This window comes from Spongiactinospora rosea, from assembly GCF_003315795.1.
Taxonomy (GTDB): domain Bacteria; phylum Actinomycetota; class Actinomycetes; order Streptosporangiales; family Streptosporangiaceae; genus Spongiactinospora; species Spongiactinospora rosea.
This window is the reverse complement of record NZ_QMEY01000020.1, coordinates 55194-112864: the sequence shown is the minus strand read 5'-3', so window position 1 is coordinate 112864 and position 57671 is coordinate 55194. Positions and strand designations below refer to the sequence as shown.

Below are 57671 nucleotides of genomic sequence, written 5' to 3'. Positions count from 1 at the left end.
CACCCGGTCGTGCTTGGGGGAGACCTCCAGCTCGATGGCCCGGCCGGTGTCGAGCGCGTCCAGGCGTACCGGCTGCTCCGCGCCGTCGGCGGTGAGCAGCACCAGCACCTCGCGGTCGCCGTCGTCGCTGGCCGCCGCGATCAGCCGCTCGCCGTCGTTGAGCCAGTTCAGCAGCCGGTAGCGGACCCCGTCGGGGGCGCCGTGCTGGCGGACCGGCCCCTCCCAGTTGGCGAAGGAGAACGCCTTGCCGCGGGTGGTGATGGCGAGGCCGCTGCCGTCGGGGCTGAGCGTGGCGCTGTCCAGGTAGCTCTCGGCGGACACGAACCTGCGGTTGCGCTGGGTACGTGAGCTGCCCAGCCGTACCTCCACCTGGCGGGACTCGCCCTCGGCGGGGTCGAGCAGGTACAGCTCCCCCCCCGCGTGGTAGACCAGCCTGGTGCCGTCGCCGGACAGGTTGCGCGCGTAATAGTCGGCGTGGTCGGTGTGGCGGCGCAGGTCGTCGCCGGCGGGGGTGCAGGAGTAGACGTTGCCGACGCCCTCGTGGTCGGACAGGAAGTAGATCCGATCGCCCGCCCAGCAGGGCGCGGCGAGGTTGCCGGCCAGCGCGACCAGCCTGGAGAACTCGCCTTCGCCCGCCCGGTCGATCCACAGGTCGCCGACCGTGCCGCCGCGGTAGCGCTTCCAGCGGGCCGGGTCGGCGGTGTTGCGGCCGAGCACGGTCGCGCCGCCGGGGCCGTACGTGATCGTGTTCGCCGGTCCGTACGGCAGCCGCCGCGGCGGCCCCTCCGCCCCGGGGACCACGGCGTGCAGCCACTTCAGCCGCCCGAACGGCTGGCCCGCGTCGCTGGCGTAGACGATCGCGTCGTCCTGCCAGCCGGTGACCGTCGAACGGGATCCGTGGAACGTGATGCGGGTGGCGTCACCGCCTTCGGCCGGCATCACGTAGACCTCCTCCGGGCCCTCCTCACGACCGACGAAGGCCAGTCGTTCGCCGTCGGGGGAGAACCTCGGATATCCGGCCTCGGCGACTCCGGCGGTCAGCCGGAAGGCCCGCCCACCCTCGGCCGGCACCATCCACAGATCGTCCTCCGCGGCGAAGACCACCGCGTCACGAAAAATCGTCGGAAACCGTACGTACGCTGGCATACATCCCTCTCCGGTCGCGTGATCGCCCAACTTATCCTCGCATTCCTGCGAACAGTCGAATGTGGCGTTCTCGCAGAGGAGATGGACGGGAATCCGGGGTCTCGCCCCCGCGCCGGGCGGCTTTGCGGGCGTATATCCCGATCGTTCGTTTTGGGCCGCTCGACGGGCGGGGCCTTCACATCGGGGAGCCGTGGTCGTCCAGGGCGGCCGGGAGCGGCCGGGTGTGCAGTACGTCCAGCCGGGACACCGCGCGGGTGAGGGCGACGTAGAGGCGGTTGCCGCCGCGGGTCTCGGCCTCGGCGACGGCGGCGGGCTCGGCGAGGATCACGTGGTCGTATTCGAAGCCCTTGACCAGGGTCGCGGGTACGGCGGTGACCTGCGCGCCTGCGGTGCCGTCCGCACCGTCCAGGGTGGCGACCTCGATGCCCTCGGCCCGCAGCCGCTCCACCAGTGGTACGACGTCGGCGGCGATCACGCCGATGGAGCCCTCATGGCGTCGCGCGTCGCGCACCGCCGCCACGACCGCTTCCGCGAGGTCCGGCACCCGGCGGACGCGCAGCATGCCGTCCGAACGCAGCGAGCGGGTCTGCGGCACGTCGGCGTCCAGCGTGGCGAGCAGCCGGTTGGCCAGCGCCACCACGGCGGCGGGCACGCGGAACCCGGTGGTCAGGGCGATCACGGCGGCCTCCGGCTTGCCCAGGTGGGTCAACGCGTCGGGCCAGCGCCGCGCCGCCCACGGCGTGGTGGCCTGCGCGAGGTCGCCGAGCACGGTGATCGAGCCGTGCTCGCTGCGCCTGGCGATGGCCCGGCACTGCATCTGGGACAGGTCCTGGGCCTCGTCCACGATCACGTGCCCGTAGCCCTGCTCGCGTTCCAGCAGCCCGGCCACCTCGTCGAGCAGGACGATGTCGGCCTCCGACCAGCGGGCGCTCTTGTGGCCGCGCGGCGGGCGGGTCCACAAGATGGCCTTCTGCTCGCCGGGGGTCAGCGTGCCGTCCGCCGCCCGGGCCAGCGCGTCGGCGTCGGTGAGCACTTCGGCGACCACCTCCTCGGCGCGTACGGCGGGCCAGACCTCGTCGGCGAACCCGATGATCGAGCGGCGCATCCGCTTGACCCAGGCGGCGTTCGGCGTCTGCCCCCGCGACTCGGCCCGCTGCTGGAGCAGCGACACCAGCCGGGAGATCACCCGCTCGCGTCCCACCAGGTACGGCACCGCCTCGCGGCGGGTGTCGTCCACCACGCGCCGCAGGTCGTACTCGTCGATCCGCCACCGGTAGGAGCCGTCGGGCACGGCCAGGGTGCCGGACGGCTTGCCGACCCTGGCGTACAGCGCCCGGCGCAGCACCTTCGCCATCCGGGCGTCGTGCTTGACGACCGCCGCGTCCTCGCCGTCGTGGGCGCGGATCTCGCCCCGGTGCCGCAGCAGCCGTCCGACGGTGGTCTGTTCGACGTCCACCTCGCCGAGCGCGGGCAGCACCTGGGAGATGTAGCCGAGGAACGCCTGGTTCGGGCCCAGGACCAGCACACCGCCGTTGCGCAGCCGCTGCCGGTGCGCGTACAGCAGGTAGGCCGCGCGGTGCAGGCCGACGGCGGTCTTGCCGGTGCCGGGCGCGCCCTGGACGCAGATCGAGCCGGAGATCGGGGCGCGGACCAGCTCGTCCTGTTCGGGCTGGATGGTGGCGACGATGTCGCGCATCGGGCCCACGCGCGGGCGCTCGATCTCGGCGGTGACGATGCGGCTGGCCGCGGCGTCGCGCTCCTCGCCGCGGTCGAGGCGTTCGTCCTCGTAGCCGGTCAGTTCGGCCGAGTCGGTGGACCAGCCGAAGCGGCGGCGCACCGCGACGCCGCCGGGCTCGCGGGCGCTGGCGCGGTAGAAGGCCCTGGCGACGGGCGCGCGCCAGTCGATCACCACGGGCGGCTCGCCGGTCTCGCCGCTGAGGTGGCGCCTGCCGATGTAGTACTTGCGTGCGGCGTGGTCGCCCGCGTCCGCGCCGTAGTCCAGGCGGCCGAAGAACGGCGGGCCGTCCGGCTCCTCGCTCAGCTCCTTGGCCAGGCTCTTGAGATGATGCCCCAGTCGTTCGGCGCTGTAGCGGTCACCGGCCACGGTCTCGCCGACGATGACGTTGTGCCGGGCGCCGTCGAGCATCCGGCGTACGGCCTCCCGGCAACGTTCGACGTAGGCGCGCTCGGCGTCGAGCTCGTTCATGCAACCTCCTCTTAACTCGGTTAAGAGTTTAACCGAGTTGCCCTTTGTTGAGGTTGCCGCATGACTAGGGTGGCCGCATGACCGGACTGCGGGAACTGAAGAAGCGGCGGATCCACGACGCCATCTCGGCGGCGGCGATCGCCCTGTTCCTGGAGCGCGGCTTCGACGAGGTGTCGGTCGCGGAGGTGGCCGCGGCGGCGGAGGTCTCCAAGCCGACGCTGTTCAAGTACTTCGCGACGAAGGAAGACCTGGTCCTGCACCGGATCGCCGACCACAAGGGGGAGGCGGCCCGGATCGTCCGTGGCCGCGCGCCGGGGGAGGAGCCGCTGGCCGCGCTGCGCCGCGCCTTCCTGGACGGCCTGGCTCGGCGTGATCCGGTGACCGGGTTCAACGACACGCCGGAGGTGCTGGCCTACCACGGCATGGTGTTCCAGACGCCGGGCCTGGCCGCCCGGCTGATGCGGCAGTCGGCCGAGGACGAGGACGCCCTGGCCGTCGAACTCGACGACGGACGCGCCCCGGCCGGGCTTCCCGCCAGGCTCGCCGCCGCCCAGATCCTCGCCGTCCAGCGGGTCCTGGCGGGCGACAACTGGCGTCGCCTGATCGCCGGAGAATCGGCCGACGACGCCTACCCGGCCGCGGTCGAGGCGGCCGAACTCGCCTACGCCCAACTGCGCTCCGGCATTCCCATCGGATGAACCCAGGGGACGGCGGGATCGGCGGGTGGGCGACGGGCCGGAGGTGACGATGGAGGGGGCCGTGCGGGGGAGGGTGGCCCCTGCGGCGGCCGACCGCCGCAGGGTGTGGCGGGGTTTACTCGGGAGCGCCGTCGATCACGGGGTCCGCCACGCGGTCTGTCGTGCGGTTGGGCAGGCGGTCCGTCACGCGGTCGATGGCGCGGTCGGCAGCGGCGGCGACGGCGGTGTCGGCCGCCGGGCGTTTGGACTGCTTCTTGGCCTGCTTGGCGTTGCGATTCGCCTTGAGCGCGGCCTTCTTGGCCTTCGCGGACGACTTGATCGACTTCTTCTGGGTGCTGTCCCCCATGATCCCCCCTCTTGTCCTGCGATATCCCCATATGGGGTATCACCGCGAGTACTACCCCTTCGTGAGCGATTCACTACATAGTGCTACATAAGGGTGAGCTGCTCGCCCGTCTCGACCGCGGGGGGCTGAGGCCGGCTACGGATCCTGCGCGCCGCGGCCGGGCCGGACCGGCCGACGCCGTGGCGCTCGGCCAGCTCGCGTACCTGATCGGTGATGCGCTGCTGGTAGGACTTGGGGGCGTAGGCGCCTCTGCCGTACAACTCCAGGTAGCGGGGCACCAGGCGGGGGTGCTCGCGGGCCAGCCAGGACATGAACCACTCGCGCGCCCCCGGGCGCAGGTGCAGCACGATCGGCGTGATGCCGGTCGCCCCCGCGGCGGCGATCCGGCGTACCGCGCAGTCCAGCGCCTTGGGGGAGTCGGTCAGGTAGGGCAGGATCGGCGCCATCAGCACCGAGCACGGCAGGCCGTGCCCGGTCAGCGTCGCGCAGACCTCCAGCCGCTTGCCGGGACTCGGCGTACCGGGCTCGACCGAACGCCACAGCGCCGCCGCCTCGGCGTCGTCATCGCCGATGAACCCGGCCGACACGGCCGTGCCCACGTCGGTGACCTCGGCGGCCTCGGTCAGCAGATCGAGGTCGCGCAGGATCAGCGACCCCTTGGTGAGGATCGAGAAGGGATTGGCGGCGTCGCGCAGCGCGGCCAGGATGCCGCGCATCAGCCGGTAGCGGCCCTCGGCGCGCTGGTAACAGTCGACGTTGGTGCCCATCGCGATGTGCGCGCCCCGCCAGCGCGGCGCGGCCAGCTCCCTGCGGACCAGCTCGGGCGCGTTGACCTTCACCACGATCTTGGAGTCGAAATCACGGCCCGCGTCGAGGTCCAGGTAGGTGTGGGTGTTGCGGGCGAAGCAGTAATTGCACGCGTGGGTGCAGCCGCGGTAGGGGTTGATCGTCCACTGGAAGGGGACGCGGGAGGCGCCGGGAACGCGGTTGATGATGGAGCGCGCGTGGATCTCATAGAAGGTGACGCCACGGAACCCGGGGGTGTCGAAGGTCCGCGTGACGGCTTTGCGAGCGAAGAGCGGCGTGGCCGTGTCGGGCTCGCCGACATCGGTCAGTCGCAGGTTGTCCCAGCGCATACTCCCTGATTAGAACAGGCGTTCGAGCAAGATCGCAAATGCGAAGACACGTTAATTACCTGCTCTTGAAATGGCTAATGATCTTCATGATGGGCAAGAAATCGGCACATGCCTTGCGATGCGGGAGGTGCGGCATGGCCTGGTCGCAGGACGAGGAACGGATGCTGGCCCAGATCGAGCGTCACCTCGTCGACGATGATCCCCGGCTGGCCGCCCGTCTTGAGTCGTTCAACGAGCGCGTGCGCCGCAGAGAGGGCGGCGGCCGCAGGCGCGGCGAGCAGGGCCGATCCCGCAGGCCACGACGCTCGACGGTCATCATCGCGGTGAGCTGGGTCCTGATCGCGACCCTCGTCGCCACCCTGCTGATCATGGTGCTGCGCAACGAGGCCGCGAGCGCACTCGGCTTCGGCCCGAAGGCCGGCCGCACAACGGCCACCCTCCCGGCCCTCCCCGCCGCACTCCCCAAAAAGATGCTCTCCGCCCGCTGAGCCACGCTCCAAACCTTGCAACGTGGCGCGCCATGGGTCTCTCCATCCCCGGAGGACGGTGGTGGGCCTGCTGCCGAGGGACGCCACACTGAGTTTCCCCGCAGAAGTCCGCTGGGCGGTCTGCGATGGGTCGCGCGCTGGAATGGGCGGTCTGGTTCGCCATCCAGGGTGTTGCGGGGGGTGTACGCCTCATTCGGGATGGGGACACCACCATGCCACTGCCCGGCCGGTTGTCGGGCGCGTGCTTGCCATCCAGGGTGCCACGGGGATGCTCGTCAACAGGCTGCCCGGCCCATCGACGATTGGCCGTGTGTCGCCAGGGTCCCGGGATTTACGCCTATAAGGCCCCGGGGTAGCCCGCTTGCCGCGTATTCGAGATGGGCGCTCACAATGCCGCTGGACAGCTCGTCGTCGGCCGCGCGTTGGAGTAGGTCCTTGACGGGGTACTGGCGGGGCCTTGCTGTCCAGGGATCTCCGCCGAACAGACTGTTGAGCCCGTTGGCTATCGGCGGCGCGTTGGGGCAGGTGTCTCAAGGGTTCCTGGCCTGGCCCGTGGTCCAGGGCGTTGCGGAGATGTACGTCTGAAAGGGGCTCTGGGGTGGTCCGCTGTTGCCGGGCATTCGAAGATGGGCGCCTCAACATGCCGCCGGGTAGCTCGTTGTCGGCCGCGAATTGAAGGGGCTCGCTTATGGGCCGCGCGTTGAGCAGGTGCTTAACGCCCTGGCCTGGCCTTTTAGGGGGATTACACCCGAATAGGCCGCTGGGTGGCCTGCTATGGGCTGGGTGCTTGGGATGGGCGCCTCATAGTGGGCCGTCGGAACGGGCCGCTGATGGTGTCGCCCCGGGTGGTGTGAAGGGGAGCGGTCGTAGCGGGGCATCGTGCAGGCCACTCGGACTGCGGGGCGCGGCTCCTTGTGCTGGTGGCGGGGTCAGGGGAGGGCGCGGAGGAAGCGGGCGGCTACCGGGGCTGCGACTTTGCCGCCTCCGCCGCCGCCCTCGACGACCACCGAAACGGCCACGTCGCCGCGGAAGCCGATGAACCAGGCGTTGGTGTCCGGTGCGTTGCCGACCTCGGCGGTGCCGGTCTTGCCGTACGTCCCCGAGGGCAGCCCGGCGTCCTTGGCCGTGCCCTTGGTGACCACCGCGCGCATCATCTGCCGCAGCGGCCCGGCGACACCCTGGGGCAATGGCCTCGGGGCGGTCTTGTGTTCCGTGTCGGCGACCAGGGTGGGCGGGCGCCAGGTGCCGTCGGCCACGGCGGCGGCGACCGAGGCCATCACCAGTGGGCTGGCGATGATCTTGCCTTGACCGAACGACTCGGCGGCCAGGTCGGCCTGGTCCGCCGGTGGCGGGATGTTCGCCCGCGAGGCCGGGACCCCGATGTCCAGCGGCTGGTTGAACCCCACCGACGCGGCCACCTCCAGCAGCTTGTCCGCCCCCAGGCGTTCGACCGCGAGCGGCGCGAAGGTCGTGTTGCAGGAGTAGGCGAAGGCGTCCGAGAAGGACAGCGAGCCGAAGTCGGCGTGCTCGGAGTTACGCCACTCGCGGCCCCCGATCGTCACGTTCTCGGGGCAGGTGACCTGTTCGGCCGGAGTGATCCCGGCCGCGAGCAGCCCGATCGCGGTGACCACCTTGAAGGTGGAGCCGGGCGCGTAGGCGCCGTCCAGCGCGCGGTTGAACGAGCCGTTGTTGACCACCGCGAGGATTTCGCCGGTGGACGGGCGCACCGCGACGATCGCGGCGGGCTTCTTCACCTCCCGGATCGCGGTGACGGCGGCCCGCTGCACCGTCAGATCCAGCGTGGTGCGCACCGATTCGCCGTCCTTGCCGGGGAGTACGCCCAGCGTCTTGACCGACCGGCCTCCGGCGTCCACCAGCGTGATCTCGGTGGCCGGTACTCCGGCCAGCCGACGCTGGAACGTGGCCTGCAGGCCGCCCTTGCCGATCGGGTCACCGACCTTGTAGCCCTCGCCGAGGCCGGCCAGATCCTTGGCGTCCGCCGGGGCAAGTGCGCCGGTGAGCTGCTGGATCGACCCGCCGTCGTCGCCGTCGTCGATGCGCTCGCCGTCGGCGGCGGTCAGCGCGCCCCTGGCGGGCCAGCGTGAGCGCAGCGTCGGCTTCGTGGTCGGCGTGAGGTCGGGATGTACGGCCGCGTGCGTCCACTGGACCTTCCAGCGGCGGTCCTTGACCACAAGCCGCAGCGACCCGTCGTAGGCCCACCGCCCGCCCGCCTGGAGGGTGTGCGCCGCGGAGTACCTGGCCGTGGCCGCGTCCTCGCCCTCGCTCACCCCGGTCACCTTCACCGTGGTGGACCGGATGCCCAGGGACCTCCCCAGGTGGTCATAGGCCAGGCTGAACCCCGGCACCGGCACGGCCAGTTCGGCGCGCATCGCGGTCAGGTCGCCGCGCTGCCACGCCTGGGCGAACCGCTGCGCGGTCTCGGCCGGGCTGCCCTGCGTGCGCAGCAGGTAGTAGCCGCCACCGGCGGCGGCGCCCGCGAGCAGCACGGCGGTGACGGAGACGATCACGATCGTACGGCGACGCGGCACGGCGCACTCCCCAGGTGATCGGCGATCCCGGCGATCCGGGACGCGATGCGGAGGAGACCCGGATGGCCTGAACGCGTTGATCGTGGCCAGGGGCGTGGTGGAGGTCCCGAGCCTGCCCCTGGCGCGGATGATCAAAGTGTAGACTCCGGCGGCCCGCGCGGTCCGGCGATTTCGGCTCCGAAGTTTTCAGATGAACCGACAAAAGCCGCATCCGTCGGCGGGTCGTAATCGGACGTGTCACCAACCGCCGAACTGCTCTGAATTGGGAACTCGGCTTCCCACGTCAGATTCTGTGTGCCATTGGCCGTTCGGTGGCAGGACGGCCTGGATCGGAACGCCTTGGGCGGGCGGTCGCCGGACGGGGCCTAACGGCGGACTCGATAGCGCAGGTGGAGTACCCGGTCGCCCTGGATCACCACGTGCGGATCCTCAAGCAGATGCTGGGCGTCGACCGGCCCGAAGTACCGCTTGCCTGAGCCGAAGACCACCGGCACGACGTCCATCGCCACCTCGTCCACCAGGCCGAGGGCGAACGCCTGCCCGCCGACCTCGCCTGCCGCCACGGCGACGACACGCTCCCCGGCGAGTTCTTCGGCCTTCGCGATCGCCTGTGCCACATCGTCGACGAAGTGGTACGACGCCTCGGGGTGCCACCCGGCGGGCTTGGGCCGGTGTGACACCACGACCACGTGGTCGCCCGTCGGGGGCCTGCCCTCCCAGCCGTTGGTGATGTCGAACAGGTGACGCCCGATCACCATCGCCCCGATGCTCGCCCACGTCGGCTTGACGTACGCGGCCGAGGCCCGCGAAACCTTGAGCGAGCCGCCTTCGACGAGTTCGACGTCACCGTTGGAGTACCAGTCGAACAGCGGGCCGACCTGATCGTCGGCGTCGGCGATGAAGCCGTCCACCGACACGACATTGTGCATCACCGTGCTCATGACCTCTCCAAGGTGTTCTGAGGGAATCGACGCTCTTGTCTTGCCACCACCGGCCACCTGATGCCGTCCGTGCGGCGCGCAGGACGCGCGCCCGGCAGAAGCGGTATGACGCGGGCGGACGCAACTGATCGGGCGGGATCGCCCGGCCGCCACGTCCGGGATCTCCCGGATGAGCCACGAGCCACCGGTCGAGGTCGGTCTACTCAGCGGTGCCGGGCTCGGGGCGCTTGGCGATGTTATGCGAGTGGGCTGCCCCGAGGTCCTGGTGAGCGGGCGTTCGCCGAACGTCGTGGGCGGCCACGCACGGGTCGCGGGAGCCGAGCTCGCCGCCCCGCCGGGTTGCTGGGCCTGGGCCGCCGCCTGCCTGGCCCGGACCGAGGACGCTGCCATGGCACGGTGGGAACGCATCGACGCGGTTTCGAGCGGGCGTGCACCCTCGCCCTCATCCCGGCCCGTACCTCCGAGCCCTGGCCGCTTCCTATCGGGTGATCCGCCCGAAGCCGCAGGGCAGGACAGCAGGTCAGCTTAGGGGCCGACCGCATTTGGCGGCTGGTGACATGTCCGTTAACGACTTTCCGTGATGGCCGCCAGCATGGTCCGCAGGATCCGGGTCAGCGTCGCGGAGTCCTCCGAGGTAAGGCCGCGGACCAGGTGCCGCAGGGCGGCGGCGTGTTCGGTGAGCACGGTGTCGATGCGGGTGAGGCCCGTCGAGGTCAGCGTCACCCGGAAGCTGCGCCGGTCGGCCGGATCGAGGTTGCGTTCGACCAGTCCGGCGCGCTCCAGGCGGTCCAGCCGGCTGGTCATGCCCGCCCGTGACATCATCAGTGCCGCCGACAGCTCCGAGGGGATCAGCGCGTACGGCGGGCCGCTCCGCCGCAGCGCGGCGAGTACGTCGAAGTCGGCGCGTGCGAGGCCGTACCGGCCGAAGAGCTCGTCCAGTTCCCGTTCCATCGCCCTGGTGAGCAGCCCCAGGCGGCCGAGCAGGGCCATGGGCGAAAGATCCAGATCCGGACGCTCTCGCGCCCATTGGTGAAGAATCAGGTCGATCGCGTCCGTGGGCCCGTCGGCCGCCTGTTCGCTCATGGCCCTGATTCTAGTTTGTGAGGAGATAGTTAGTGGTCGTACTACCTCCTCGCGGGCACAGCGGGCCTTCTACCAGGTGACGGGCAGGCGGGCGGGGCCGGAGTCGGTGGCGTTGCCGGCCCACTCGATCTGCTCCGCCGGTACGGCCAGGCGCAGGTCCGGCAGGCCCTCTGCCAGCGCGGTCAGGGCGGCGGCGATCTCCACACGGGCCAGGGGCGCGCCCAGGCAGTAGTGCGGGCCGTGCCCGAACGCCAGCGACTGGCCGCGGCCAGGCTCGAACCGGTCGGGTGCGGCGAAGCGTGCCGGGTCGCGGTTGGCCGCCTCCAGGCGGACCAGTACGAGATCGCCCGCGCTGATCGCGGCACCGGCCACGTTCAGGTCGGTCTGGGCGTACCGGGGGAAGGGTTCCCCGGTCTGCCCGGACTGCAGGCGCAGCAGTTCCTCGACCGTGGCGTCCACCTGCCCGGCGGCGGCCACGGCGGTGAGCGGCCTCTCCCCGCCGCGCAGCAGGCGCAGGACGCCCGTGGCGATGGCGTTGCGCGCCGACATGTACCCGGCGCCGACCAGGGTGGTGACCATGGCGATCAGCTCGCTGTCGGACAGGCGTCCGTCGTAGCCGTCGCGTACGGCGATCAAGGAGCTGAGCAGGTCGTCGCCCGGGTGTTCCCGCTTGGCGGCGATCAGTTCGGCGGCGTACCCGCCCAGCGCCTCCCAGGCGCGGGCGGCGGCGGCGATGGCCTGCTGAGCGTCGTCGTCATCGCCGGCGAACAGGAAGTCCACCGAGGCGGCGGCGTCGGCCAGCCGCTGGAAGCGCTCGCGCTCGCCGAGCGCGATGCCCAGCACCTCGCCGATCATGGTGATGGACAGCGGGGTGGCCAGGTCGGCGACCAGGTCTGCGGGCGGCCCGGCCGAGGCCAGTACCGCGACCCGCTCGGCGGCCACCTGCTCGGCCCGGGGGCGCAGCCCGGTCAGCGCACGGGGGCTGAACGCCTTGGACACCAGGCGGCGCAGCCGTAGGTGCGCGGGGCCGTCCTGGAAGAGTGTGTCGCCACCGGTACTGGGCACACCGGGCGGCGCGAGCCCGAAACGGTCATCGGTCAGGACCTGCGCCACCGCATCGTAGGAGGTGACCAGCCAGGCCGCACGGCCGTCCGGGGCGAGCGCACGGGCGACGGGGGCGTCCGCGCGCAGCCGCGCATAGTCCGGCGGCGGAAGCAGCGGATCCGGCCGCTCGAACGGCAGTACCGGACAGCCCGCCCGCCCGGACCGTCCGGCGTCATCGGCCGAACCAGGCGATTCGGTGTCATCGGTCCGTTGGGGCCGTTCGGTGTCGCCCGGCTGTCGGGGCTGATCGGTGTTGTCCACCTGCCCGGATCGTTCGGCGTCGCTTGCCGAGCTGGACCGGTCGGTGTCATCGGTCCGCCGGGGCGGTTTGGTGTCGTCCACTGGACCGGGCCGTTCGGCGTTATCGGGCTGCCCGGGCTGTTCAGTGTCGCCCGCTTGCCCGGGCCGTTGGGCGTTGTCCGCTGGGCCGGGGCGTGCGGCGTCGTCAGCCGAGGCGGACGGGTCGGTGTCATCGGTGTGTCCAGGCAGCTTGGTGTCGTCCACCTGCTCGGGGCGTTCGCTGTCATTGGCCGAGCCAGGCCGTTCGGCGTTGTCCGTCTGCAGGGCGCGTTCGGTGTCATTGGTCCTTCGGGGCGGTTTGGTGTCGTCCGCCTGCCCAGACTGTTGGGCGTTGTCCGCTGGGCCGGGGCTTGCGGCGTTATCAGGGTGCCCGGATCGGTCGGTGTCGGCTGCTGGGGCGGGCTGGTCGGGGGTGGCGGGGTGGCTGGTGGCGAGTAGGGTGACGGTTCGGCGTACGACCTCGGCCTGGGCGGGGGAGAGGTCGTCGAGGAACGGCTCGACGGCTCGTGTGTCCCAGCCGCCCGCCGCGCGGATGTCCTCCGGCGGCATGTGGGCACCGATGTACCGTGCCATCGCGCCGGCCAGTGGGGCGATCCTGGGGTCGTCCGGTCCGGCCTCGGCCAGTTCGTCCAGGCGCTGGTAGAACTCATGGCCGTGCGCCCGCAGGCGCGGGTCAGCGGCCAGGCCCGCGAACATCGCGCCGACGCTCTCCTGGTCGCCCGGCTGGGCCATGGCGTCCACCAGTACCAGCAGGTCGCGGTCCCAGGCCGCCGACTTCGACGCCGGGGCCTTGATCTCGCCGAGCAGCGCGAGCAGTTCGGGGGAGGTGGTGCCGTCCGAGCCCAGCCCCTCCTCCGCCTGGCGCAGCAGTACGGCCAGCCGGGCCCGGCGCTCCTTGATCTCGCGCTCCTGCCCGGCCAGGTCGGCGTCGATCTCCCGCAGAATCTCCGGCAGGTCCCTGGCCTGGTCGTCGGCGATGACGTCGCGCGCCTCGGGAAGGCTCAGGCCCAGCTCCACGAGGCGGCGGACGCGGGCCAGCGTGACCGCGTCGCGCAGGCCGTACTCCCGGTAGCCGTTGGCCCGCCGGGGTGGTTCGGGCAGTATGCCCTGATGGTGGTAATGACGCACCGTCCGGGTGGACACCCCGAGCAGTGCGGCGAGTTCTCCGATCCGCATGCTCGTCAGTTAAGACGTTGACGTCGCGTCAAGGTCAAGCCCGGCATCGTGCCCGCTCAGGCCGCGTCCGACAGCCGGGCCTTGTGGCTGTTGGCGTAGGACGGCACGTACTCCTGCCCGGACAACTTCTGGATGGCCGCCATCACCTCGTCGGTCACCTCACGCCGGGTCCGGGCGTGCCGGTGGTCGCCGGTGAACGACATCGGCGGGCCCAGGCTGATGCCGATCTTGCTGAGCCTGGGCACCGTCGCGCCGGGCGGCAGGACCTTCTCGGTGCCCGTCATCGCCACCGGAATGACCGGGACGCCGGTTTTGAGGGCCAGCCAGGCCGCACCGATCTTCCCGCGGTACAGGCGGCCGTCAGGGGAGCGGGTGCCCTCGGGGTAGATGCCGAACAGGTCGCCCGCCTCCAGCACCCGCACGGCGGCCTCCAGGACGGCCTGGGCGTCGGCCGCGCTCTCCCGGTCCACGCTGATCTGGCCGGTGGCCCGCATGTAGGCGGCGGTGATCGGGTTGCCGGTGAAGTACTCGGACTTGGCGAGGAAGGTGACCTTCCGCGGCAGCATCAGCGGCAGGAACGTGGAGTCGAGCACGGACAGGTGGTTGGAGGCCAGGATCGCCGGTCCTCGGAGTGGTACGTGCGCCACCCCGCTGACCTCGGGGCGCCAGAGCAGATGCAGGAAGGGAGCGCTAACGATCTTGGTGACCTGGTAGAGCACGTATTCTCCTCGTGCGGCGCGACGGACGCGGTCAACCCTACGCGGACGGCGGACCACGCCGCCCGGCAGGCGGCTCATCTCCGCCACTCCGAGACCGCCCGAGGCCACTCCCGAGACCGCCGAGGCCACTCCGAGGCCGCCCGAGGAGGCCGCCCGGACGGCCGAAGGGCCCCGCGAGCGGTGCTCGCGGGGCCCTTTCCGCCTAGAAGGCCGATGTGGCGGTCGCCTCCTCGGCGAGAGGCACAACACGGCTCCAGCCGAACGGTATTCCGTGAAGGCGGTAATTTGCGGCCCGGGGGACACAGACCACATCGGCCTTCTTGAGTTAACCACACGGCGGTGCCTCGGGGGTAACCGTGTTCCCTGTGTTCCCTATGTCCCCGGCGATGCCGCGCATCGCCCCTGGTAGCGCCATGATCGCCCACGACGCGGCAGGATGCGATCCATAACATGGCCCGCCCCTCCGAGGAACAGGACCCCCTATGACGCCCGTATCTCCCGAGTCCGTGCGCCTGGCGGTTGAGGCCGTCCTGGACGGTCTGGGCCTTCCGGTGCCGTGGACGATCTTCGATATCGACTGGACACCGGGATCGCCCCTGCCGATGACCGTGACGGTGGGCCCGCGCCCCCGCGAAGCGGTCGTCGCCTACTGCGACCCCCACGGGCCCTGGCCCGAGACGGTGGTCCGGCTCGCCTCGGACCTGCAAGACCACGCCTGCGAGGTCCACTGGGGACGGCCTTTCCCGCCATGTCCCGGGCACACCCATCCCCTCGCCACGGGAGTGGCCGGCGGGGTGGCGGTCTGGGAGTGCCCTGTCTCACCACGGCACCATCGGTCGCCGATCCTGCCGGACGGAACGCCCTGATCGCGCGCCTGCGAAAAATCAGCCAAAAAATCTTCTGGGCCGATGTCGAGAACCAGGGGGTGGCTTCGTCCCAGCATCGAACGCGGCCACAATGGGCCGTAACGCACTGAGGAGAACATGATGGCCAAGTACCTGCTGCTCAAGCACTACCGGGGCGCGCCCGCAGCGGTCAACGACGTCCCGATGGAGCAGTGGACGCCCGAGGAGGTCACCGCCCACATCCAGTTCATGCAGGACTTCGCCGACCGGCTGGAGGGTACCGGCGAGTTCGTCGATGGGCAGGCGCTCTCCCCGGAGGGCACGTTCGTCCGCTACGACGGCGAGGGGCGGCCGCCGGTCACCGACGGCCCGTTCGCCGAGACCAAGGACCTGATCGCCGGCTGGATGGTGATCGACGTCGACAGCTACGAGCGGGCCCTGGAACTGGCCGGCGAGCTGTCCGCGGCCCCCGGGGCGGGCGGCAAGCCGATCCACGAGTGGCTGGAGGTGCGCCCGTTCCTGACCGAGCCCTCGACCATCACGGAGTGACGTACGTGGACGAGGCCCTGCTGAGGAGCCTTACCCCCACGGTGATCGCGATCCTCGTCCGCCGCGGAGCCGACTTCGCGGCGGCCGAGGACGCCGTCCAGGACGCCCTGGTCGAGGCGCTGCGCGTGTGGCCCGGCGAACCGCCGCGCGACCCCAAGGGCTGGCTGGTCACCGTCGCCTGGCGTAAGTTCCTCGACGCCGCCCGCGGCGACGCCTCCCGGCGGCGGCGCGAAGAGCTCGTCGAGGCCGAGCCCGCGCCCGGCCCGGGCGAGGCGACGGACGACACACTGCAGATGTACTTCCTGTGCGCGCACCCGTCCCTGACGCCGGCTTCGGCCGTCGCGCTCACGCTGCGGGCGGTCGGCGGCCTGACCACGCGCCAGATCGCCCAGGCGTACCTGGTGCCCGAGGCGACCATGGCGCAGCGGATCAGCCGGGCCAAGCGGACCGTGGCGGGGGTGCGGTTCGACCGGCCGGGCGACGTCGCCACGGTGTTGCGGGTGCTCTACCTGGTCTTCAACGAGGGCTACTCCGGTGATGTGGACCTCGCCGGGGAGGCGATTCGGCTCACTCGCCGGCTCGCCGCCGAGATCGACGATGAGGAGGTCGCGGGCCTGCTGGCGCTCATGCTGCTGCACCACGCACGACGTCCGGCACGGACCGGCCCGGACGGCCGGCTCGTGCCGCTCGCCGAGCAGGACCGCGGCCTGTGGGACACCGGCCTGATCGCCGAGGGCGTCGGCGTGCTTCAGGCGGCCCTTGCCCGCGACCGCCTGGGCGAGTACCAGGCCCAGGCCGCCATCGCCGCGCTGCACGCCGACGCCCGGACCGCCGGGGAGACCGACTGGGTGCAGATCGTCGAGTGGTACGACGAGCTGGTCCGCCTCACCGGCAGCCCGGTGGCCCGCCTGAACCGGGCCGTCGCGGTCGGCGAGGCCGACGGCCCCCAGGCCGGTCTCGCCGCCCTGGCCGGACTCGACCCCGCCCTGCCCCGCCACACCGCCGTCACGGCCTACCTGCACGAGCGGGCCGGCGACCTGGCGACCGCGGCACGGCTCTACGCCGAGGCCGCCCGCTCGGCGCCCAGCCTCCCCGAACGCGACCACCTCACCCGCCAGGCCGCCCGGCTCAACGCCCGACCGCGTGCCTAGAAAGGCGGAACCTCTCACCAGCGGCACGTCCGGCCGAAGCACCCTTTTTCTCCATCACACTGGGAACCGCCCGCAGGTGCAGTTCCGTAATGGAAGAGGGAAGATAATGGCACGCGTACCGCTTGCCCCGGACAATAGCGCCATCGTCCTGATCGACCACGCGATCGGTTTCTACGACCTGATCCGGTCGCACACGCGCGAAGAGCACATCAACGGCACGGTCGCGCTGGCGAAGATCGCGAAGATCTTCGGCCTGCCGCTGGTCGTCACGAACGGGCACGACGACGCGCCGTCCGGCCCGTTGTTTCCGGAGCTGGCCGTGGTTTTGGGCGATCACCCTGTCATATCGCGCTCTGAGGGGTACGACGCGTTCTACGATGACGACTTCGCCGCGGCGATCGAGGCGACCGGACGCCGGCGGCTGATCATGGCGGGCCTGCAGACCGACGTCTGCCTCGCACAGACCGCCCTGACCGCCCTGGACCGCGGGTATGAGGTCTACCTGGTGGTGGACGCCTCGGCCGCCGCCACCCGGGAGAGTCACGACACCGCCGTGCTGCGGCTGATCCAGGCCGGGGTGATCCCGATGGGGTGGCTGGCCGTCGCGGCGGAGCTGCAGCATTCCTGGACCGAGGAGGCGACGGGCTTCGTCAAGATGATCCATGAGCACCTGGGCCCGTGGAGCCACAAGAACGGCCTCCTCACCGACCTCAGCAGGTACGCGGCCAAGTAGGCCCGGCAGCCTCGCCAGGTGGCGGCCGGCGCCTCACCACCGGCCGCCGCGCTTGACCGCGCGGGCGCATCGACGCCGCGGCCGTACACCGCCCGGCCGCATTAGAGTTGCAGAAATGCTGAGTGTCATGCGCAGTGCTCATCATGTTCGGATGCCCGCTTCCCCGGCCGACCCGGACAAGCCCCTGCTGCCGCGGCGTCTGTACCTCATCACCGCGGGCCTGAGCGGCCTGCTCATCGGATGGATGTTCGCCTATGTCACCGAGGTGGGCGTTTCCGGATGGCCGATGGGCGCTTTGTACGCGGCGCCGGTCGCGGTGAGCTGGTACCGGCCGGTGACCGCATGGTGGATGACACTGGCGCTGCTCACCATGATGACGGTAGTCGGCATCGACTACTGGCGGCCCTGGTTTCTGCCGGAAATGGTGGTGCAGTCACTGGTGCTCTTCACCGTGGCGGTGACGTCCGCGCGGCGGGTCACGGCGGCGGCGTTCCTGATCACGCTGGGGGCGGGGTCGTCGGCCGCGCTCTGGGTGGGGACCGAAGGGCCGTATGTCGCGCAGGGGATGGCGAACTGGGCCCTGGGCCTGCTGGCGGCGACGTTGATCGGGTACGGCTTCCGGACGCGGCGGCTGAGCACCCTGCGCATCGCCGAAGAGCACGGCAGGCGGCGAATCCTGGAGGAGCGCGCGCGGATCGCCCGCGAACTGCACGATGTGGTGGCCCACCACATGTCGGTCATCGCGGTACAGGCGGCCACGTTCCCCAACAGGGCCAAGGAGGGGGCCTCGGCGGAGGCGCTGCGGGAGTTTCGCGAGATCAACACCGCCGCGCGTGCCTCGCTGACCGAGCTGCGGCAACTCCTCGGCGTCCTGCGGGGGGATCGGGACGATCCTCCGGCATCGCCGGGGCTGGAGGCCCTGGAGGAGCTGGTGGAGTCCGCGCGCCGGGCCGGTACGCCCGTCCGGCTGGAGCTGCCGGAGCGATCCGCGGAGCCGGCCGCCGCCCTGTCGCACGCGGCCTACCGCATCGTTCAGGAGGCCCTCAGCAACGTCGTCAAGCACGCCGGAGGAGCGCCGACGGTGGTCACGGTCGGCCTGGACGGCGGCGCCCTCGTACTCGAAGTGGTCAACGAGCCGGGGCCGGGCTCGGTCCCCGGGGCCGGGTACGGGCTGGTGGGCATGCGCGAGCGGGTGGCCGCGCTCTCCGGCGAACTGTCCGCCGGGGTGCGCCCCGACGGGCGCTACGCGGTGCGTGCGGTACTGCCCGAGGGGGACAGATGATCTCCGTGCTGGTCGCCGACGACCAGGCGATGGTCCGGGCCGGATTCGCGGCCCTGCTGTCGGCGCAGCCCGATCTCGTCGTCGTGGGCGAGGCCGCCAACGGCATCGAGGCCGTGGCCATCGCCGAACGGACGCGTCCCGACGTGGTGCTCATGGACGTCCGGATGCCGTGTCTCGACGGGCTTGAGGCCACCCGCCGGGTGCTGGCCGGAGTGCCGGACACCAGCGTGGTGATCTTGACGACGTTCGACGTCGACGAGTACGTGTACCCGGCCCTGCGCGCCGGGGCCAGCCGCTTCCTGCTGAAGGACTCGCCCCCGGACGACCTGATCAACGCGGTCCGCGTCGTGGCCGCCGGGCAGGCGCTGCTGGCCCCCTCCGTGACGCGGCGGCTGATCGAGACGTTCGCGAGCAGGCGGCCGATCGACGAACGCGAGGCGCTGCGGCTGAACGCGCTCACCCCACGCGAACTCGACGTGCTCAGGCTGATCGCCGACGGCCTCTCCAACGCCGGCATCGCGCGCGACCTGGCCATCGCCGAGGAGACCGTCAAATCCCATGTGGGCCGGATCTTCGCCAAACTCCACCTCCGCGACCGGGCCCAGGCGGTGGTACTGGCCTACGAGAGCGGCCTGGTGGTGGCCGGGAATCGCTCCGCAGAGGGACGACGGAGCAGACGATCACCCACCTGAGCGGGATTCGCGGGGACCCATTCCATTCCTATCGTCCTCGGCATGCTCAGACTGTCGATGGCGGCAACGGTCGCTCGTGCCCTTTCCCGGGAATCGGAACTGCGCGGGCTGGCTCAGGTCGTGCGGCGCGGTGACATTTGCCTGGACATCGGTGCCGCCTACGGTATGTACACGTTTTCGCTGGCCCGCCTGGTGGGGCCCACCGGTCAGGTGCACGGCTTCGAGCCGCTTCGTCTCCCGTACCTGATCCTGGAATCCGCGCGCCGAGCCGCCGCGGCCCACCATGTGACCACCACCAATGCCGCCCTCGGCCCCGCCAACGGGCGGCAGAGACTTCGCCTGCCGTACCGTTTCGGACTGCCCAACCATGGCTGGGCCCACCTTGAAACGGGGCTGAAGAATCCCGGCGACGGCAAAAGCCGGGAGGTGCCCGTATTCAGCGTCGACCACATCTGTGAGGCCCGCGGGCTGCCATTCGTGAATTTCATGAAAGTGGATGTGGAAGGGTTCGAGTCGGCCGTTCTACGGGGCGGGAATCGCACGATCGAGCGCCATCGGCCCGGCCTCCTGCTGGAGATCGAGGAGCGTCATCTGGCCAAGTACGGGAGGGCCGCGGCCGATGTGGTGGAGCCGTTGCTGGGGATGGGGTACCGCATGTACGTCTGGTGGCGCGGGCGCTGGCACAAGACGGACGAGGTCACCGACCGCAGGCGAAACTACCTGTTCAGCGACCGCCTTTCCTGAGGTGCGCCGCACATCCTGGTCCAGAGAGGGGTAAAGGCACGCGTTCTCGGTCCACACGCGGGCATAACGAGGACCATCACGGCCATGGCGCAGAGTGCGACGGACCTCGGGGGGTGTGATGCCGGAACGTGCCGGGCCCGCGATGGGCGACCTGCTCACCGCGAGCCATCTGGCGACCTTGGAGGACCTGCCGCGGCTCCTCGCCGGGTACGGCGCGTCCGCCGCGCTGTTCGATCCGGTGCTCTACGTCGCCGACCTCCAGCAGCAGTACCTCGTGCCGATCCCCGGGCAGGTCGACTACCGGGACATGGACCTGGTGCCGGTCCGCATCGATGTCACGCCGGCGGGGCGTGCCTTCCGTGAGGCGGACATCGTCGAGGTCGAGCCGCCGCGCGAGCCGCCCGGAGGCGTGGCGGGCGGGCGGCGGCTGTGGGTGCCGATGCTCGACGGCACCGAGCGCGTCGGAGTGGTCGGTCTCACCGTGCCCGTCGCCGACGATGCCCACCTGCGGCGGGCCTTCTGGGTCGCGTCGCTGATCGCCATCCTGGTCGTGAGCAAGCGGGACACCAGCGACACCTACGCCGAGCTGGTGCGGATGCGGCCGATGGGCCTGTCGGCCGAGGTGCTGTGGAACCTGATGCCCGCGGGCACCTTCGCCAACGAGTACGTCGTCGTGGCCGCCGCCCTGGAACCCGCGTACGAGGTGGGCGGCGACGCCTACGACTACGGGATCTCCGGCGACCGGCTGCATCTGTCGATCTTCGACTCGATGGGGCACGACATCTCCGCCGGGCTGACCGCGACCATCGCGATGGCCGCCTGCCGCAACGCGCGGCTGCAGGGGGCGGCGCTGCCCGCCATCAGCGAGACGATCGACGAGGCGATCAACTACCACTTCTCCGACGTCCGGTTCGCCACCGGGCTGCTGGCCGACCTGGACACCCGTACCGGCGCCCTGACCTGGGTGAACCGCGGACACCACCCGCCGCTGGTGCTGCGCGACGGACGGCATGTGGCCACCTTGGAGACCCCGCCCGCCGAGCCGCCGATGGGCCTGCGGCTGGGCATGGCCGGTGGGGTGAACGGCTACCAGCTCCAGCCCGGCGACCGGCTGCTGTTCTACACCGACGGTGTGATCGAGGCGCAGAGCCCGGCGGGCGAGCTGTTCGGCATCGACCGGTTCATCGACTACATCCTCCGGCACGAGGCCGCGGGGCTGTCGGCGCCGGAGACCCTGCGCCGCCTGATCCAGACCATCCTGAACCACCAGGAGGGACACCTCCAGGACGATGCCACCGTACTGCTGGTCGAGTGGCGTACCGAACGGCACGGCGAGCTGGTGCCGAGGGCTCTGTCGTGAGGACCCCGCGCCTCGCTTCGCGGAACGTCAACAGACGTGCAGAGACAGACATGGAGGACCGTGGGACGGGCCGGTACGTTGGGGGCCGCCGTGCCGGTGTTCGTGCCGGGCGGCGTTCCGCCTGCTTGATCGGAGTGACACCGTGAAGAACATCGATATCGTCTCCGGCCACTACGCCGCCTCCGCGCGCGGCGACCTGGACGGCATGCTCGCCCCGTTCGCGGCTGACATCAGCTGGACCGAGGCGGAGGGCTCGCTCTACGCGGGCACCTACGTGGGACCTGACGCGATCGTGGCGAACGTCTTCGCGCCCATCGGCGAGCAGTTCGAGGGTTTCACCGTGGAGATCGACGACCTGTTCGACGCGGGTGACCAGGTGATCGCGCTGGGCCACTACTCGGGTGAGCACCGTGGCACGGGCCGCGCGTTCCGCACCCGGATGGTGCACTTCTGGTGGCTGGAGAACGGCAAGGCGGTGCGGTTCGAGCAGGTCGTGGACAACGCGCCGTTCAACGCCGCGGTGGCGGACTGACCCCCACCGGCGTTCAGGCCGCGCGGCGCTGCCGGTAGGCGCTCGGCGAGTCGCCGAAGGCCGCCTTGAAGATGCGGCTGAAGTGCGCCGCGTCCAGGAAGCCCCAGCGGGCCGCCAGCGCCGCGACGGACTGGTGGCCGTGCAGCGGATCGAGGAGGTCGCGGCGGCAGCGTTCCAGCCGCCGCGACCGGATCCAGGTGGCGACCGTCGTGCGTTCGGCCCGGAACAGGTTGTGCAGGTGCCGGGTCGAGATGAAGTGGGCCGCCGCCACCTTGGCCGGGCAGAGGTCCGGGTCGCCGAGGTTGGCGTCGATGTAGTCGCGGATCCGGTCGACGAGCGTGTGGTTCGGGCCGGTGGTGCCGAGTTCGTCGGCGAACATCGTCGTCACCAGGTCCAGCGCGTTGTGCGCCAGGCGAAGCCCGGTCGCGCCGGAGAACTGGTCGAGGTTCTGGGCCAGATGGACGAGGAACGGGCTGATCACCCGGCCGAGGCCGGTGTCGCCCGGCATCCGTACGGCGGTCAGGCGGCCCACGGCGTCGACCGGCAGGTCGAGCAGCGTGCGCGGGAACATCACGATGAGCGAGCGGAAGTCGTCGTCGTGCGTGAGGGTGTACGGCCGGCTCGTGTCGTAGATCGCGAAGTCGCCGGGGGAGAGGACCGCCTCGCGGCCGTCCTGGATCAGCAGCCCGGTGCCGGACAGTTGCAGGCTCAGCTTGAAGAACGCGGCGGTGTCCCGGCCGATCAGGGTCGAGGTACGGCGGACGGTGTGGCTCGACGCGGTGATCTCGCACAGGGACACGTCGGTGAGCACCCGGCTGCGAATGCCGCCGCGGAACCGCCGGGAGCCGTCCCGGGTCACCCCGAGCGAGACGAAGGATCGGGAGACGAGGTCCTGCCATTCCTCGAAGGACGACGCGACGGAGACAGCGAGTTCGTTGGCGGTTGAGGTCACCCTGCTCCTCCTTGCCAGAAGGTTCCACAGCGCTGTAAGGGCAGGCCACGAAGCCAGGTCGTGTCACCATATACGATCGCGTCCGAAAAGGGGACCCATCTGCGGCGTCCGAGAACGGCGGGGTGTCACGGCGGCCCTCCCGGCGAATCGGACGGCCCTCTTGCGGCTGAACGCCGGACCGTATTTCCGACCCGGGTGTTGACGCCGGGACGATCGGCCGTGTCGGGAGAGCGCCGACGGGTCGAACGCCGTCTCCGCGGGCGTACCCGCGTGTCCCGCTCCCAGCTTTTCGCGCGTGGTCAACCGCCTTACGCGCATAGTCAAGGTGACCGCGGTCGCCACCCCCCATGCTGGCGGAAGCTCCCGCCGACGCGGGAGCGCCGAAGAGCGCACTCAAGTAGGAAGAGGCGGCAGTGGCGACCAACGTCTACATCGACGGGACATGGGTGCCGGCATCCGGCGGCGTCATCCCGACCTATGACCCCGCGACAGAGGAATTGCTGGAGGAGGTCGGGTTCGCCGACGCGTCCGACGTCGATGCCGCCGTCGCCGCCGCGCGGCGGGCCTTCGAGGATCGGCAGTGGCGGTCCATGCCGCCCGCCGGGCGGGCCCGCCTGCTGTTCGGCCTCGCCGACCTCATCGAGGCGCACGCCGAGGAACTGGCCGTCCTGGAGACCCGGGACCAGGGCCAGCCGGTCGGCGTCTCCCGCGCCGTGAGCGTCGCCGGGGCCGCCGAGCACTTCCGGTACTACGCCGGCTGGGTCACCAAGATCGAGGGCGCCACCGCGCCGGTCTCCTACCCGGACACGCTGCACTACACCCGCCGTGAGCCGGTCGGGGTCTGCGCGCTGATCACGCCGTGGAACTTCCCGCTCATGATCCTGGCCTGGAAGCTCGCCCCCGCGCTGGCCACGGGCAACACCGTGGTCATCAAGCCGGCCGAGCAGACCCCGCTCACCTCGATCCGGCTGGTCCGGCTCGCCGAGCAGGCGGGCTTCCCGCCCGGGGTGATCAACCTGGTCACCGGCGACGGCTCCACCGGGGCGGCGCTCGCCGAGCACCCAGGGGTGGACAAGGTGTCGTTCACCGGCTCGACCGAGACCGGCCGCTCGATCGTGCGGGCCAGCGCGGGCAACCTCAAGCGGGTCACCCTCGAACTCGGCGGCAAGGCCCCCTCGATCATCGCCGCCGACGCCGACATCGACGCGGCGGTCGCCGGGAACATCGCCGGCAGCATCCTCAACAGCGGCCAGGTCTGCGCGGCGTACACGCGCTTCTACGTCGATCGCAAACGTACCGACGAGTTCGTCGGCAAGCTGGCCGACGGGGTGAGCGGGATGCGCATCGGCCCCGGCCTGGACGAGTCCACCCAGCTCGGCCCGCTGGTCTCCGCCGAGCACCTGCGCTCGGTGGAGCGGCTGGTGGCCACCGGCCCGGCCGAGGGCGCCGAGCTGGTCACCGGCGGGCGGCGCGCGGCGGACCGGGGATGGTACTTCCAGCCGACGGTCTTCACCGGCGTGAAGGACGGGATGACGATCGCCACCAAGGAGATCTTCGGCCCGGTGCTGTCGGTCCTCTCCTACGACGACGAGGACGAGCTGGCCGCGGTGATCGCCCGGGCCAACCAGACCGAGTACGGCCTGGCGGCGACGGTCTGGACCCGGAACCTCACAGTGGCGCACCGGGTGGCCGAGGGCATCCGCGCGGGCGCGATCTTCATCAACATGCCGTCGATCCCGGACATGGCCGCTCCCTGGGGAGGCTTCAAGGCCAGCGGCTGGGGCCGGGAGATGGGCCCGTACGCGATCGACGCCTACACCGAGGTCAAGGGCGTCTGGTGCCACTACGGAAGCTGAACGGTGAAAAGCCCCACTTCTGGCGCTTTGAGTCCATCGACCCTGAGCACCCGATTTTCTAGCGTTTCTGCTAGCCGACTGATCGAAGGAGATCCACATGTCGAGTCCCTATGAGCGGTTCTTCGTCCGCAAGATGCCCAACTGCGCCGACGACCTCGTGAACGAGGGCGCGGGCTCGGGCACCCCCGAGCCGGACAACGTGGGCGAGGCGCTCGCCTTGATCCGCTCCCAGGACGTGCCGGAGAGCAAGATCCACATGACCTACACGTGGATCAAGGAGTGCAGCGAGCCCGTCCGCTGGGTGAACGAGCACGTGCACGACTACGACGAGCTGCTGGTCTGGACGGGCAACGACCCGGAGAACCCGCACGACCTGGGCGCCGAGATCTACTTCGACATCGAGGGCGTGCGCCACATCGTCACCCAGAGCGGTTCGGTCTACATTCCGGCCGGTACCCGCCACTGCCCGCTGGGGTTCAACCGGGTGGACCGGCCCTTCCGCTTCAGCGCCCTGTCGCTGGCCCCCAGCTACGCCAACCGGGACTACGTCCCCTACAAGGCCGAGTAGGCGAGAACGACCACCATCGCGGCGGGCGGGCGCGGACGACGCGCCCGCCCGCCGTTCGCGTTTCCCCCGACGCGAAACGACGCCGCCCCCGGCCAGGTGGCCGGGGGCTGCGCCGGTCGGCGGCGGGCCGGGTCAGCCGACCGAGACGCCGCCGTAGCGGAAGGCCGAACGGCCGAAGAGGTCGGGCTGCAGGCCGCGCACGTCGGCGGTGTGCAGGGTCAGATCCTGCGAGGTGACCGCGATCAGGTTGCCCCCGCGCTCCCACTGGATCTTCTGCAGCTTCTGGATGTCGCCGCACTGCCGGCTCGTGTCACTGCTCGCGAACAGGTCGCCGGCGATCTTCTTGAACTCCGGGTCGTCGAAGTGCGCCGCGTTGTTCCCGCCGTTGGGCAGCAGGTGGTCGGTGATCGCGTTGATCATCGGTGAGCTGGTGATGTTGATGATGAACGGCCACTCCAGCCACTTGTTGAGCAGCGTCGCGACGTCCATCTTGCGCACCGTGACGGTGACCCCGGCCTCACCGGCCTGCTGGGCGAACAGCTGGGCCAGCTCCATCATCCCGGGGAACGCCCCGTCGGTGACCAGCTCGACCTTGAGGTCGCTCTTGCCCGCCTCGGCAAGCAGCCGCTTGGCCCGGGCGATGTCCTGGGCGCGCTGCGGCACGTCCGGCGCGGGACAGGAGGCGCTCGCGCCGTTGTAGTCGTTGGCCGGCTTGGCGAAACCGCCGAACGCGTTGCTGGCGATCTGCTCCCGGTCGGCGATCAGCTTCATCGCCTCGCGCACCCGGTTGTCGTTGAACGGAGGAACGTCGGTCCGCATGTCCAGCGACAGCACGTTCATGCTGTCGCTCTTCAGCACCTTGACCCCGGCGGCCTCAAGGGCCTTCGCGTCGGAGAAGGGGACGGACGGCGCGACGTTGATCTGCCCGCCGCGCAGCGCGTTGGTGATCGCCGTCTGCTCCTGGAAGAAGTGCACGTTCAGCGTGCCGAACTTGGGCTTCTCCCCCCAGTAGGCGTCATACCGTTCCAGCACGGCCTGCGCCCCCGGCGAGAAACTCTTCACGGTGAACGGGCCGGTGCCGTCCACCTTGTCCTTGGTGGAACCCGCGCCGATCATCTTGAAGGCGGTGTAGGCCCACGCCGCGGGGAACGGCCCGAACGGGCGCTTCAACCGGAACTCGACGGTCAGGTCGTCGATCTTCTTCTGCCCGTCCGGCTTGACGAAGTCGAGGTTCGCGGCGAAGGGGTAGCCCTCCTCGGTCAGCAGCGACTTGACGCTGAAGATGACGTCGTCGGCGCCGAAGGTCTTACCGCTGTGCAGCTTCACGTCGGGCCGCAGCTTGACGGTCCACACGTCCAGCGACTTGTTCGGCGTCATCGACTCGGCCAGGGCGTAGGTGATCGAGCCGTCCGGGGCGTACGAGGTCAGCTGGTCCAGGGTGTTCTGCCACAGCACCTCCTCGGAGATCGTCTGCTGCGGCGCGTACGGGTAGAGCATGTCCTTCGTGCTGCCGACCACCCCGAGGCTGAGGGTGCCGGCGCCGGCGCCGGCCGTACCCGCGGTGGGCTCGGCCGGCGCCGAGCAGGACACGGTTGCGGCCGCGACGAGCATCAGGGCAAGACCTGGCACACCCACTTTCCACCGTCGGCTTCGCCGTTGCCACATTGACAAGCGCATCTAGGTCTTCCCTCCGGAGGGTTGGTGTCTGGCCGAATCGCCACGACGTCGGTTTCCGGTTGCACGGAGTCAACCGCTAGACACAGGAGGCCGTCTTGCGTGCCAGCGCACGAAACCTTGTCGTCGGGAGCACTCTGCGCCTTGGACGGGCCCGGCGGCCATAGGTGACCCACGAGCGTGCGTTGGGCAACAACCGCATTGCACGCAGGTGCAAGACGCCGTCTCGCCGATCTGCTGGGATCGACATCGCCTTCGGGCACAGGTGAGAACGACGCGAAGGAACGGGAATGGTCGCGGAACTAACCGGTGCAACCCGGTCGGCGGGCCCCCGCCGCAGTCTCACTCGACGCCGGTCTGCGACAGTGCCCCGCCGGATCGGGTGGATCGTCGTCCAAGCCGTCGGGATGCTCTTCGTGGTGACGACCCTGGTCTTCTTCGCCACTCAGGCCATGCCCGGCGATGTCGCCAAGGTCATGCTCGGCATGTCCGCGACGCCCGAGCGGGTGGAGGCCCTGCGGCATCAGCTCGGCCTGGACCTCCCACTGCTCAGCCAGTACTGGCACTGGCTGAGCGGTGTCCTCAGTGGAGACCTCGGCAACTCGCTGGCCAGCGGCCGGCCGGTGTCCCAACTGCTCGGCGAGCGGCTGCTGAACTCCGCCACGCTGAGCGTGTTCGCCGTGGTGCTGATCCTGCCCCTGTCGCTGCTGATCGGCATCCTCGCCGCGCAGTTCAAGGACAGCGTCTTCGACCGCACCTTCCTGTGGTCGTCGATGGTGGCCAACGCCCTGGCCGACTTCGTCGTCGGGACCCTGCTGGTCGCGCTGTTCGGCACCACCGTGTTCCACTGGTTCCCGCCGGTGTCGCTGATCCCGGCGGAGCACATGCCCTGGTGGCACCCGCAGGCGCTGGTCCTCCCGGTCGCCACCTTGGTGATCGGCGGGGTCATGTACCTGTCCCGGCTGATCCGGGTCTCCTTCATCGACGTGCTGAACAGCGAGTACGTGGAGATGGCCCGGCTCAAGGGGCTCGGCCCGGCCCGCATCCTGCTCACCCACGCGCTGCCGAACGCCCTCGCCCCGGCCGTGCCCGCGGCGAGCCTCGTGGCGGCCTTCACCGTCGGCGGCGTGGTGGTGGTGGAGTACCTGTTCGGCTATCCGGGGATCGGCGGACTGCTGATCGACTCGATCAGCAACCGGGACCTTCCGGTCATCCAGGCCGTGGTGCTGGTGATCGCCGCCGTGTACTACTTCTTCAACCTACTGGCCGATCTGCTGCACACCGGCAAGAGCGGAGAGCGGAGGTGAGCACCGTGTCGAAGGTGGTCGATGCGGTCGACCTGAGTCCGGGCGACCCGGACGCCCCGGCCGCGGCGCAGCGGAACCGGCCCGGCGCGCTGCGGCTGCTGCGCTCCGGACAAGTGCGGCTGGGCGGCGCGCTCGTCCTGCTGACCATGGCCTTCGCCCTGGCCGGGCCGCTGCTGGCGCCGCACGACCCGGCCAAGAGCATCGCGCTGCCTTATGCGGCGCCGGGCGACGGGCTGCCCCTGGGCGCGGACCAGCTGGGCCGCGACGTGCTGTCGCGCGTACTGGCCGGTGGCTTCCACCTGGCGTGGATGGCCCCGGCGGCGGCCTTCGCGGCGGTGGCCGTGGGCGCGCTGGTGGGCATCGCGGCCGCCTTCTACGGCGGCATGACCGACACGGTCCTGATGCGGGTCATGGACGTGCTGCTCGCCTTCCCCGCCCTGCTTTTCACGCTGCTGTTCGTGTCCGTGATCGGCCCCAAGCCGTGGCTGCTGGTGGTGCTGACCGCGATCGGCATGACACCCGGCGTCGCGCGGGTCATCCGCGGCGCGGCGCGACCGCTCAACGATCGGGAGTACGTCATGTGGTCTCGCACCGTCGGGATCCCCGCCCGCACCATCCTGGCGCGCTGCTTCCTGCCCAACGTGTCCTCACCGCTGCTGGTGGAGCTGGGGATGCGGCTGATGTGGTCGATCGGCATCCTGGCCGCGATCAGCTTCCTCGGGTACGGCATCCAGCCGCCGGCCGCGGACTGGGGCCTGATGATCAGCGAGAACCGCACCGGGCTGCAGAGCATGCCCTGGGCCGTACTGGCACCGGTCGCCTGCATCGTGCTGTTCACCATCGGCGGCAACCTGATCGCCGAGGGCGCCGCCCGGGTGATCGCCCGTACGGAGGGGCGTGGCTGAATGAGCGCGATCGAGGTACGCGGGCTGACCATCACGCTGGGCGACGGAAGTCCCATCGTCAAGGACGCCGCGTTCGACCTGGAACCAGGTCAGGTCCTGGGCGTCGTGGGGGAGTCGGGCTCGGGCAAGAGCACCATGTCGCTGGCCATGCTGGGCTACGCCCGGCACGGGGCGCGGATCACCGCGGGACAGGTGCTGATCGACGGCACCGACGTGCTCTCCCTCGGGCCGCGCGCGCTGCGCAGGCACCGCGGCAACGTGGTGGCGTACGTCCCGCAGGACCCGGCGACGGCGCTGAACCCGGCCCTGCGGATCGGCGTCCAGCTGGCGGAGGTCCTGGAGGGGGACGCCAGGGAGATCGACGCGCGCATCCGCGAGGTGCTGGGCGCGGTCGGGCTGCCGTCCGACGACGCCTTCCTGAACCGCCGCCCGCGCGAGCTGTCCGGCGGCCAGCAGCAGCGGGTGGCCCTGGCCATGGCCGTCGCGCCGCGCCCGCGGCTGACCGTGCTGGACGAACCCACGACCGGCCTGGACGTCACCACGCAGGCGCGGGTGCTCGCCCTGGTGGCCCGGCTCTGCGCGGACAACCAGATGGCGGCCATCTACGTCTCGCACGACCTCGCCGTGATCGGGGAGGTCGCCGACCGGGTCGCCGTGATGTACGGCGGCCTGATCGTGGAAGCGGGCCCGACCAGGGAGGTCGTGGCCCGGCCCGCGCACCCGTACACCCGGGCGCTGCTCGCCGCCGTGCCCTCGGCCCGGGAGCGGACGCGGCTCACGTCGATCCCCGGCCGCGCCCCGGGCGTGCAGGACGTCCACCCCGGCTGCGTCTTCGCCCCGCGCTGCGCCTTCGCGGCGGACGAGTGCACCACCGGCGCGCCGTCCCTGATCGAGCTGGTGCCGGGCCACTCGGCGCGCTGCCTGCGCGCCGAGGAGATGCCCGAACGTCCGCGCCAGAGCGCCGCCGCGCCCGCCTCCGCCGTGCAGGAGGCCGCGCCGGGCCAGGCCCCGCTGCTGCGCGTACGCGACCTGACCGCCGGCTACCGGGACCGCCAGGTGCTCTTCGACGTCTCCTTCGACGTGGTCCAAGGCGAGTGCCTGGCGGTCGTCGGCGAGTCCGGCAGCGGCAAGACGACCATGTCACGCAGCCTGATCGGGCTGCAGGAGCGCTGGGGCGGCACCGTCGAGCTGGGCGGGGCGCCCCTCGCGCCTGCCGCCGCCAGGCGAGACCCGGACCAGCGCCGGTCCATGCAGTACGTCTTCCAGAACCCCTACGGCTCGCTCAACCCGCGCGCCACGGTCGGTGACTGCGTGGCCGAGCCGCTGCGGCACTTCTTCGGCCTCGGCGCCAAGGCGGCCCGGACCCGAGTGGACGAGCTGCTGGAACGGGTCGAGCTGCCCGGCCGCCTGGCCTCCCGCTACCCCGCCGAGCTGTCCGGCGGGCAGCGCCAGCGGGTCGCCATCGCCCGCGCGCTCGCCTGCGAGCCGAGCGTGCTGATCTGCGACGAGGTCACCTCGGCGCTGGACGTGTCGGTGCAGGCGGCGATCGTCGAACTGCTGCGCGGCCTGCTGCACGACGGGCTCGGCATGGTGTTCGTCACCCACAACCTCGCCGTGGTCCGCAGCCTGGCCGACAGCGTGATCGTGCTCAGCGAGGGGCACGTCGTGGAGCACGGCGGTACCGGCACGGTGCTCACCGCACCGCGGCACGACTACACCAAGGCCCTGCTCGCCGACACCCTGGAGGTGTCCGCTGCCGCCGGTTGAGGACGCGCCGGAGACCACGGCCCACGGCCGTCGGTCTCCGCGCCCGGACGAAGGAACGAGGACCATGACCACAGCCTCGCGCTCACCGTTTCCCGTCCATGTGATCGAGGGAGGACGGGGCCGGGACGCGCCGCAGTTCGAGATCGGCCCGGTACTCAGCCACGGGCCCCGGGAGACCGCGGCGATCCCGCACCGGCACGAGTTCCTGGAGATCCTGTACGTCCGCGAGGGACGTGGCACGCACATCATCGACGGCACGGCCTATCCGATCGCGGCCGGCCGGCTGTACCTGGTCCGCCGGGGGCAGGTGCACGCCTGGGTGACCCCCGAACCGCTGGACGGCACCGTGGTGCTGTTCGACGAGCCCTTCCTGGCCGGGCCGGGCGGGCCAGATCCGGTGAACCTCGGCCACTACCCGAACATGCTCTGCCCCGACCCCGCACGGCTCCCGAGGGTCGAGGGGCTGCTCGCGGCCATGGCCGGCGAGTACGCCGAAGGCGATGACCAATCCGACCCCATCGTGCGGCACCTGCTTTCCGCGCTCCTGTTGCTGTGCCGCCGATTCGACGGTTTCGACGCGCCCGAAGGGGCGCGCGCCGGGCTTTCCGCGGAACTCGGCGTGGAATTCACCAAACTCGTCGCGGAAAAGGCGTCCGCGACCCTCACGGTGCGGTCGGCCGCCATGCGCCTCGGGGTCACATCGGGCTATCTGCGCGAGGTGGTCGTCGCGCAGACCGGGCGGACGCCGGGACAGATCATCCGCTCGGCGGTGCTCACCGAGGCCCAGCGTCTCCTCGCGAACACGGGCATGACCTGCGCACAGGTGGCGGATCGGCTCGGCTTCGAGGACGCCTCGTACTTCTCTCGCTTCTTCCGGCGCGAGGCCGGAGCGCCGCCGTCGGCGTACCGCAGGCAGGCCCGTGAAAAGTACCAGGCTTGCCTCGGCGCATGAATGGGATCGGCGCGGCGGCCATTCATACGATTGGGCAGACCCGCCAGGGGAACGGCTGATCAAGAAAGGGTCGGAAAATGAGCGGTAAGTACGGCAACCTGTTCGTCACCCACTTCCAGGAATGCGGCGACGACATGGTCTATGAGGGTGAGCCCGCCGGGCAGCGGCTGCCGCCGAACCTGGACGAGCCGCTGGCCGCGATGCGCTCGGCCGACGTGGCCCAGGCGACCACCTACATCACGACCAGCTGGGTGAAGGAGATCGACCACGAGGTCGAGTGGGTGCGCGAGCACGAGCACGTCTACGACGAGATCCTGATGTTCGTGGGCAACGACCCGAACAACCCGGACGACCTCGGCGGCGAGGTGTACATGACGATCGAGGGCGAGCGGCACGTGCTCACCACGACGAGTTCGGTCTTCATCCCGGCGGGCACCAAGCACTGCCCGCTCGGGTTCTACAAGGTCGAGCGGCCGTTCCGGTTCTTCGCGGTCGCGCTCAGCGGCACCGGGCGCTACATGCCCTGACGCCCCTCATCACCCCTCGATCTGAGCGCCCGCGCCGGTGAACACCCCGCGGGCGACCAGTTCGGTGGTCACCAGCGTGGCCACCACCTCGGCGGCCAGCAGGGAAACCAGTACCACGAGCTGCACCACGCCCGCCTCGATCGGCCCGGCCCCGCCGAGCAGCATCCCAACGAAGGCGCCGGGAAGGGTGACCAGCCCGACCGTCCTGGTCTGGTCCAGCGCGGGCAGCAGGGCCTGGCTCGCCGCGGGGCGGCAGATCTCCAGCGCGGCATCGCGGGGGAGCAGCCCCAGCGCCAGCGCCGCCTCCACCTCGCCGCGGCGCCCGCGCAGTTCGTCCAGCGCGCGGCGCCCGGCCAGGGCGGTGGCGGTCATGCAGCCGCCCAGCACGATCCCGGCGATGGGGATCAGGACGATTCCCTGGAGCGCGACCACCCCGCCGGCCACGAGGATGATCAGTACCGGCAGCACGCCCGCGGCGACCGGCACGGCCGCCCACCAGGCGCGCGGCCCCCGGGTGATGCGCCGCCCGGCGGTGAAGGCGGCGACCGCGTACATGAGCAGGATGAACCCCGCCACCGCGCCCGCGTGGTTCACCGCCCAGGTGATCAGCGCGGAGACCACGCCGAGCTGGAGGGCCGCGCGCAGGCAGGCGGTGAGGACGGCCTTGGCGTGGCCGAGCCCGCCCAGCCAGGCCACGGCGACGCCCAGCGTGATGAGCAGCAGCAGCACCGCGGGCAGCAGCGCGGTCACGGTGATCAACGATGGAGAGCCCACAACAGGCATTGTGCTGCCCGCCTCCGGTACGGTGGACACCGAGCTAGGGGTGCGCGCCCGCTCGCGCAGCGCGAGCAGGAACGTCTCGGCCGGGCCCTGCCCGCTCATGATCGCCACCGCGCTGCCCTGCGAGCAGGCGGGGGTGGCTGCCGCACTCGCACGGACCTGCGGAAGCGCGGCGTTCACGAGGCCCTGTGGCCTTCAGCGGAACACGTAGCGGCGGCGGTCGAAGTCGAGGGTCCAGGAGTAGGCCCCGAGAAAACCGAGGCACAGCAGCCCGTCGATGCGTACGCCGCCGAGCGAGCTCCAGGGCATGGTGCGTACGGATGAGGCGGCGAGGAGCAGGTCACGGCGTTGGAGTTCGCCCAGTGACAGCGGTAGCGGGCTGCTGAAATGAGGCGGCCGGGCGAGCGTGGAGGGCACGCCCCATGAGCGATAGTTCGTGGTGGTGCTCCACAGGGCGGCCTGCCGCAGGGGGCCGCCGTCGTCCTGCGTCAGGTACGCCAGGCCCGTGTCGATGAAGAAGTTCAGATCGCGCCGGGGGCCGAACCCGCCCCTGGCGAACATGTAGTGGTCGCCCCACAGGTAGAAGGGCAGCTCGGTGATGGGGTCGGCGGGGGACAGGAGGCGGGCGTGCGCGGCGGCCTCGGCCTCGTTCCGGCGCGGCGACAGGATCAGGCGGCGGCTTGGATGGTCCAGGGTGGTCAGGAAACGCTGCAGCAGGTTGGTGCCGATCAGGATGAAGTCCTGCTCGCCGTCGAGCGTCGGCAGCACGTCAACGGGCACGTTGGCCAGCACCGCCGTACCCAGCCGCAGTTCCTCGGCGATCGCGTGGCGGACCTGGGTGCGGGCTAGGCCGTGGTCGGCGTGGCCGCCTTCGACCGTCGTGAGGCGGTGCTCGGCGGCCCGGCCGGCGCCCATCACGACGAACGTCCCGCCGGTGTCGACGCGTACGCTGGTCGCGACGCCGTTGAGCGTGGCCGCCAGGCCGGGCAGGTACGGCGCGAGCTCATCGTCGATGAACGGCACCACGGTGGTCGTGTCGAGGGTGATCTGTAAAGGCCGGTGTGCTTGAAGCCGGGCCCGGGCGTCTTGGGGGCGGCCGCGCCGTCGCAGGTGTTCGACGGCCTTGTCGGGCCGGTCCAGGTGCAACCAGGCGTCGGCGACGGGTTCGTCGAGCGCGCGAGGCGGCCGGGGAAGGGCGGCATAGTGGTCCAGCGCCCGCTCGTAGCGGCCTTTGGCGAAGCTGGTGAGGAACAGCAGCCGATCGCGGGCGGGAGCGGGGACGGTGCGGGCGAGGCGCTCGCACTCGTCCACGTCTCCGCGCCGCCACGCGCGCCACGCCCACCGGGCGGACGCGTGGCGGCTCCACCAAGGGCCGGTCACGCGTCGGCCTCCGGCTCCGTCTCGCCCGGCGCGCCCGCGCCCAGGTCCAGTGCGACCGCCACGATCGCGAGCAGTGGCACCACCGTGTGGGGGGCGAGCTCGTAGGTGCCGCGCCGCCGTTGGACCAGCAGGCCCGTCGCCTGAAGGTCGCGCAGATGGTGGTATAGATGCCCGGTCGAGGTCTCGCCCAGCGCCTCCTGGAGTTGCCTGCTCGTGCGCGGCGCGTCCAGCAGGGCGGTCAGCAGCGCCAGCCGGGACGGGCTGCCGAGGCATTCCAGCAACCGGGCCGCGACCGTCCAGTCGGCCTCCGCCAGGTCGGGGACCGCGTGCTCCCTGACCCACAGGTAGTCGCGATCGTTCAGACGGGCCGCGCCGGCGTATGTCACGGCGCCGGACCTACCGGCCCGCGCGTGCTCCTCGCCCATCCTGTCGCGCAGGTGCTCCAGCGCCTCCAACGGGGCCTGCGGCCCATGCCCACACGGCGGCCCCGACCTCTGGGCGGCCTCAAGGCGCGCCATCCGCTCTTCCAACTCTGTCACCCGGTTTTCCAGCACAAGATCAGAGTACGTTATTCCGTACTTACGGAGCAATAGATATTTGGTGCGATGGCGGCCGGTCCCGCTTAGGGCTTCGTCGCCATTGAGTTCGCGTGCCCGATCCCGCGAGGCGTTGACTTTGTCGCAAGCTATGACGCATTGTATTGATACAATGCTTGCGACAAAGGAGGCGCTGTGACCTATGAACCGTCACCGGATGCCGGTCCGCCGACGCGTGCGGCCGATCTGCGCATAGCGGGCGAGTGGCTGGCCCTGCACGACCTGGCCGACGCCCGCCCGACCCCGCTGCTGGCCAGCCGGCTGGTGGTCCGGGGATACGCCCGCCTTGCTGCTCAGGTCCTCCTGGCCGCGCTGATCATCGTGAGCAGCATCGCCGCCGCTTCCGCTTTCGGTGGCCTCTCGCCGCATCGCCCGCTGCCGCTGCTGGCCTTGGCCGCGCTGGTAGCCGGGCTGCTACTGGCCCAGTGGCTGCTCCACCGGTGGGTGCGACGCGTCGATCAGCGGGCGGGCGCGACGCTGTCGCGCAGGGCCGCCCATCCGGTCCAGCCCGGCTGGCGGGCCGTGCTCGGCCTGCCGTACGCCGTCTTCGCGGCCGCCACGTTCGCCGGTGCGATGGCGCTGGCCGGCAGCGCCCTGGCCGTTCCCGACCCCGCCGTGCGGCAGCGGGCCGTCGTCCTGCTGATCGGCGTGCTCGGCGTGACGGCCATCTCCGTCATGCAGCTGCGTCACCTGCTCAGGCATCCGGTCGTGGCGGAGGACGAGGAGTCGCTGACCGCCGATGTCATCATGCGCGTCGAGGACGCCCGCGAGCTCACCACACCGAACGTGCAGTGGTTGCTGCCCATGGTGGTGCTGTTCGGCGCCGTGCCCGGCTGGTTGGGCGCCGCCGCGGTCGCCAACCTGATCCTGGGCGCGGGCGCGTACATCGCGCTCCGTGTCAAGACGCCGTCGTGCGCGACGGTGGCCCGGCGGGTCATGAGCTTCCGATGATCGTCATCGACACGGCCTCGCCGGTTCCGCCGTTCGAGCAGCTACGGGCCCAGCTCGCCCGGCAGATCCAGGACCGTACGTTGGCCGTGGGCACCCGGCTGCCGACCATCCGCCACCTCGCGGCCGACCTCGGCCTGGCCGTCAACACGGTCGGCCGGGCCTACCGTGAGCTGGAGGAGGCAGGGCTGATCGAGACGCGCGGGCGGGCGGGCTCGTTCGTGTCGGCCGCCGGCGAGAAGGGCTTGGAGCGGGCCCGCCGGGCCGCCGCCGACTACGCGGCCGTGATCGCCGGCGTCGGTATCGACGCGGAAGAGGCGATCCGTATCGTGCGGGCGGCTCTGGCGTCCGGTGCGGCTGCGCCGGCCCCGCCATGACCCGCGCCCCGGGCGCGGGTCATGGGGCGGCGAACCCGCGCCGCATCCCGATCGCGGCGATCCTACGGACCAGCCGGACCTGTCAGAAGTTTCCGCGCTCGAAGGCGGCGGCTGCTCTCTGGTCTGCGACCGGAGTCCTATGTGCAGGAATCAGCGGCCGATGCGACAGGTCGCGGGCCACCCGAGCCGCCACCGCTCGCCACCGGCTGACCGAGCTCCGGTACGGCGTCAGCCAGTACGGCGGGCGGTGGGCCCGGATGCAGGATGGCGAGCCGCTGCGTGGCCCTGGTCATCGCCACGTACAGGTCGCCCCGCCCCCGGGGCGAGGCGGCCAGGATCCCCCCTGGGTCGGCCACCAGGACCGAATCGAATTCGAGGCCCTTGGCCTGGATGACCCCGAGGACCGCGACCGGGGCCGTCAGATCGGGGTGCGGACCGGCGGTGGCGCCGGGGACCGCCGCCACGATGGTGGCGGCCAGCTCGGCGGCCCTGCGGTCGGGCACGATCACCGCGAGGCGGCCGCCGTCCAGGCGGGCCGCCTCGGCGGCGGTGTGCCGGGCCAGCACCTCGGACAACTCGCGGGCGGGGACGGACAGCCGCCACGGTCGTACCCCTGCTTTCCGGACCGACCTTGGCGGTGCCTGCTCGGGCTGCAGATCGGCCAGGAGACCGGCCGCAGCGTCCATGATCTCGGCCGGGGTGCGGTAGTTGACCGAGAGCCTGGCGAGGCGCCACCGGTCGCCGATGTGTGGACGCAGGACCCGGTCCCAGGACACGGTGCCCGCCGGGTCCGATGTCTGGGCTACGTCGCCGACGAGTGTCATGGATTTGCCGGGGCAGCGGCGCATCAGCAGCCGCCAGGCCATCTCCGACAGCTCCTGCGCCTCGTCCACGATCACGTGCCCGAAGGCCCACGTCCTGTCGGCGGCCGCCCGCTCGGCCACGGTCGCGCCGCGGGCCTCCTGGTGGCGGTCGGCGAGGCCACCGGCGTCCAGCAGGTCGGCCGCGGTCAGCACCTCGGCCGCCTCGTCGCCGTCCGTCCTGGCCCCGGCGTCGATGTCCAGGACCTCCTGGGCGTACGCGACGCGCCGGGCCCGCTCGCGTGCCGCCCGCGCCCGGGCCGCCCGGTCGTCCGCGCCGAGCAGTTCCGCGGCCTCGTCCAGCAGCGGCACGTCGGCCGTCGTCCAGCCGCCGGGCCGGCGGACCAAGGCCGCCCGCTCGTCCGCGCTCAGCCTGGGAGCCGCCTCGGCGAGCCGGCCCGGATCGGCGAACAGCTCATCCAGCAGCCGCTGCGGCGTCAGCGCCGGCCACAACGCGTCCAGTGCCGCGCGCACGCCAGGGTCGGCGGCCAGCGACCGGCGCAGCTCGCGGACGTCCGCCTCGTCGACGATCTCTTCCGGCTCCTGCGGCTCCCCGCTGCCCAGTTCGGCCAAATCCTCGCGTACCGCGCGGTCGATCCCGGCCTCGGCCAGAACGTCGGCCACCTCGGCTTCGAGCCGGTCCGCGAGCCGCCTCGTCTCCTCGGCGAGGCGGTGCGCGAGATGGCCGATGATCGCATCGGCGAAGAGGGCTCGCGCCCGGTTGTGCGGAAGGCCCGAGTCGCGTGCCATGGCCGCGGCCCGTTCGCGGGTGTCGTCGTCAAGGCGCAGCGCGCCCGCGCCGAACGTGATGGCGAGGCCGGTCCCAGGCGGCGCCTGCCGCGCGCGTACGGCGCAGGCCAGCACCTCGGCCATCACCGCCCGGCCCTTGATCTCGGCCGTCGCGGCCGGTTCCACCCGGTCGGCGACGACGCCTGGGAAAAGATCCGCGACGGTCGCCGACAGCACGCCCGTCTCGCCAAGGCCGGGCAGTACCTGTCCGATGTAGGTGAGGAACGTACTGTTCGGCCCGACGACCAGCACGCCCCGCGCCGCGAGCCGGGGACGGGTGTAGAGCAGGTACGCGGCCCGATGCAGGGCGACGACGGTTTTGCCGGTGCCGGGCCCGCCCTGGACCACCAGCACCCCTTGGTGGTCGGACCTGATGATCGCGTCCTGTTCGGCCCGCAGGGTCGCCACGATGTCCCGCATCCGGCCGGTACGCCCCGCGGTCAGCGTGGCCAGTAGGACGGCCTCCCCGGCCAGGACGTCTCCCGGCGCGGCCGCGGAGTCGAGGACCTCGTCGTCCACGCGCACCACGCGCCGTCCACGGGTCACGATGTGGCGTCGCCTGCGCACGCCGTGCGGGGCGGCGGCGGTGGCCACATAGAACGCCCGGGCCGCGGGCGCCCGCCAGTCCACCAGCAGCGGGTCGCCTTCCCCGTCCGGGGCGGGCAGGCCGGTCCTGCCGATGTACAGCCGGTTGCCGCCGGCGAGGTCCATACGGCCGAAACAGAGTCCGTTCTCGGCCGCCTCCAGCCGCGCGAGCCGCGCCGAGTACCGGGCGAACGCCGCCTCCCTCTCCGCCCGGGCCTGCGCGGTGCCGCCCCGCTCCCGGGCCGTCTCGGCCAGCCTGGCCGCCGTCTCCGCCCGGAGCACGTCGAGCCGGTGGTAGAGCTCCGACACGTACGCCTGCTCCTGCTCGACCGGACTTCCGGCCCATGGTTCCCGCGCTGTCACCTGCCACCTTCGCTTCCGCCGACTGTGAGGCCAGTCAAGAGTGCGGCGAACATCGCGGGAACAACAGTCTTGTTCTTCCGGCGGGCGTCAGCCGCCAGGCGTCCGCGCAGGTCGAACGGGTGTGAAAAGAATCCGCCGCGAAGGTCGCGACGGCTACCGAGCGCTCGTGCCCGGCCCCGGTGACCCCTGCGCATCCGGCCGCCATGGTGGAAGGAATTCTGCGCGGGCCCGACCGGATCGCCCCGGCCGCCCACAACGCGCCTCCTGCCGCGGGGTCAGGCGAATCGCGCCACGGCGTCCGTGACCTCGTCCAGAAAACGAAGCGTGTCCGAAGGGGCGTCTGAGGCCGGGACGAGGGTGAACGTCACCTCCTCGACGTCGATCGCGGCGAAGCGCTCGATCTCCGCCGGGTCGGGGCGAAGGCCGCAGACGGTGACGGTGATGGTCCGGCCCTGGTCGGCCAGCCAGGTCCGGGTGCGGCCGATCTCCTCGGGCGCGGTCCTGACCCGCGGCAGCCACCCGTCGCCGAACCGCAGCAGTCGCCGCAGGGCCGGGCGGCTCTCGCCGCCGATGAGGATCGGCGGGTGCGGGCGCTGCACCGGCTTGGGCCACGAGAAGATCGGGTCGAAGTCCACGAGCTCGCCGTGGAACTCCGCCCGGTCGTGGGTCCAGATCTCCTTCAGCGCCGCCAGCCTCTCGTCGAGCGCCGCGCCGCGCCGCTCCGGTGGGACCCCGTGGTTGCGAGTCTCCTCCTTGTTCCACCCGACGCCGACGCCGAGGACCACCCGGCCGTCGCTGACCCGGTCGAGGGTGGCCACCTCCTTGGCGAGATGGATGACGTCTCGCTGGGCGGCGAGCGCGATCGCGGTCCCCAGCCGCAGCCGTGAGGTCGCGGTCGCCGCGGCGGCCAGGGCGACGAACGGATCGTAGGTCCGGTAGTAGTGCGGTGGCAGCTCCGGCCCTCCCGCCCATGGCGTCTCGCGGCGGACCGGGATGTGCGAATGCTCGGTGACCAGCAGCGTGTCGAGGCCGCGCTCCTCGACGGCGCGGGCCAGCGCCGCCGGGTGCATGGTCTGGTCGGTGACGAAGGTGTCGATGCCGAATCTCACTGTGCCCCTCCGCCATGCGCGGGCTGCTCGTCGGGATGGGCGTCGCGCGCGAACCACGGATTGCCCGCCAGGAGACCGCCGTCGACCGGCAGGGTGGCGCCGGTGATCCAGCTCGCCTCGTCCGAGGCCAGGAACAGGACCGCGGCGGCGATCTCCTCGATCCGGCCGATCCGGCCGGTCGGGTACCAGTGGGCGAGCCGGTCCAGGATGTCGGGGTGGCGTTGCCGCCGCAGCTCCCACGCCTCGGTGGCGAACGTCCCCGGGATCACCACGTTCGATCGGATGCCGTGCCGGGCGTACTCGACGGCGATGCTGCGGCTCAGCGACTCCACGCCCGCCTTGGCCGCGCTGTACGCCGAAGCGCCAACGTACGTGTGGGCGTTGACCGTGGAGAGGTTGACGATCACGCCGCGCCGCCGTTCCAGCATCGCGGGCAGCACGGCGCGCGCGCACAGAAAGGCGCCTTTGAGGATGACGTCCACGTCACGCGTCCACTCGTCCAGGTCGGCGTCCAGGATCGAGTCCGGGCACGAGGTGAACGCGTTGTTGATGAGGATGTCCGCCGCGCCGAAAGCCTTGGACACCGCCTCGGTCATGGCCGCGACCTGATCCGGTCGCCGCACGTCGACGGTGATCGCCAGCGCTTCGCCGCCGTCGGCGGTGATCGCGGCGGCGACGGACTCCGCCAGGCCGGGATCTCGATCGGCCACCGCGACCCGGGCACCTTCCCCGGCCAGGCTGCGCGCTATGGCGCCGCCGAGGCCGTTGCCTCCGCCACCGGTCACGATCGCGGTCCGGTCAAGGAACCTCATCGCCCGCTCCTCTCGTGGTCTTGTCGCACTATGGCGGCATGGATATCATGCTACGAAATGCACATACTGTACAGTGAAACAAGCTGGTGGATCTTGGCGTGAGCGCGACGACGGCGATCGAGAACGACGACTCCGGCGCGGCGGCGGCCGCCCTTCGAGCACGGTGCCGTGCGGCGCTCGGGTCATGGGATGCGCGACTGGACGCGGTGATCGAGCGAGACCCCGCCTACGCCGGCGCGTTCGTCGCGCTGGCCGAGGCGGCGGCGGACGGCCCGCTCAGCGCCCAGGCCAAGACGCTCGTGCTGCTGGCCTGCGACGCCGCGATGACCTACCGCAACCGCGATTCGCTGCCCGGCCGGATCCAGGGCGCGCTCGACGCGGGCGTCCCGCCGGACGGCGTGCTCGAAGTACTGGAACTGGTCAGCGTGCTGGGCGTGCACGCCCTGAACGTCGGCCTGCCGATCGCACTGGAGGAGTACCCGGAGGAGGAGCGCCCCGAGGCGCCGCCCGCGCTCCAGTCCCGGGTCCAGCAGCGGTTCGAGCGCCTGCGCGGATACTGGGACGCCGGATGGCGGCCCGTACTCGCGCACCTGCCGGGCTTCCTCGACCGGTACACCGACTTCAGCGCGGCATCCGCGCGGCACGATGTGCTGGACGCCAAGACCCGCGAGCTGGTCCTGGTCGCGATCGACGCGTCCAGCACGCACATGTACGCGCCCGGGACCCGGATTCACGTGCGCAACGCCCGCGCCCATGGCGCGACCTTCGGCGAGGTCGTGCAGGTCTTCCAGCTGGCGAGCCTGCTGGGCGTCGAGTCGTGCCTGCTCGGAGTGCCGCTGCTCGACTGACGGTCCATCCATGGCGCGGGCCTGCCGCTGTCGATCAGTCCGCGGTCTGCTCGACCACGCCGAGGTAGGCCGCCCTGACCCGGTCGTCGGTGGACAGCTCCCGCGCCGAACCCTGGATCACCATCGCGCCCGTCTCCAGCACGTAACCCCGGGAGGCCAGTTCCAGCGCGGCCGCCGCGTTCTGCTCCACCAGCCCGATGGCGATGCCCCGCTGGTTGATCTCCCCGACCACCCGCATCACCGTCTGCACCAGCAGCGGAGCCAGGCCGAGCGACGGCTCGTCGAGCAGCAGCAGCCGGGGCTTGGCCATCAGGGCCCGCCCGATCGCCACCATCTGCTGCTCACCGCCGCTGAGCGAACCGGCGTACACCGTCCGCTTCTCCTTGAGCGCCGGGAAGATGTCCAGGACCTCATCGATCTGGGCGGCGATGGCCGAGCGGCCGGCCTTGCGGGAGTACGCGCCCAGCATCAGGTTCTCGCGCACGCTCATCTGCGGGAACAGGTGCCTGCCCTCCGGGCACAGCACCAGGCCGCGGCGGACGATCCGGGCGGCCGACAGCCCGTTGATCCGCTCGCCCTCGAACCGGATCTCCCCGCTCCTGATCGGGGTGAGGCCGGCGATGGCCTGGATCAGTGTGGACTTGCCGGCCCCGTTGGCCCCCAGGACGGTGACCGCCTCGCTGCGCTCGATGGACAGGGACACGCCCGTGAGCACGGTGCTGTTGCCGTAACCTGCCGTGATGTCGCTGACCTCAAGCATTCTTGGTCCCCAGATAGGCCGAGATCACCCGCGGATCGTTGACGATCTCGTCAGGTGAGCCCTCGGCGATCAACTGTCCCGAGTCCAGTACGTACACATGGCTGCACAGCGACATTAGGACGCGCATCTTGTGCTCGACCAGCAGGATCACCATGCCCTGGTCGCGAAGCCATTCGAGCAGCCGCATCAGCCGGGGCGTCTCCGACTCGCGCAGCCCGGCGAACGGCTCGTCCAGCAGCAGCATGCGCGGGCGTACGGCCAGCGCCATGCCGACGCCGACCAGCTTCTGCTCCTCGATGGACAGGCCGCTCACCACCTGGTTCGCCTTCGCGCGCAGGCCGGTGAGGTCGAGGATCGCGTCCAGGAAGCCGTCGCCGGGATCGGCGGACCGCGACCCTCGCCCGGGGCGGTGCAGGTAACCGGCGGTGACCAGGTTCTGCAGCACCGTCTCGTCGGCGAGCAGCCGGTTGGTCTGGAACGTGCGGCCGATCCCCAGCCGCGCCCGCTCGTGCACGGCCAGCCTGCGCAGATCCCGACCGGCGAAGGTGGCACTTCCGGTCCACCCCCCGACCACGCCGGAGATCAGGCCGAACAGGGTGCTCTTGCCCGCCCCGTTGGGGCCGATCACGCCGATGATCTCGCCTTCGCGAGCGGTCAGCGACACATCGCTCACCGCGGTCACCCCGCCGTACTTCTTGGTCAGCGAGCGGGCCTCGAACAGCACCTTGCCGGGCTCGCCCCGCTCCACCGGGCGCAGGTGGGGCAGCGCCACGGGACCCGCGCCGCTCTCCGGCACCACGGCGGGTTCGGGCGGACGCCGGCGGACCGCCACCCGGGACCAGGCGCGGGCGACGCTGCCGACGACGCCGCCCCGGAAGAACAGCAGGACCAGGAAGACGATCCCGCTGAAGATCAGGGTCTGGAACAGCTCGGTGAACCGGAACGCCTCCGTCACCCCGACGACCAGGGCCACCCCGACCAGCGGCCCGGCCAGTGTCGCCGACCCTCCGATGATCACGTAGACCAGCAGGTTGAAGCCCTCCATGATGCTGGCGCTGCTGGGGGTGATGTAGGAGATCCAGCTCGCGAACAGCGGCCCGGCCAGGCCGACGATCGCCGCGCTGACCGTGAACGCCTTCAGTTTCGTGGCGACGACGTTGATGCCGAGCGAGGCCGCGAGCACCTCGTCGGCGTGGATGGCCCGCAGGTTGCGCCCGAGCGTCGACCGGGTGAGCAGGTGCATCGCGACCAGCACCGCGGTCAGCACGATCAGGCTCAGGTAGAACAGCGAGACGGTCGAGTCGAACCCGGGGGGCGTGGGGATGGCGTAGATTCCGCTGGCCCCGTTGGTCAGGCTCGTCCACTGGGTGATCACGACCACCGTGACCGCGGCGAACGCCAGGCTGCTGACCGAGAAGTAGTGTCCCCTGCTGCGCATCGTGATCCCGGCCAGCAGCAGCCCGGCGAGGGTGGTGACCCCGACCGCGGCGATCGCCGCCCACCAGTAGCCGACACCGTACTTGGTGGTGAGGATGACCAGGGTGTAGGCGCCGACGGTGAGCAGGGCGGCGTGCGCGACGGACACCAGGCCGAGGTGGCCGAGGACGAGGTCCAGGCCGTAGGCCGCGATCGCGTAGATGAGGATCAGGGTCATCACGCCGACCTCGTACCGGCCCTGGATGACCAGCGGCAGCAGCGCGCAGACCACCACGATCGGGATGATGGTCAGCCATTCCCGGCGTCCAGGCTCACGCGCCTTCAAACCGGCGCTCAAGCCGCTCGCGGCGCGGGTCAGGACGGCTTTACTCATTACGGACATCACCGCACCAATACACTCTTGGTGAACAGCCCGTTGGGCCGCACCATCAGGGCAATGATCAAGAAGATGAAGGCGTAAGCGTCCGAGAAGCCCACACTCAGGTAGCTCGCTCCGAAGCTCTCGGCGATGCCCAGCAGCAGCGCGGCGCTGATCGCGCCGAGGCTGCTGCGCATGCCGGCCAGCACGATGACGATCAAGCCCTTGATCAGGATGGCGTCGCCCATGGTCGGGTAGACCAGGTACATCGGCCCGAGCAGGGCACCGGCGACACCGGCCATGCAACTCCCGAGCAGCATGGCGACCAGCGCCGTCTTCGCGGGCGAGATGCCCACGATCTCGGCCCCGCGCCGGTCCTCCAGCGTCGCCCGCATGGCCCGGCCGCCGCGTGTCCCCCGGAGGTAGGCGTGCAGCGCGGCGATCAGGACGAGCGCCACCACCCCGGCCAGCAGCCGCTGCTCGGTCATCCTGATACCGGCGAAGTCCAGGATCTGTGACTCGTACGGGCTCGGCAGCTTGCGGAAGTCGGCGGTGAACAGGAGCTGCACCGTGATCTCGGTCGCGGTGAGGAGCACCAGTGCCCCGATGAATCCGCTCAGCAGGGGGCGGGGCGTGTTGCGCAGCCATCGGTAGACGGCGAGTTCGCTGACCACGCCCAGCAACCCGGCGGCGAGCGCGGCGGCGATGACCGCGAACCAGTAGTGCAGGCCCAGGTTCTCGGCGACGAAGTAGCCCGCGTATCCGCCGACCATGATCCGGCCGCCCAGGGCGAAGTCGGGAATCTCAAGAATCCCGAAGATGAGCAACAGGCAGGATGCGACGAGAGCGTAGATCGCTCCGAGCGCCAGCCCGTTCGCTAGGACTTGCATACGTGTTACCCGATCCACTCGGCGATGTGAGACGCGTGCTCGGTGTGGGGCGCCGTGCCGGTACGCGGGGCGAAGGCCGGCGGGAGGGGCACTACTTCTGGCCGGCCAGCGGGTCGAACGACTTGCCATCCGGTTTGGTCTGGGCCAGATAGGTCGTCATCTCGATGTCGCCGGTGTCCGGGAAGTACTTGGTGATTCCCAGGATGTTGGGCTGCAAATTCTGCAACGCGGGTTCCAGCGCCGCGTGCACCTTGGCGGAATCGCTCGTCGTGCCCGCGGTGCTCACCGCCTTGGCGAACCACTCGACCCCGAAGTAGCCGAACTCGAAGATCTGCTGCTCGATGGCCGACTTGTACTTCTCGTCGCTGTACTTCTTGTGGAAGGCCCCGACCACCGGAATGCTGTCGAACGCATTCGTCTTCACCGTCGAGATATTGCTGCCGATGATATCGGCGTTGCTCATGTACTTGGTCATTCCGGTGCCACCGGCGCAAACCGCGTTGATGAACGTCCCCTTGAAACCCAGGTGCCGGGCCTGGTCCATCACCAATGCCGCCGATTGGCAGACCGTGGTGATGGCTATCGCGTCCGGATTGCCGCGCAACAGGCTGGTGAGCTGGCTGGTGAGGTCCGTTGTCACGGTGTCATAGGTGGCGGTTCCGGTGATGGTGCCGCCGTTCGCCTTCCACGCCTTGGAGAAGGATTCGGTGAACGCCGGGCCGAAGTCGCTGCCGACCTCCATGATGGCGACCGACTTCAGTGTGAGCTTTTCCTTCTTGGCGTATTCGCCGACCAGCCGGGCCAGGTCCGGGATCTGCCGTTCGAGGTTGTAGGTGGAGCGGACCACCAGCTTGTTGCCCTGCGCGGTGAACGTCGGCGTCTGGGAGGTGGACATCAGGATGAAGTCGTCCTTCTGATTGAAGCCCATCAGCGGGAACGACGACTGGGTGGCCGGTGTGTAGATCATCAGCGATTCGCTGAGCTTCTGCCCGCAGGAAACGGACTTGGACGGCACGAACTGGTCGTCGCAGACGGTCGCCTGCACCTTGTGCCGCTTTCCGTTGACCAGGACTCCGCCGCTTTTGTTGATCTCGTTTTCGGCGGCCTGAACGCCTAGCCAGAATCCGCTTCCGTAAGCTGCCGCGTTGCCGGTCAGGGGAGTGATGATCCCGATCTTGATCGGTTCGTCGCCGCCGGAGTTTCCGCCACCGCCGCATGCGGTGAGCGAACCGAGGGCACTGAGGACGCTGAGCACCAGACCGTATCTGATCGCGCGTTTCTTCATATGGGGGGCCTTCCTGTGAGTCGGCGGCTCAAAGGCGATCCTTCAAGAAAACGGGAGCCCGACTCGGCAACCGATCGTTTCACGATATGGCCCCGCCGTTTCATTGTCAACGTTTCAGCCGCTTGGAGGGCCTATCCGGCCGGGCCCATATTTCATGATCGCCATGACCGGCCGGATCGCCGGTAGGCGGCGTATTCAGGCAGGCCGAATCGACCCTTGACAGTGTCGTTCGGGATGGAAAGGCGCAGGCTCAGATGATGCCCGTAGCGGCGAACCGGCCGCCGCCGGTTCCATGGCGCGAACCGGCGGTCTCGCCGTCGATCAGTGGGTGCGAATGCGCTTGGAGATGTCCTCGGCGGTGCGGGCCACCAGGCTCTCGAACTCACGGCGGCGATCGTCGTTGATCCGCGACGCGGGGGAGAGCACGCTCAGGGCCGCGACCACATGGCCGCGATCGTCGAACACCGGCGCGCTGACGCCCACCGCGCCGACGACCCGCTCTCCCGCGCTGTACGCCGTCCCGCGCCGGCGCACCGAGTCCAGCTCCTGGCGCAGCACTTCGAGGTCGGTGATCGTGCTCGGCGTCATCGGCCGCAGATCGACGGTGCGCAGCAGGTCGCCCAGCTCATCGGGGGGCAGGAACGCCAGCAGCACCTTGCCCGCCGACCCGATGTGGATGCCCGTGGCCACGCCGAGCCCGGCGGTGTAGCGGATCGGCTGCGGGCTCGGCAGCTCCTCGATGCACATCCGGGACAGGCCCGCGCGCACGTGCACCGTGATCGTCTCTCCGGTGGCGGCGCGCAGCGCCTTCAGGTCAGTGTCGGCGTCGAACGGGAATCCGGCCCGCAGGTCGATGAGGCCGGACATCATGTGGAAGCAGCCCGGACCGAGCCGGTACTCCCCGTTGGGCGCCTGCAGCACCATGCCCTTGTTCTTCAGGGTCGTCAGGATGCGGTACGTCGTGGCCTTGGACAGCAGGGCCGCCGAGCTGACCTCGCTCAACTGCCCGGGCCCGTCGCCGAGCACCATCAGGATGTCCACGGCTCGCGCGACCGACCGGACAGGGGCGACACTCTGTCCCTCGGACCCGGCCGGGGACGACTCGTCGTCGATCTCGTCCACGTTCACCCCGTTCACGCTCCCCTGCCGTCCTGTACCGCCGCGACGAAGGCGGCCACCACGTCCTCGGTGGCGGAGCCGGGACCAAAGTAGCGGTACACGCCCGCGTCGAGCATCCTACTGATCTCGTCTGGTTCGTCGATTCCGCCGGCGATCACCGGAATGTCTGCAGCGTCGCGTTCGCGCAGTTTGCCGACCAGCCCTGTGGAGAAGTATCCCAGACCGCCGCTGAGGCAGCTCACGCCGATGACGTCGGCGTCCTCCGCGATGGCGGTCGCGACGATGGCGTCGTTGGGCACCCGCTTGCCGAGGTACACCACCTCGAACCCGCTGTCCCGCAGCGCCCTGGCGACCAGGTTGACGCCCACGTCGTGCCCGTCCAGGCCCACCTTGGCCAGCACCACGCGCAGCGGCCGGGCGGCGGTCATCGGGCGAACCCCCGGCCGGTGGCCTCGGTGATCTCCTGCCCGGTGGCCCCGGCCCGCAACGCCGCGACGGTCGGCGGCACCAGGTTGCCGGTACTGGCGGCCACGGCCTCCACCTGGTCCAGCGCCGAGCGCACGAGCCGCTGGTCGCGATCGCGGCGGTGCGCGATCACCCGGTCCCTGGCGGTCTTCTCGACCTGCGCGAAGTCGATCTCGCCGGTGCTGTTGCCGCCGAACAGCTTCGGCCCGTGCGCGCTGCGCAGCAGGTTGGCGCCCACCATGACCCGCTCGCCCTGAGCCAGTTGACGTTGCCGGGTGCCGCGCAGCTCGTCGATGCGGGCGCTGATGTAGCCGTCGTGCAACGCCCCCAGCCCGCCGCCGTGATCGTCGATGCGCCGCAGCTCCGCCGTTATGCCCGCCGCGACCTGTTCGTCCAGGTCGGCGAGCTTGTGGCTGCCCGCGAGCGGGTCCACGGTGGCCATCGCGCCGTGCTCGTAGGCCACCACCTCCATGGTGCGCAGCGCCAGCGCCGCCGCGTCGGCGGACGGGATGCGCAGCGCCTCGTCGTACGCGCTGGCGCACAGGTAGTCGACCCCGCCGAGCATCGAACCGAGCACGCTCAGAGTGATCCGCGGGATGTTGACCAGCGGCTCGTCCGCCGACTCCAGCCCGTGCGCGTAGCCCATCAAGGTCATCGCCGGCTGCTCGCGGACCGGCAGGTCGTAGCGCCGTTCGACCAGCTCGGCCCAGACCGTCCGGGCGGTGCGGAACAGCGCCGCGCTGACGTAGAGGTCGCTGCGCTCGTTGAGGAAGAACATCATGTGCGCGAGCGCGTCGCGTACCTCGTAGCCGCGCCTGACCAGCTCGTCCAGGTAGACCTGGGCGTTGGCGAAGGCCATCGCGGTCGCGACGACGGGCCCGGCGCCCGCGACGTCGAGGTGGTTGGAGCACACGGTCAGCGCCGCGCCGGGCAGCCGGTTGTCGATGGCGAAGGCGACGCAGTCGCAGGCGATGCGCACCGCCTGCTCGGGGGTGAAGATCTCCGTGCCGCGCGCGGTGAACTCTTTCAGCGGGTCGTTCTGCATGACCAGGCGCACGTCGTCGGCTCCGGCGTCGGTCAGCACGCAGTGCACCATGCCGAGCCCGATGTGCCCGATCGAGTTGGCCAGCAGCCCGACGCTGTCCACGCGGCCGAAGTCCAGCCGGGAGCAGATCTCGGCGAAGTCCGCCAGCGTCGCGCAGGAGACCCCGGCGCGGCCGACCTGGGCGTGCGCCAGCTCGTGGTCGGGATCGAAGCCCAGCTGGGCGGGCAGGTCGGCGGCCAGCAGGAACGACTCGGCGCCCAGGTCCTGCAGCAGCGCCAGCCGCCGGGCCGTCATGTCCGGGGTGCCCAGCCCGGAGTACACCATGAACCGGGGGCGGTACGGCCCGGGGGAGGCGGCGAGCCCGTCGCCCCACTGTTCCAGTGCGGCCGATCCGCCGCCGCCGTACCTGCGCCGGATCGGCACCTCGCCGTCGTTGGCCCGGGTCAGCACCTCGTCGAGGCGTGCCTTGCCGTCGTCCATGTCAGCCGCCCGTTTCGTCCGACGATACCCTCGTTTCATCTTGCCGTTCGCCGGTCGGCTCCGGCAAGCCCGCAGGGGTGAACCAGTACCGGGCCGCGCTCACGCGAACGGTGACCGGGCAGGGCACCGCCTCGGTGTCGTCCAGCCCCAGGATCTGACCGAACACCACCGGACCGTCGTCGAGTCGTACCTGCCCCAGCATGTAGGGGGCCTCCAGCCCGGGGCGGGGCACCATCACGCGGGTGCAGCTCACCAGCGTGCCCGAGCGGGCGAAGGCGCCGAGCCGGACGTCCGCGCCGCCGCAGCGATGACACACCGCGCGCGCGGGCCATGCCGTGGCGCCGCAGTCCGCGCAGCGCCCGCCGACCAGCGCGGCGGCCGCGAGGTCGAAGCGCGGGCGCTCGCCGGTCGGGGCGCTGTCGAGCGCGTCCGCTAGATCCATCGTTGCGTCCGTTCCAGGAGGTGTACGTTGACCGCGGCCGATTCGCCCTCCAGCCAGCCGCCGCTGTTCTGGGCCAGCGCGATGCGCGGGCGGTGGACCTGCCGCTCGCCCGCCTCGCCGCGCAACTGCCAGGTCAGCTCGGCCAGCTGGGCCAGCCCGGTGGCACCCACCGGATGCCCGCGCGAGGCCAGGCCGCCGCTGGGATTGATCGGCAGGCGGCCGTCCAGGGCGGTCGCGCCGCTGCGGAAGAACGGGGCCGCGTCGCCGGGCGGGCAGAAGCCCAGTTGCTCGGCGTAGAGCAGTTCGGCCGGGGCCATGGCGTCGTGCACCTCGGCGACATCGACGTCCGCGGGGCCGACCCCCGCCTGTTCGTAGGCGAGCTGCGCGCATCGGGTCGCGCCCGACGGGCCGCCGTCCGGGTCCAGCGTGAAGCCGGACGTGGACGCCGAGGCCAGTACGCGTACCGTCGGGCGTCCCGGTTGCCGCAGTGCCCCGTCGCGAGCCAGCACCACGGCCGCCGCGCCGTCGCAGATCGAGCTGCACATCAGCAGGGTGAGCGGATCGGCGATCATGCGCGACTCCAGCACCTGCTCGGCGGTGACCGGCTTCTGATGCTGGGCGTAGGGGTTGCGGGCGCCGTTCGCGTGGCTCTTCACCGCGACCTCGGCCAGGTCCTGGCGGGTGATCGACCCGTCGGCCAGCCGCGGTCGCAGCCGCAGCCCGTACACGGCCGTGAACTGGATGCCCAGACCGGAGACGACGTCCAGGTCGGCGGCCGACTCCAGCGCGTCCAGCGTCCGGGAACGGTCGGCGACGAACATCTTCTCGAAGCCGACCGCCAGCGCGACGTCGGCCGCGCCGGACCGGATCGCCATGACCGCCTGGGCGAACGCGGTCGAGCCGCCCGCGCAGGCGTTCTCGACGTTGACGACCGGCACGCCCTCGATCCCGATCTCGCGCAGCACGGTCTGCCCGCGGACCATCTCCTGGCCCTGCAACATGCCGGCCATGGCGTTGGCGGAGTACACCATCTGCACGCCCTGCGGCCCGATGCCGGCGTCGAGCAGCGCGCGCAGCCCGGCCACCCGGGCCAGGTCCTTGAGCGACCTGTCGGAATGGCGGCCGAACGGGTGCACGCCCACACCGGCGATCACCACGTCGTCAGCCATGGGACGACTCCGCCGGTCGGCCGGTCCCGTCCAGGGCCGCGCGGATGGCGTTGCGGTCCACCTTGCCGTAGGCGTTGCGCGGAATCCGCGACCAGACCGCCACCCGTCTCGGCACCCGGATGCCCAGCCGCGGCCGGGCGAAGGCCAGCAGTTCCTCGACGTCGAGCCGGGCCCCGGCGGACGGGCGCACCACCGCGGTCACCGCGTCCCCCCAGCGTTCGTCCGGCATCCCCAGCACCACGACCTCCTCGACGTCCTGGAAGGCGGCCAGGACGTCCTCGACCTCGCGAGGCGCCACATTGAATCCTCCGGTGTTGATCATTTCGTCCCGGCGGCCGCGCAGGTACACGAAGCCGCGTTCGTCGGTGATCGCGAGGTCCTTGGTGCGCAACCAGCCGTCGCGCAGCACCTCGGCGGTCTCGGCCGGCTTGCCGTGGTAGCCGCTCATCAGATGGTTGCCCCGCACGTACACCTCGCCCAGCTCGCCGGGGCCGACCTGGACTCCGTCGCCGTCGCGGACCTCCACCGCGACGCTGCGCCAGGGCCGGCCGGCCGACAGGCGCGCCGACTCATCGAGGTGATCGCGCTTTTGCAGGCAGGTGATGGTGACCGGCGCCTCGGACTGGCCGTAGTCCTGCACGAGCGTGGGGCCGAAGCGCTCCACCGCGAGGTTCAGCAGCGCCGGGGCGATGCCCGACGCGCCGTACACGATGGACTCGAACCCCCACTCCGCGCCGCGTCCGGCGGACGGCTCGGCGGCGAGAATGGCCTCCAGCATGGTCGGCACGGCCTTCAGGGTGCGCATCGCCGGGTTCCGCGAGAGGTGCCACACCTGTTCGGGATCGAAGTGCCGCATGACGTGGACGCCCGCGCCGGACATCAGGTACGGCAGCACGAAGTACCCGGCGCCGTGCGAAATGGGCTGGGTGAGCAGGATCTGCTCCTCCGGGACGACCGGGCCGAGCTCCAGCAGCAGGTTGAGGGCGACCTCCCGGATCGCCCGGTGCGAGAGCACGACCCCCTTGGGGCGGCCGGTGGTGCCGGAAGTGTAGGAGATCCAGGCGACGCCCTCGGGGTCGGTGTCGCGGATCCGGGGGGCGGCGGGCGCGTCCGCGACGAGTGATTCGACGCTGTGCCCGCCGCTCAGGGCGTCGCCGTCCAGGGCGATGGGTACTACGCCCGGCTCTTCGGCCAGCGCCGCGGCGTGCTCCGCGAACTCGGCCGAGTAGAACAGCGCGGCCAGGCCGGCGTCCGCGGCCATGTACCGGAAGTCCTCCAGGTGCAGCCGCGCGTTGAGCGCGACGCGCACCCGCCGCCCGAGCGCCAGGGCGACGTCCGCCTCCACGTATTCCGTGCGGTTCCCGGACAGGATGCCGACCGCTGCGCCAGGCGGGACGCCCAGGCGGTCCAGCCCGTTCGCCAGGCCTTCGCCTCGCCGGATGAGCTGCGCATGAGTGCGGACGGTCCGGCCGTCATCGACCGCGAGCGCGTCCGGGTACATCCGGGCGGCTCTGCGCAGTAGGTACGCGATGTCCAGGACGGCCCCCTCGTTTCATTGTGCAGACTGGCCATTTCGCATCACGATACTTGGCGGCCCGCTCAGGCACAATCGCCGGTCGGGCCCGCCGTGCCGCGCAGCGCCTCCTCGACCGCGGCGCCCACGGCCAGGACCAGGCCCTCCGCGTGCCGGGCCCCGACGATCTGCAACCCCACCGGCAGGCCGCGAGAGGTCGTCCCGGCAGGGACGCTGAGCGCCGGTTGCTGGGACAGGCTGAACGGCAAGGTGAAGGGCGTCCACTCCAGCCAACTGCGCGCGCCGCTGCCCGGCGGCACGTCGTGCCCGGCCGCGAACGGCTCGATCGGCACGGTCGGCGTGAGCAGCACGTCGTACTCCCGGTGGAAGGCGCCCATCGCGGTACCGATGCCGAGCGCCGCCCGGCGCGCGATGAGATAGTCGGCGACCGAGTGGCGGGAGCCCTGCTCGATCAGCTCCGCAAGTCCTTGATCGATTCCATGGGGTGAACCGCCCAGTTGCGAATGCAGCAGCGGCGCCATGCCGGTCGACCACAGCACGGTGAAGACGTCCAGCGGGTCGGAGAACGGCGGATCGACCGCCTCCACCACGACGCCCGCCTCGCCCAGGGCGGTCACCGCGGCCTCGGCCACCTTCGCGACCTCGGGTTCCACCCGGGCGTACCCCAGTGTGGGGGAGTAGGCGGCGCGCAGCCCGCGCACCGGGCGGCGCATCCCGGCGAGGTAGGAGCCGGTGGGCGGCGGCAGCGCGTTCGGGTCGCGGTCGTCGGGGGCGGCCAGCACGTCGAGAAGGGCCGCGACGTCGGCGACGGTCCGTGCCATCGGCCCGGCGCACCCGAGCCGGTCGAGGTCGCTGGCCGGGTAGATGGGGATGCGCCCGTACGTCGGCTTGAGGCCGACGACCCCGCAGAACGCGGCGGGGATGCGGGTCGAGCCCGCGGCGTCGGTCGCCACCGAGAGCGCGCCCATCCCGGCGGCCAGCGCGGCGCCGCTGCCGCCGCTGGATCCCCCCGCGGTCAGCGTGGGATCGATCGGGTTCCTGGTCACGCCGTCGATGGGGTTGTCGGTGACCGCCTTCCACCCGAACTCCGGAGTGGTGGTCTTCCCCAGCAGCACCACGCCCGCCTCGCGCAACCGTGCCGCGACCGGGCTGTCCACCGTCCACGGCTGATCGGGATCCACGCGCCGGGAGCCGCGCAGGGTCGGCCAGCCCGCGGTGAGGAACAGGTCCTTGATCGATGTCGGCACCCCGTCCAGCGGGCCGAGGGCCTCGCCGCGCCGCCACCTGTGGTGGGACGCCTCGGCCTGGGCGAGCGCGCCCTGCTCGTCCACCAGGCAGTAGGCGCGCAGCGCCGGATTGTCCTGGCTGATGCGTTCGAGCGCGGCCCGAGTCGCATCGACAGGGCTCACCCGGCCACTGCGATATGCCGCGGCCAAGGCGATGGCCGAGGCCCGCACCACCTCTTCCTGCTGCATCGGCGCCTCCTCCTGCTAGACCACTAGATGAAATGAAGGTATCGCGATATGGTTTTTCGAAGAAGGGGGTGCAGTGAAGGAGAACGTACAGATCTCGCTCGTGCAGTTCAGCAGCGAAATGCTCGCGCCGGAGCGCAACGCCGAGCGGATGGCGGAACTGGTCCTCGACGAAGCGGATCGGCACCGCGCCGAACTGGTGGTCTTCCCCGAACTCAGCAACACCGGATACGTGCAGTCGGCGCGCGACGACGACTTCGCCCGCCGTCTCTACGCCGCTTCTGAGACGGTGCCCGGCCCGACCACGGAGCGGCTGGCCGACGCGGCCCGGCGGTCCGGGGCGCACGTGGTGGCCGGGATCTCGCAGCGGCACCCGCGGATCCCCGACCTGCTGTACAACGCGGCCGTGCTGATCGATCCGGACGGCGAGATCGCCGGGGTGCAGCACAAGGTGCACGCCTGCCGGGACGAGAAGGAGTACTACGTCCCCGGCGACCGCGTCGCCACCTTCGCCACCTCGCTCGGCCGGATCGGGCTGCAACTCTGCTACGACGTCCGGTTTCCCGAACTTGCCCGCGTCCAGGCGCTCGACGGCGCCGAGATCATCCTGTCGCTGTGGGCGGCCGCCGTGCAGCCGGGCCACGTGCCCGAGGGCAGCATCATCGCCCGGTGCGCGACCCGGGCCATGGAGAACGCGCTGTTCTTCGCCGGGTGCAACCGGACCGGCACCGACGACGGCCAGGTGTTCTTCGGGCGCAGCGCCATCGCCGGCCCGGACGGCGGCACCCTCGCCGCCTCGGGCAGCGACCGCGAGGAGAGCATCCGCGCCACCCTGGTGGCCGACCGGCTCTCCGCGCAGCGCCGGTACCTGACCCTCTTCCGCGACCGCAGGCCGGAGCTGTACGCGCCGATCACCGCGCCGCTGTCGGACCCGGCCACGACTCTCACCGGGACGGCCTGACATGACCATGCCACTGCACCGTGTCGGCCCGTTCGAAGTCGGCGCCCTCGGCCTGGGATGCATGGCGATGAGCGACTACTACGGCACCCAGGACGAATCGGAATCCCTGGCCACCGTCCACCGCGCCCTGGACCTCGGTGTGACCCTGCTCGACACCGCCGACGCGTACGGGTCGGGCGCGAACGAGGAACTGGTCGGCCGGGCGATCAAGGGCCGCCGTGACCAGGTCGTGCTCGCCACCAAGTTCGGCGTGGTCCGGCAGGGCGGCCGGACCACCGGCGTCTGCGGCCGCCCCGACTACGTCCGCTCGGCCTGCGAGGCGTCGCTGCGCCGCCTCGGCGTCGAGCACATCGACCTGTACCAGCAGCATCGGGTGGATCCGGAGGTGCCGATCGAGGACACCGCCGGGGCGCTCGCCGAACTCGTCGCCGAGGGCAAGGTGCGCCACATCGGCCTCTCGGAGGCGTCCGCGGAGACGATCCGGCGCGCCCACGCCGTGCACCCGATCGCCACGCTGCAGAACGAGTGGTCGCTGTGGTCGCGCGACATCGAGCACGACCAGCTCGCATTGTGCCGCGAGCTGGGGATCGGCATAGTGCCCTACTCGCCGCTGGGCCGCGGTTTCCTGACCGGTAAGTACCGTTCGGCGGGCGACTTCGATGGCGACGACTTCCGCCGGGTGGCCCAGCCGCGCTTCGCCGAAGGGAACCTGCAGCACAACCTGGCGATCGTCGACGCCCTGACCGAGCAGGCGACCCGGCTCGGCATCACCCCGGCCCGGCTCGCGCTGGCCTGGCTCCTCGCCCAGGGCCAGGACGTGGTGCCGATCCAGGGGGCGACCACGCGCGCCCAGCTCGAAGAGAACCTTGGCGCGGCCTCGGTCACCCTCACCGCCGCCGACATCGCGGCGGCCGCCGCCGCCGTCCCGGCCGACGCCATCGCGGGCGAGCGCTACGCGCCGGACCGCATGAGGCTCCTGGACGACTGAGCCCCGGCCGTGGCCGCGGCCGGCGGTTGAGATTCGCTAGCCGCACCACTTCGCCAGGGCGTCGCGCAGGGCGTCCGTGTCGGCCCGGCCGCGAGGGGCGGCCCAGGCGATGTGGCCGTCGGGGCGGATGAGCACCGCTTCGGGGGCCTCGACCTCGCCCAGCAGCGGTACGGTCCACCGATCCTGGGCACAGCGCGCGGTCACCGTGTCGACCCGGCCGGCCCGGTCCTGGGTGAGCGCCGAGAGGCCGGCGTCGCTCCCGAGGTCGAGCAGCACGGGACGGGCCGCGTGCAGCAGCGCGTACGAGCGGGTCGGGCCGGGCGCCTGGAGGTCGACGTCGGGCATGCGCAGCCCGAGCAGCGGGTGGTCGCCGACGCCCATCTCGTAGCGGATGTCCAGGGCGGCGATCATGTTGCTGAGCTCGTCGTTGACCGGAGCCAGCTCGATCAGCCGGGCCATGGTCTCGCGGAGGGCCTCGGCCTGCCACCCCGGCGCGGAGAGCCTGGTCTGCGCCCGGGTGTTCTGCAGGACCCGGGCGGCCACGGGGTGCCGTTCGGTCTGGTAGGTGTCCAGCAGGTCCGGGCTCGCGTGGCCGTTCACGACGGCGGCGAGCTTCCAGCCGAGGTTGACCGCGTCCTGGACACCGGTGTTGAGGCCCTGGCCGCCGGCGGGGAAATGGACGTGGGCGGCATCGCCCGCCAGCAGCACGCGCCCCCGGCGGTAGCGTTCGGCCTGGCGGGCGGTGTCGCCGAACCAGGAGATCCAGCGCGGGGCGTGCATCCCGAAATCGGTTCCCGCGATCTTCGTCATCGACGCGCGAAGGTCCTCAAGGGTGCAGGGCGCGCTGCGGTCGGCGACATGGGAGTAGTCGTAGGTGATCACCCGGTGCCAGCCAGGCTCGAACGCGAGGACCCAGTAGGAGCCGTTGTCGCGGCGTTCCAGAGTGAAGCGCCCCGGCGGAGGGTCGGTCAGTACGACGTCACCGAGCATCGCGGTCAGCGTCGCGCCGGTGCCGGGGAAGCCGATGCCCTGCGACTGCCGGACCGTGCTCCTGCCGCCGTCGCAGCCCACCAGGTAGCGGGCCCGGATCGTCTCGGTGGCGCCGTCGCCGTCACGTACGTCGACCTCGACCCCGTCGGCGTCCTGGCGCGTCGCGGTGATCGTGCGCCCGCGTTGGACCTGGACGCCGAGGTCGGCCGCGTGCGCCTCGAGCAGGCTTTCGCTCTGATATTGCAGGAGCTGCAGCAGGTACGGGTGACGGGTGGCCAGGCCGGTGAAGTCCAGCGGCAGCTCGGCGAAGTGCCCGCCCTGGAGCCTGCGCCCCTCGGCGAGGAAAGGGCCGAGAATGCCGCGCTGATCAAGGATCTCCAGTGTCCGGGCGTGCATGCCTCCCGCGCGGGACTCGGCGGTCGGCTCGGTACGCGACTCCAGCACCACCGCCTCGACACCCGCCAGCCGCAGCTCCCTTGCCAGCATGAGGCCGGTCGGCCCGGCTCCTGCGATCACGACGTCGTGGTCGGTCATGTGATCC

Annotated in this window: 52 protein-coding genes (1 of these 52 only partly in view); 23 read left to right on the top strand and 29 right to left on the bottom strand. The window is 71.1% G+C overall.

All coding sequences use genetic code 11. The features are described from left to right. Positions 1-1104, bottom strand: partial view of a S41 family peptidase gene (locus DP939_RS33310; protein WP_225878654.1) — the 5' end (the start) only. Its footprint begins 2169 nt before the window's first position; only the first 1104 of its 3273 coding nucleotides appear in the window; it begins with the start codon at positions 1102-1104; its stop codon lies off the left edge, out of view. Between the two features lie 217 nt (positions 1105-1321). Then, positions 1322-3352, bottom strand: coding sequence for a HelD family protein (locus tag DP939_RS33305; protein WP_113984812.1), 2031 nt, complete (start codon positions 3350-3352; stop codon positions 1322-1324). Between the two features lie 77 nt (positions 3353-3429). Here DP939_RS33305 and DP939_RS33300 point away from each other — a divergent pair, with 77 nt between their 5' ends. Then, positions 3430-4050: a TetR/AcrR family transcriptional regulator gene (locus tag DP939_RS33300; RefSeq protein WP_113984811.1), complete on the top strand. Its 621-nt coding sequence runs from the start codon at positions 3430-3432 to the stop codon at positions 4048-4050. A 115-nt stretch (positions 4051-4165) separates the two neighbouring features. Here the strand turns inward: DP939_RS33300 and DP939_RS33295 are convergent, their stop codons facing one another. Together DP939_RS33295 and DP939_RS33290 are read right to left on the bottom strand one after the other, a co-directional pair. Continuing rightward, complete coding sequence (locus DP939_RS33295; protein WP_113984810.1) at positions 4166-4396, bottom strand: hypothetical protein; 231 nt, start codon at positions 4394-4396, stop codon at positions 4166-4168. Between the two features lie 83 nt (positions 4397-4479). Continuing rightward, positions 4480-5532 carry an Rv2578c family radical SAM protein gene (locus DP939_RS33290; protein WP_113984809.1) on the bottom strand — a complete coding sequence of 351 codons (1053 nt, stop codon included), beginning with the start codon at positions 5530-5532 and terminating at the stop codon, positions 4480-4482. 134 nt (positions 5533-5666) lie between these two features. On the opposite strand from DP939_RS33290, the gene DP939_RS33285 reads away from it, so the two are divergent. Further along, on the top strand, positions 5667-6020 hold the full coding sequence (locus DP939_RS33285; protein WP_113984808.1) for a DUF3040 domain-containing protein: 354 nt from the start codon (positions 5667-5669) through the stop codon (positions 6018-6020). 929 nt (positions 6021-6949) lie between these two features. Here the strand turns inward: DP939_RS33285 and DP939_RS33275 are convergent. The 5 genes from DP939_RS33275 to DP939_RS33255 all read right to left on the bottom strand — a co-directional run bounded on the left by DP939_RS33275 (position 6950) and on the right by DP939_RS33255 (position 13892). Next, positions 6950-8569 carry a penicillin-binding transpeptidase domain-containing protein gene (locus tag DP939_RS33275; RefSeq protein WP_113984806.1) on the bottom strand — a complete coding sequence of 540 codons (1620 nt, stop codon included), beginning with the start codon at positions 8567-8569 and terminating at the stop codon, positions 6950-6952. A 365-nt stretch (positions 8570-8934) separates the two neighbouring features. Continuing rightward, positions 8935-9510: a dihydrofolate reductase family protein gene (locus DP939_RS33270; protein WP_113984805.1), complete on the bottom strand. Its 576-nt coding sequence runs from the start codon at positions 9508-9510 to the stop codon at positions 8935-8937. Between the two features lie 564 nt (positions 9511-10074). Then, a complete protein-coding gene (locus DP939_RS33265) occupies positions 10075-10593 on the bottom strand; it encodes a MarR family winged helix-turn-helix transcriptional regulator (protein ID WP_113984804.1) in 519 nt (172 codons plus the stop codon). A gap of 69 nt (positions 10594-10662) precedes the next feature. Further along, the gene (locus DP939_RS33260; RefSeq protein WP_113984803.1) at positions 10663-13173 is read right to left on the bottom strand and encodes a cytochrome P450; all 2511 of its coding nucleotides are present in this window, start codon (positions 13171-13173) and stop codon (positions 10663-10665) included. Between the two features lie 56 nt (positions 13174-13229). Beyond that, positions 13230-13892, bottom strand: coding sequence for a lysophospholipid acyltransferase family protein (locus tag DP939_RS33255; RefSeq protein WP_113984802.1), 663 nt, complete (start codon positions 13890-13892; stop codon positions 13230-13232). 482 nt (positions 13893-14374) lie between these two features. Here DP939_RS33255 and DP939_RS33250 point away from each other — a divergent pair, with 482 nt between their 5' ends. The 9 genes from DP939_RS33250 to DP939_RS33210 all read left to right on the top strand — a co-directional run bounded on the left by DP939_RS33250 (position 14375) and on the right by DP939_RS33210 (position 21780). Then, positions 14375-14758, top strand: coding sequence for a hypothetical protein (locus DP939_RS33250; protein ID WP_147268237.1), 384 nt, complete (start codon positions 14375-14377; stop codon positions 14756-14758). Between the two features lie 120 nt (positions 14759-14878). Beyond that, on the top strand, positions 14879-15286 hold the full coding sequence (locus tag DP939_RS33245) for a YciI family protein (RefSeq protein ID WP_113984869.1): 408 nt from the start codon (positions 14879-14881) through the stop codon (positions 15284-15286). A 5-nt stretch (positions 15287-15291) separates the two neighbouring features. Beyond that, complete coding sequence (locus tag DP939_RS33240; protein ID WP_113984870.1) at positions 15292-16437, top strand: RNA polymerase sigma factor; 1146 nt, start codon at positions 15292-15294, stop codon at positions 16435-16437. A gap of 106 nt (positions 16438-16543) precedes the next feature. Then, complete coding sequence (locus DP939_RS33235) at positions 16544-17170, top strand: isochorismatase family protein (RefSeq protein ID WP_113984800.1); 627 nt, start codon at positions 16544-16546, stop codon at positions 17168-17170. Positions 17171-17321: 151 nt separating this feature from the next. Next, on the top strand, positions 17322-18452 hold the full coding sequence (locus DP939_RS33230) for a sensor histidine kinase (protein WP_113984799.1): 1131 nt from the start codon (positions 17322-17324) through the stop codon (positions 18450-18452). Continuing rightward, a complete protein-coding gene (locus DP939_RS33225) occupies positions 18449-19144 on the top strand; it encodes a response regulator (protein WP_113984798.1) in 696 nt (231 codons plus the stop codon). The genes DP939_RS33230 and DP939_RS33225 overlap by 4 nt, the downstream gene beginning before the upstream one ends. A gap of 42 nt (positions 19145-19186) precedes the next feature. Beyond that, positions 19187-19888: an FkbM family methyltransferase gene (locus DP939_RS33220; RefSeq protein ID WP_199565581.1), complete on the top strand. Its 702-nt coding sequence runs from the start codon at positions 19187-19189 to the stop codon at positions 19886-19888. Positions 19889-20006: 118 nt separating this feature from the next. Beyond that, the gene (locus DP939_RS33215; protein ID WP_113984797.1) at positions 20007-21248 is read left to right on the top strand and encodes a PP2C family protein-serine/threonine phosphatase; all 1242 of its coding nucleotides are present in this window, start codon (positions 20007-20009) and stop codon (positions 21246-21248) included. A 142-nt stretch (positions 21249-21390) separates the two neighbouring features. Continuing rightward, complete coding sequence (locus DP939_RS33210; RefSeq protein ID WP_113984796.1) at positions 21391-21780, top strand: nuclear transport factor 2 family protein; 390 nt, start codon at positions 21391-21393, stop codon at positions 21778-21780. A gap of 13 nt (positions 21781-21793) precedes the next feature. On the opposite strand, the gene DP939_RS33205 is transcribed toward DP939_RS33210, so the two are convergent. Further along, positions 21794-22732 carry an AraC-like ligand-binding domain-containing protein gene (locus tag DP939_RS33205; RefSeq protein WP_113984795.1) on the bottom strand — a complete coding sequence of 313 codons (939 nt, stop codon included), beginning with the start codon at positions 22730-22732 and terminating at the stop codon, positions 21794-21796. 413 nt (positions 22733-23145) lie between these two features. On the opposite strand from DP939_RS33205, the gene DP939_RS33200 reads away from it, so the two are divergent. Beyond that, positions 23146-24588, top strand: coding sequence for an aldehyde dehydrogenase family protein (locus DP939_RS33200; RefSeq protein WP_113984794.1), 1443 nt, complete (start codon positions 23146-23148; stop codon positions 24586-24588). Positions 24589-24685: 97 nt separating this feature from the next. Continuing rightward, positions 24686-25156, top strand: a complete 471-nt coding sequence (locus DP939_RS33195) for a cupin domain-containing protein (protein ID WP_113984793.1) — start codon at positions 24686-24688, stop codon at positions 25154-25156. Between the two features lie 132 nt (positions 25157-25288). Here DP939_RS33195 and DP939_RS33190 read toward each other — a convergent pair whose 3' ends face one another. Beyond that, the gene (locus DP939_RS33190) at positions 25289-26785 is read right to left on the bottom strand and encodes an ABC transporter substrate-binding protein (RefSeq protein ID WP_158578831.1); all 1497 of its coding nucleotides are present in this window, start codon (positions 26783-26785) and stop codon (positions 25289-25291) included. Positions 26786-27195: 410 nt separating this feature from the next. On the opposite strand from DP939_RS33190, the gene DP939_RS33185 reads away from it, so the two are divergent. The 5 genes from DP939_RS33185 to DP939_RS33165 all read left to right on the top strand — a co-directional run bounded on the left by DP939_RS33185 (position 27196) and on the right by DP939_RS33165 (position 32288). Then, positions 27196-28137 carry an ABC transporter permease gene (locus DP939_RS33185; protein ID WP_225878653.1) on the top strand — a complete coding sequence of 314 codons (942 nt, stop codon included), beginning with the start codon at positions 27196-27198 and terminating at the stop codon, positions 28135-28137. After that, complete coding sequence (locus DP939_RS33180) at positions 28134-29042, top strand: ABC transporter permease (RefSeq protein WP_225878652.1); 909 nt, start codon at positions 28134-28136, stop codon at positions 29040-29042. The genes DP939_RS33185 and DP939_RS33180 overlap by 4 nt, the downstream gene beginning before the upstream one ends. Next, on the top strand, positions 29043-30809 hold the full coding sequence (locus tag DP939_RS33175; protein WP_113984790.1) for a dipeptide ABC transporter ATP-binding protein: 1767 nt from the start codon (positions 29043-29045) through the stop codon (positions 30807-30809). It abuts the gene before it with no gap. Between the two features lie 64 nt (positions 30810-30873). After that, complete coding sequence (locus DP939_RS33170) at positions 30874-31761, top strand: helix-turn-helix domain-containing protein (protein ID WP_113984789.1); 888 nt, start codon at positions 30874-30876, stop codon at positions 31759-31761. 77 nt (positions 31762-31838) lie between these two features. Beyond that, positions 31839-32288 carry a cupin domain-containing protein gene (locus DP939_RS33165; RefSeq protein WP_111165367.1) on the top strand — a complete coding sequence of 150 codons (450 nt, stop codon included), beginning with the start codon at positions 31839-31841 and terminating at the stop codon, positions 32286-32288. Positions 32289-32297: 9 nt separating this feature from the next. Here the strand turns inward: DP939_RS33165 and DP939_RS33160 are convergent, their stop codons facing one another. The 3 genes from DP939_RS33160 to DP939_RS33150 are packed head-to-tail and all read right to left on the bottom strand — an operon-like array spanning position 32298 to position 34987. Beyond that, a complete protein-coding gene (locus tag DP939_RS33160; RefSeq protein ID WP_225878651.1) occupies positions 32298-33248 on the bottom strand; it encodes an ABC transporter permease in 951 nt (316 codons plus the stop codon). Between the two features lie 15 nt (positions 33249-33263). Then, positions 33264-34448, bottom strand: coding sequence for a retropepsin-like aspartic protease (locus DP939_RS33155; RefSeq protein ID WP_147268236.1), 1185 nt, complete (start codon positions 34446-34448; stop codon positions 33264-33266). After that, positions 34445-34987: a helix-turn-helix domain-containing protein gene (locus tag DP939_RS33150; protein ID WP_147268235.1), complete on the bottom strand. Its 543-nt coding sequence runs from the start codon at positions 34985-34987 to the stop codon at positions 34445-34447. The genes DP939_RS33155 and DP939_RS33150 overlap by 4 nt, the downstream gene beginning before the upstream one ends. Positions 34988-35179: 192 nt before the next feature. Here DP939_RS33150 and DP939_RS33145 point away from each other — a divergent pair, with 192 nt between their 5' ends. Then, entirely contained in the window at positions 35180-35995 is an 816-nt protein-coding gene (locus tag DP939_RS33145) for a hypothetical protein (RefSeq protein WP_113984786.1), read from the top strand. Continuing rightward, a complete protein-coding gene (locus DP939_RS33140) occupies positions 35992-36369 on the top strand; it encodes a GntR family transcriptional regulator (RefSeq protein WP_113984785.1) in 378 nt (125 codons plus the stop codon). Before DP939_RS33145 ends, DP939_RS33140 begins: the two co-directional genes overlap by 4 nt. Positions 36370-36506: 137 nt before the next feature. Here the strand turns inward: DP939_RS33140 and DP939_RS33135 are convergent, their stop codons facing one another. From DP939_RS33135 to DP939_RS33125, 3 genes are all read right to left on the bottom strand, one after another. Next, on the bottom strand, positions 36507-38966 hold the full coding sequence (locus DP939_RS33135; RefSeq protein ID WP_113984784.1) for a HelD family protein: 2460 nt from the start codon (positions 38964-38966) through the stop codon (positions 36507-36509). 275 nt (positions 38967-39241) lie between these two features. Then, entirely contained in the window at positions 39242-40075 is an 834-nt protein-coding gene (locus tag DP939_RS33130) for a TIGR03619 family F420-dependent LLM class oxidoreductase (RefSeq protein ID WP_113984783.1), read from the bottom strand. Continuing rightward, entirely contained in the window at positions 40072-40887 is an 816-nt protein-coding gene (locus DP939_RS33125; protein WP_113984782.1) for an SDR family NAD(P)-dependent oxidoreductase, read from the bottom strand. Before DP939_RS33125 ends, DP939_RS33130 begins: the two co-directional genes overlap by 4 nt. Positions 40888-40985: 98 nt before the next feature. Between DP939_RS33125 and DP939_RS33120 the strand changes: the two genes are divergently transcribed. Continuing rightward, complete coding sequence (locus DP939_RS33120; RefSeq protein WP_113984781.1) at positions 40986-41735, top strand: carboxymuconolactone decarboxylase family protein; 750 nt, start codon at positions 40986-40988, stop codon at positions 41733-41735. Between the two features lie 34 nt (positions 41736-41769). Here DP939_RS33120 and DP939_RS33115 read toward each other — a convergent pair whose 3' ends face one another. The 11 genes from DP939_RS33115 to DP939_RS33065 form a co-directional block, all read right to left on the bottom strand. Next, positions 41770-42495, bottom strand: coding sequence for an ABC transporter ATP-binding protein (locus tag DP939_RS33115; RefSeq protein WP_113984780.1), 726 nt, complete (start codon positions 42493-42495; stop codon positions 41770-41772). Beyond that, complete coding sequence (locus tag DP939_RS33110) at positions 42488-44305, bottom strand: branched-chain amino acid ABC transporter ATP-binding protein/permease (RefSeq protein WP_158578829.1); 1818 nt, start codon at positions 44303-44305, stop codon at positions 42488-42490. The genes DP939_RS33115 and DP939_RS33110 overlap by 8 nt, the downstream gene beginning before the upstream one ends. Before the next feature lie 8 nt (positions 44306-44313). Then, a complete protein-coding gene (locus tag DP939_RS33105) occupies positions 44314-45180 on the bottom strand; it encodes a branched-chain amino acid ABC transporter permease (RefSeq protein ID WP_158578827.1) in 867 nt (288 codons plus the stop codon). 91 nt (positions 45181-45271) lie between these two features. Then, on the bottom strand, positions 45272-46465 hold the full coding sequence (locus DP939_RS33100) for an ABC transporter substrate-binding protein (RefSeq protein ID WP_113984777.1): 1194 nt from the start codon (positions 46463-46465) through the stop codon (positions 45272-45274). 321 nt (positions 46466-46786) lie between these two features. Beyond that, positions 46787-47602 carry an IclR family transcriptional regulator gene (locus DP939_RS33095; protein ID WP_147268234.1) on the bottom strand — a complete coding sequence of 272 codons (816 nt, stop codon included), beginning with the start codon at positions 47600-47602 and terminating at the stop codon, positions 46787-46789. Beyond that, positions 47599-48012 (bottom strand): cobalamin B12-binding domain-containing protein, encoded by a 414-nt coding sequence (locus tag DP939_RS33090; RefSeq protein WP_113984775.1) that lies wholly within the window; start codon positions 48010-48012, stop codon positions 47599-47601. Before DP939_RS33090 ends, DP939_RS33095 begins: the two co-directional genes overlap by 4 nt. Continuing rightward, positions 48009-49574: a methylmalonyl-CoA mutase family protein gene (locus DP939_RS33085; RefSeq protein WP_158578825.1), complete on the bottom strand. Its 1566-nt coding sequence runs from the start codon at positions 49572-49574 to the stop codon at positions 48009-48011. The genes DP939_RS33090 and DP939_RS33085 overlap by 4 nt, the downstream gene beginning before the upstream one ends. 1 nt (position 49575) lies before the next feature. Then, the gene (locus DP939_RS33080) at positions 49576-50016 is read right to left on the bottom strand and encodes a Zn-ribbon domain-containing OB-fold protein (protein WP_113984773.1); all 441 of its coding nucleotides are present in this window, start codon (positions 50014-50016) and stop codon (positions 49576-49578) included. Continuing rightward, positions 50007-51185 carry a thiolase family protein gene (locus DP939_RS33075; protein ID WP_113984772.1) on the bottom strand — a complete coding sequence of 393 codons (1179 nt, stop codon included), beginning with the start codon at positions 51183-51185 and terminating at the stop codon, positions 50007-50009. The genes DP939_RS33080 and DP939_RS33075 overlap by 10 nt, the downstream gene beginning before the upstream one ends. Beyond that, positions 51178-52704: an AMP-binding protein gene (locus DP939_RS33070; RefSeq protein WP_263972364.1), complete on the bottom strand. Its 1527-nt coding sequence runs from the start codon at positions 52702-52704 to the stop codon at positions 51178-51180. Before DP939_RS33070 ends, DP939_RS33075 begins: the two co-directional genes overlap by 8 nt. A gap of 80 nt (positions 52705-52784) precedes the next feature. Beyond that, positions 52785-54194: an amidase gene (locus tag DP939_RS33065; protein WP_113984770.1), complete on the bottom strand. Its 1410-nt coding sequence runs from the start codon at positions 54192-54194 to the stop codon at positions 52785-52787. 73 nt (positions 54195-54267) lie between these two features. On the opposite strand from DP939_RS33065, the gene DP939_RS33060 reads away from it, so the two are divergent. Next, entirely contained in the window at positions 54268-55152 is an 885-nt protein-coding gene (locus DP939_RS33060; protein ID WP_113984769.1) for a carbon-nitrogen hydrolase family protein, read from the top strand. 1 nt (position 55153) lies between these two features. Continuing rightward, a complete protein-coding gene (locus DP939_RS33055) occupies positions 55154-56140 on the top strand; it encodes an aldo/keto reductase (protein ID WP_225878650.1) in 987 nt (328 codons plus the stop codon). Between the two features lie 36 nt (positions 56141-56176). Here the strand turns inward: DP939_RS33055 and DP939_RS33050 are convergent, their stop codons facing one another. Continuing rightward, positions 56177-57664, bottom strand: coding sequence for an FAD-dependent monooxygenase (locus DP939_RS33050; RefSeq protein ID WP_113984768.1), 1488 nt, complete (start codon positions 57662-57664; stop codon positions 56177-56179). Positions 57665-57671: the final 7 nt, after the last annotated feature.

Excerpts from the sequence above, each read along its gene's own strand:
- DP939_RS33110 (WP_158578829.1), bottom strand. The coding sequence starts at position 44,305 with ATGAGTAAAGCCGTCCTGACCCGCGCCGCGAGCGGCTTGAGCGCCGGT.
- DP939_RS33285 (WP_113984808.1), top strand. The coding sequence starts at position 5,667 with ATGGCCTGGTCGCAGGACGAGGAACGGATGCTGGCCCAGATCGAGCGT.
- DP939_RS33050 (WP_113984768.1), bottom strand. The coding sequence starts at position 57,664 with ATGACCGACCACGACGTCGTGATCGCAGGAGCCGGGCCGACCGGCCTC.
- DP939_RS33215 (WP_113984797.1), top strand. The coding sequence starts at position 20,007 with ATGCCGGAACGTGCCGGGCCCGCGATGGGCGACCTGCTCACCGCGAGC.
- DP939_RS33290 (WP_113984809.1), bottom strand. The coding sequence starts at position 5,532 with ATGCGCTGGGACAACCTGCGACTGACCGATGTCGGCGAGCCCGACACG.
- DP939_RS33245 (WP_113984869.1), top strand. The coding sequence starts at position 14,879 with ATGGCCAAGTACCTGCTGCTCAAGCACTACCGGGGCGCGCCCGCAGCG.
- DP939_RS33125 (WP_113984782.1), bottom strand. The coding sequence starts at position 40,887 with ATGAGGTTCCTTGACCGGACCGCGATCGTGACCGGTGGCGGAGGCAAC.
- DP939_RS33140 (WP_113984785.1), top strand. The coding sequence starts at position 35,992 with ATGATCGTCATCGACACGGCCTCGCCGGTTCCGCCGTTCGAGCAGCTA.
- DP939_RS33080 (WP_113984773.1), bottom strand. The coding sequence starts at position 50,016 with ATGGATCTAGCGGACGCGCTCGACAGCGCCCCGACCGGCGAGCGCCCG.
- DP939_RS33115 (WP_113984780.1), bottom strand. The coding sequence starts at position 42,495 with ATGCTTGAGGTCAGCGACATCACGGCAGGTTACGGCAACAGCACCGTG.
- DP939_RS33075 (WP_113984772.1), bottom strand. The coding sequence starts at position 51,185 with ATGGCTGACGACGTGGTGATCGCCGGTGTGGGCGTGCACCCGTTCGGC.
- DP939_RS33055 (WP_225878650.1), top strand. The coding sequence starts at position 55,154 with ATGACCATGCCACTGCACCGTGTCGGCCCGTTCGAAGTCGGCGCCCTC.
- DP939_RS33230 (WP_113984799.1), top strand. The coding sequence starts at position 17,322 with ATGCCCGCTTCCCCGGCCGACCCGGACAAGCCCCTGCTGCCGCGGCGT.
- DP939_RS33195 (WP_113984793.1), top strand. The coding sequence starts at position 24,686 with ATGTCGAGTCCCTATGAGCGGTTCTTCGTCCGCAAGATGCCCAACTGC.
- DP939_RS33225 (WP_113984798.1), top strand. The coding sequence starts at position 18,449 with ATGATCTCCGTGCTGGTCGCCGACGACCAGGCGATGGTCCGGGCCGGA.
- DP939_RS33170 (WP_113984789.1), top strand. The coding sequence starts at position 30,874 with ATGACCACAGCCTCGCGCTCACCGTTTCCCGTCCATGTGATCGAGGGA.
- DP939_RS33105 (WP_158578827.1), bottom strand. The coding sequence starts at position 45,180 with ATGCAAGTCCTAGCGAACGGGCTGGCGCTCGGAGCGATCTACGCTCTC.
- DP939_RS33265 (WP_113984804.1), bottom strand. The coding sequence starts at position 10,593 with ATGAGCGAACAGGCGGCCGACGGGCCCACGGACGCGATCGACCTGATT.
- DP939_RS33260 (WP_113984803.1), bottom strand. The coding sequence starts at position 13,173 with ATGCGGATCGGAGAACTCGCCGCACTGCTCGGGGTGTCCACCCGGACG.
- DP939_RS33220 (WP_199565581.1), top strand. The coding sequence starts at position 19,187 with ATGCTCAGACTGTCGATGGCGGCAACGGTCGCTCGTGCCCTTTCCCGG.
- DP939_RS33295 (WP_113984810.1), bottom strand. The coding sequence starts at position 4,396 with ATGGGGGACAGCACCCAGAAGAAGTCGATCAAGTCGTCCGCGAAGGCC.
- DP939_RS33175 (WP_113984790.1), top strand. The coding sequence starts at position 29,043 with ATGAGCGCGATCGAGGTACGCGGGCTGACCATCACGCTGGGCGACGGA.
- DP939_RS33085 (WP_158578825.1), bottom strand. The coding sequence starts at position 49,574 with ATGGACGACGGCAAGGCACGCCTCGACGAGGTGCTGACCCGGGCCAAC.
- DP939_RS33305 (WP_113984812.1), bottom strand. The coding sequence starts at position 3,352 with ATGAACGAGCTCGACGCCGAGCGCGCCTACGTCGAACGTTGCCGGGAG.
- DP939_RS33270 (WP_113984805.1), bottom strand. The coding sequence starts at position 9,510 with ATGAGCACGGTGATGCACAATGTCGTGTCGGTGGACGGCTTCATCGCC.
- DP939_RS33165 (WP_111165367.1), top strand. The coding sequence starts at position 31,839 with ATGAGCGGTAAGTACGGCAACCTGTTCGTCACCCACTTCCAGGAATGC.
- DP939_RS33090 (WP_113984775.1), bottom strand. The coding sequence starts at position 48,012 with ATGACCGCCGCCCGGCCGCTGCGCGTGGTGCTGGCCAAGGTGGGCCTG.
- DP939_RS33100 (WP_113984777.1), bottom strand. The coding sequence starts at position 46,465 with ATGAAGAAACGCGCGATCAGATACGGTCTGGTGCTCAGCGTCCTCAGT.
- DP939_RS33235 (WP_113984800.1), top strand. The coding sequence starts at position 16,544 with ATGGCACGCGTACCGCTTGCCCCGGACAATAGCGCCATCGTCCTGATC.
- DP939_RS33065 (WP_113984770.1), bottom strand. The coding sequence starts at position 54,194 with ATGCAGCAGGAAGAGGTGGTGCGGGCCTCGGCCATCGCCTTGGCCGCG.
- DP939_RS33250 (WP_147268237.1), top strand. The coding sequence starts at position 14,375 with ATGACGCCCGTATCTCCCGAGTCCGTGCGCCTGGCGGTTGAGGCCGTC.
- DP939_RS33300 (WP_113984811.1), top strand. The coding sequence starts at position 3,430 with ATGACCGGACTGCGGGAACTGAAGAAGCGGCGGATCCACGACGCCATC.